Raw genomic sequence first — 57,671 nt, 5'->3', positions numbered from 1 at the left:
CGGCATTACCCAGTTGGTTTTTGATCAAGACCGTACTTCTTCTGAGTTGTTGGACAAAGCAAGAGAACTTGGACGGGAAACCGTAATACAGGTAAAAGGTGAAGTTATAGAAAGAGCATCCAAAAATCCCAATATGCCCACAGGCGATATTGAAGTGCTCGTTACCGAACTTCAGGTTTTAAACGAATCCAAGCTTCCCCCGTTTACTATCGAAGATGAGACCGACGGTGGTGAGGACATCAGAATGAAATATCGCTATTTGGATATTCGTAGAAATCCGGTCAAGGAAAGCCTCATCTTTAGGCACAAAGTGACCATGGAAGTTCGAAAATACCTTTCTGAAGCAGGTTTTATAGAAGTGGAGACGCCATATCTTATCAAATCAACCCCAGAAGGTGCTAGGGATTTTTTGGTCCCAAGTCGTATGAACGAAGGGCAGTTTTACGCACTACCACAATCACCACAGACCTTTAAGCAATTGCTTATGGTAGGTGGAATGGATAAGTATTTTCAAATTGTAAAATGTTTTCGGGACGAAGATCTTAGAGCAGATAGGCAACCAGAGTTCACACAAATAGACTGCGAGATGGCCTTTGTGGAACAAGAAGATATTCTGAATGCCTTTGAAGGTTTGACAAAATATCTTTTAAAAGAAATTAAAGGCATTGACGTTTCCGATTTTCCTCGAATCACCTATGATGAGGCTATGAGTCGCTTTGGTAACGACAAGCCGGATATCCGCTTTGGTATGGAATTCGGGGAATTGAATGCCGTTGCACAACACAAAGATTTTAATGTATTCAATTCAGCCGAGTTGGTTGTTGGAATTGCCGTTCCAGGAGGAGCTTCGTATACCCGAAAGGAAATTGATAAACTCATCGATTGGGTCAGACGACCCCAGGTTGGGGCCAAGGGCATGGTCTATGTAAAATGTAATGAAGATGGTTCGTTCAAATCCTCTGTAGATAAATTTTACGACCAGGAAGATTTGGGCAAATGGGCAGAAGTTACCCAAGCGAAAGCAGGGGATCTAATTTGTGTACTATCTGGTGATACCAATCAAACCCGAGCACAACTGAGTGCATTACGAATGGAGCTCGCGCAACGATTAGGACTTAGAAAACCGGATGAATTTGCTCCACTTTGGGTAATTGATTTTCCATTGCTCGAATTGGATGAAGAAACCGGCACCTATCATGCCATGCACCACCCATTCACCTCTCCAAAACCAGGACAACTGGAATTATTGGATTCCAATCCTGGAGATGTAAAGGCAAACGCCTATGATTTGGTATTGAATGGAAATGAAATAGGAGGAGGTTCCATCCGTATTCACGATAAAGAGATACAGGCTACCATGTTCAAACATTTAGGTTTTACCCCTGAAGAAGCAAAAGAACAGTTTGGATTTTTAATGGATGCTTTTCAATACGGCGCGCCCCCGCACGGAGGTATTGCTTTTGGATTGGACAGACTTGTGGCCATTCTGGGGGGACAAGAAACCATTCGCGATTTTATAGCCTTCCCCAAAAACAACAGTGGCAGGGATGTAATGATTGACGCTCCTGCCCATATTGATGATGAACAATTAAAGGAACTGCACTTAAGATTAGACCTTTAAGTCCCCATGAAATTGCCATCCAAAAACAGTATCCTTAATGTCAAACTGAGCCTGTCGAAGTTTAGAGCTTTTCCATTTGTACAGCTGTCTTCGACAAGCTCAGACTGACAATTTCAATTTTTAGGGTTTTAGACAATCGCTTTTAGTACTTTTAAGCGTATCATTGATTCCATGCCAAATAAAAAGAAAAACTGGCTCACCCGTTTCCTGAAATGGCGATATAAAAATATCTCCAACAGAACGTTTGTGCACATTATGAGCATAGTGGTGGGTTTTTTGGCTGGCTTGGTCTCCGTAACTTTAAAAAATGTCACTTATTTTATACAATCTGCTTTGGAGGGCGGGATTGTTTTTTCACAAAACCAGTTGTATTTCATTCTACCCATAATTGGGCTGACCCTGGTTTATCTTTATGTGAAATTTGTGCACAAAAAGCCTATTCAGCATGCCGTTTCCTCTATCATTTTTGCCTTGTCCAAAAAAGGAGGCATTCTAAAAGTCAAAAACATTTACACTCCGTTGATTGCTGCTCCCTTGACGGTTGGTTTTGGGGGTTCTGTTGGGTTGCTTGGGCCTGCGGTTAAATCTGGCTCTGCTCTAAGTTCCAATTTGAGTAGATTATTTCATCTTGATGCAAAAACAAGATCTCTTTTAGTTGCCTGTGCCTCAGCTGGAGCCATTTCATCCATTTTTCAATCCCCTATCGCAGCGATAATTTTTGCCGTTGAGGTGTTTACCTTAGATCTCACCATGCTGTCCATGCTTCCATTGTTGCTGGCATCCATTTCTGGAGTACTCACCTCCTATTTCTTTTTGGGCAACGAGGTCCTTTTTAGTTTTTCATTATCCGAAGGATTTCAACTTAAGGACACGCTCTTTTATGTGCTTTTAGGTGTGGGTACAGCCTTCGCCTCCATCTATTTTACCAAAATGTATTTTGGCATTCTTAATTTCTTTAAACGATTCAAAAGTCCCAAATACAAGCTTTTGGTCGGAGGTATTGCCATAGGAATTATGTTGTATGCAATTCCGCCGTTGTACGGAGAGGGTTTTGGGTTCATCAATAATCTTTTGGATGGAAATCATCTTAAAGCCTTGGGGAAAACCCCTTTTGACGCCTACATTCAAAACATTTGGGTAGTTATCGCACTATTGTTTGGCTTAACCATTTTTAAAGCAATTGCGATGACCGCAACTTTTGCCGCTGGAGGTGCTGGTGGAATCTTTATTCCCACCATGGTTATGGGAAGTGCCTTAGGTAACGTGGTGGCCAAAGTCATTAACAATATTGGACTCGGATTTTCAGTGTCTGAAAGCAATTTCACCCTGATCGGGATGGCCGGATTGATTGCTGGAGTAATACATGCCCCGTTGACCGCCATTTTCTTGATTGCTGAGATAACCGGAGGTTACCAACTATTTGTGCCCTTGATGATTACTGCATCAATCTCATTTCTTATCACCAAAAATGCTTTGGACTATACTATTTACACCAAAGAACTTGCTAAAATTGGAGCTTTGCTCACGCATAACAAGGACCAAATGGTCTTAGGTATGATGGAATTGGACGACGTTATTGAGAAAAACTTTAAGCCCGTACATCCTGAAATGTCCTTAGGACAAATGCTTCACGAATCCGTTTCCAAATCCAAACGAAACATTTTTCCAGTTTTAAATGAAGAAGAAAAATTGATGGGAATTCTTCTTTTGGATGATATTCGGGAATTTATGTTCGACAGGGCACTTTATGAATCAACTTATGTCAAAAACCTAATGCACGCCCCTCCAGAACACATCTTTTATAATTCGGATAACATGAAAGCCGTGATGAAAAAATTCCAAGATAGTGGTGCTTGGAATCTTCCGGTGATCAAAGATGGAAAATACGTTGGTTTTATTTCCAAATCCAAACTATTGACTGCCTACCGAAGAAAACTTATTAATTATACCCGATGAAATTCAAGCTTAAGTACATTACCATTTTCGCCCTATTCCTGTCCGTTGGTTTGATTATTTATGGTTTCACGATTAAAGAAGAACAAACCGCAAAGGCCAATAAATTTATCGGTGCGGGTACCACGGGGCTTTTTCTTGTGGTTATGCCTCTTTTTTTGTTCAAAGAAAGTAAAAGGAAAAATATGAAAGACTATATGCTAACCAAAGAAAACATAGAAAAAATGCAGGCTAAGGACAGAAAAAATGCTGATGATCAATGATTTTTTTAAAGATTTCATGCCCATTTTTCTTTTTGTTTTTTTAAATAAACTATTTTAGTGTATTAACAATTATATTTATTAATGACTGGAACAGTAAAATTTTTTAATGAATCCAAAGGTTTTGGATTCATTACTAACGACGAAACCGGAAAAGACATCTTTGTTCATGTTACCGCATTGAACGGAGTGCAATTAAACGAAGGCGACAAAGTAGAATACCAAGAAGAAGAAGGAAGAAAAGGAGTGGTTGCTGCACAAGTGCAGGTAATCTAACAACAATATTTTATTTTGATTTGTTACAGTCCCGGCCCGTAAGGCCGGGATTTTTTTTAAATCACTAACTTTAGAAGGATGTATCCCTTCAAAGTATCTTATATTGTTTATGTGGTTATTGCCTTTCTCTTATGGCAATCCCCGATGTATGCACAGACGGAAAGAAAAATTAAGGGGCAGATTTTGGTACAAGATCAGCCTTTACAAAATGTGAAAATTTCTGTAGAGGGCAAAAAGGCCGTAAGTTCAACAGACTCTGATGGTAAGTACTTTATTATTTCTGCGCCTGGAGACATCCTTGTGTATTCCCATATTGGAATGACAACCGTAAAAGTTCTTGTAGAAGATGTGACCCGTATTCTTAACGTTACCATGGAACCCCAACTGGAACAGTTGGACGAGGTAACCCTAACCGTTACAAAAAGAAGGAACCTGGAAAGTGAATATGCGGTCAACGAAAATATTGTCAAAACATCCTTTGGATACATTGATCGTGCTACTTCTTCAGGGAATATTAGAGTTTTGGGGAAAGAAAGAATTACCCCTAACAATATCTGCATCTTAGACCTATTGAAAAATAATTTTGGAAGCCTAAGGGTTTTTGGTGATTGTTTTTATGGAGGTAGGGTAATAGTAAGGTCATTCAATTCTATCAGCAACCCTTCCTCTGCCGTATTTGATATTGATGGATTAATTATTAGGGATGCTCCCATTTGGATAAACATAAACGATATAGAAAGAGTAGCGATTTTAAGTGGATTGGCCACAACAGGATTATATGGTTCATTTGGAGCTGGTGGAGTGATTGTGATTAATACTAAAGCGGGAAACACCTCAACAATGCACAAAACCAAAGAAGTCCAAAAACTATATAACCCAAATTTTTTCGATGGAAAAGCACTTCCTTTTGATGCCGTATCCATAAAAAATGCCCCGGAATACAATAAAGCTCTGCATGCTAGTAAAACTTTGTCCGAAGCAAAAACCACATATAGGTTATATTCCAAAAGTTACGCTGGATTTCCCTATTTCTTCATGGATTCTTTTTCCTATTTCATGGAAAAATGGAACGATAAGCCCTTTGCCAAACAAATTATAGAAAAACACTACGACCTATTCGACAAAAACCCAGTATTGCTAAAAGCACTTGCGTATTTATTCGAAGAAAAAGGTTTTTTTGAAAAAGCTACGGACATTTACACCGAAATTGCCAAGCTAAGACCAAATTACCTTCAGTCATATCTGGATTTGGCAGCAAGCAATATCAATTTGAACAATCCAAACAGAGCGCTCGACCTTTACTTACGGATTGATGATTTAATTCAAAAAGATTTTTTCAAGGTAGATTCATTACGTTTTGATGCTTATTATTATCATGAAACAAAAAGTGCCTTTCCGTTAAAACCAGAATACCATTTTGCTTTAGTTGACCAAGATCAGGAAGAAGATTTTTTCGAGGGAGATACCCGGTTTGTTTTTGAATGGAATGACGGTGAGGCCGAATTTCAAATTCAATTTGTAGGTCCCAGCGGACAATTCACCACTTGGAAACATACCCATTCAAAAAATTCGGAGCTCATTTTGAACGAAAAAAAACTAGGCTTTAATTCCAAGGAATTTTTTATAGACGACATTCTTGAAGGACAATGGAAAATTAATTTGGTCTATTTGGGAAACAAAAGTTTGACCCCTACCTATCTAAAAGTCAAGATTTATGAAAATTACGGCACTCCTTTGCAGCATAAAAAAACCAAAGTATTCAAATTAGCTTTGAAAGAAATCAATCAAGAATTGTTTTCAATATCCAAAATCAAAAATTTGACCAGTACTAATTAAGGTTCCTTTTCTGGATAAAAAACCTTTTCAGCATTTCCGAAGCTTCATTATCAAGAATACCGCCAATAATTTCTGTCTTTGGGTGAATATTTCCCCCCATCACATTAAATCCGCGTTCCAAATCTGAAGCACCGTAAACGATTTTGGAAATCTGGCTCCAATACAATGCCCCTGCACACATTTGGCAGGGCTCCAAGGTTACATAAAGTGTACAACCATGCAAATACTTGCCCCCTAAGAAATTTGAAGCTGCTGTAATAGCCTGCATTTCGGCATGGGCAGTAACATCGTTCAACCGTTCAGTCAAATTATGGGCCCTTCCAATAATTCTATTGTCCACAGTTACAATAGCACCTACGGGCACCTCCCCCTTATCAAAAGCAGTCTCTGCCTCCAGAAGGGCTTTTTTCATAAAATAGGTGTCATCAAACGGATTTTCCACTAATTTTTCAAATGAATATTAAGATCGCTAAACTACACATAAAACATATTACCGATTATAGGTATTTTTGTTTTTTGAATTCTTGGAAAAACTTTTATCACATATCAATTTCCCTTCCGACCTTAAAAAACTAACCTTGGATAAGCTACCTCAGCTTGCCCAAGAATTAAGGAACTACATTATTGACATTGTATCTACAAAAGAAGGACATTTAGGAGCAAGTTTGGGAGTTGTTGAACTAACCATTGCGCTACACTATGTTTTTGATACTCCCGATGACAAATTGATTTGGGATGTGGGCCATCAAGCCTATGGCCACAAAATATTGACAGGCAGAAAAGACATTTTTGATACCAACCGTCAGTTAGGTGGCATTAGCGGTTTTCCCAAACGAAGTGAAAGTGAATATGATGTTTTTGGCACAGGTCACAGCTCTACAGCTATCTCTGCGATTTTGGGAATGGCCATGGCATCCAAACTAAATGAGAATTCAACAAAACAACATATTGCTGTTGTCGGTGATGCTTCCATTGCCAGCGGAATGGCTTTTGAAGGTCTTAATCACCTTGGCGTAACCGATGTGAACGCACTCGTTATCCTTAACGATAACGCCATAGGAATAGACCCGAGTGTCGGTGCCCTAAAAAAATACTTGACCAATGTAAAGGCAGGGACCGCAAAAGATGAAAATATCTTCGAGTGTCTAAATTTAGATTATACCGGCCCCATAGATGGCCATGATATCACCAAATTAGTTCAAGAATTACAACGTTTAAAGTCGGTCAAAGGCCCAAAATTATTGCATATCATTACCACCAAAGGTAAGGGGTTTAAAAAAGCCGAGGAAAACCAGGTAGTCTATCATGCTCCAGGTAAATTTGATAAAACAACGGGAGAACAAGTCAAAAAATCACAGGAAAGCCTTCCGCCCAAATACCAAGATGTTTTTGGACATACCCTAGTTGAGCTTGCTGCAAAGAACAAAAATATTGTGGGTATTACCCCTGCAATGCCAACAGGAAGTTCCTTAAAATTTATGATGGATGAAATTCCTGACCGTGCTTTTGATGTGGGCATAGCAGAACAGCACGCCGTGACCTTGGCCGCCGGAATGGCCACTCAGGGTCTTATCCCTTTTTGTAATATCTATTCCACCTTTTTGCAACGTGCCTATGATCAACTTATCCACGATGTTGCCCTGCAGAACCTTCCGGTGATTTTTTGTTTGGACAGGGCTGGCCTCGTTGGTCAGGATGGAGCTACCCATCATGGTGTATTTGATTTAGCATACCTAAGATGCATACCCAATCTGACAGTTTTTGCCCCTATGGATGAAATGGAACTTCGTAATGTCATGTATACGGCCCAATCTGGTTTGGAAAGACCGATTGCCATCCGCTATCCAAGAGGAAGGGGCATGAATCTTGATTGGAAAAATAAATTTCAGAAAATTGAAATCGGTACCGGCCGTTGTCTAAAAGAAGGTGCCAACATTGCAATTTTATCCATTGGTCATATCGGAAATACGGTTTCCAAAATTATAGACCAAACCAATAAATCCAATTCCATTGGACATTATGATATGCGTTTTGTAAAACCTTTGGACAAGAAATTGCTGGACACCGTATTCAAAAAGTATGACCACATCATAACCTTGGAAGACGGATGTAGAATGGGTGGTTTTGGCTCAGCAGTTTTGGAATTTGCCAATGCAGAAGGTTATGCCAAGCCCGTTAAAATTTTTGGGGTTCCAGACAACTTTGTTGAACATGGAACAATTCAGGAAACCCATGCTATTGCTGGTATAGATTTTGATGCGGTAAGCTCTTATATACAATCAACCTTGACCAAATGCGACCAATAATTTGTTTTTGCTTTATTTTCCTATGTTTTGTTGTTGCTTCAAGTGCCCAAATAAACCCCTTAAGGGTTTTTGAACAAGGTTCGGATACTACCGAAACCGAATTTCAGGTAGTACGAATCAAAGATGTAAAACTGAAATATGTTACTCGGGGGGCTAAACTCACTGATCCAAGGACCGTCTTGAACCGGATAAAACCGTTGCAAAAAAAATATAAACGTTTTGTTCCCAAATCCTTCTGGACCAAAGTCAACAAATTTGGACTGAACATCAACGAGGTTGCCTTTGTAAATTGGAACGCGGGTGGCGACAACTCAGTTTCCGCCATGGCTAATATGAACTTTAGCAGAAACTACAAGTTTCGCTATCTCAACTGGAAAAATGAACTTCGCTTGCGATATGGGTTAAATGCTCAAGAGGGAAGACAATTGCGAAAGACCGATGATCAAATAAGGCTTTCATCAACCATTGGTTTTAGAAAAGATACCATAACCAATTGGTATTACTCGGTAAAGGCCAATTTTAACACCCAGTTCTCCAACGGTTATAAATACCCGAACCGCACCACTCCGATTTCCCGTTTCATGGCTCCAGGTTATTTATTCTTAGGTGCCGGTACATCGTATATTCCAGAAGGGAAGAAATTCAACCTATACATTTCACCGATTACCCAAAAAGCTACGTTTGTTTTGGATGAAGAACTATCAAACCAAGGTGTTTTTGGTGTGGATAGTGGCGAACATTTATTTATGGAAATCGGCTTTTTGGTCACCAATTCATGGGAGAAAGAAGTGCTTAAAAATGTGTTTATGAATCATCGCATCAGTTTATATACTGATTATCTTTTGAGTTTTGGAAATGTTGATGTGGATTGGGAATTGAGTTTTAACCTAAAGGTTAATAAATACATCAATGCAAACATTGGCACCCATGTTATTTTTGATGATGACATCAAGTTTGACGAAGTTGCCGATGCCGATGGAAACGTTATTGACCCAGGTATTCCAAGAATTCAATTCAAACAACTATTGGGCGTAGGACTCAACTACGCTTTTTAAAGCTGTTTCCCCATCAATTTATTATGTATGTGTACCGCAGCACTATCTGAAAGGCTGGCTACAAAGCAACACGTATCCAACAAAATCTTATAGATAGAGGATTCGGCATTTCTGTAATTTTCAGGGAGGCTTTTTACCAACAATCGATCATAGTTGGTATCTTTTCCTTCTTTTATGTTTACCAGTGCGGTGGTATACAAATCAAGAATGTCCGAGATAATTCTGTATCCCGCCAATTCTTTGTCCACTACTTCAGTGGATTGGTAAATCTTTTGGACACTGAGTTTTATGATATCATCAATCTGAGCTTGATACTTTCCACAATCCAACAAGGCCGAATCGAAATTTCCATGCAAAATGTCATTCTCATTGGCAATGAATACATCAACGGCATCCATAATCAAAGTGTTGATCGCTAAAGCCCTTAAATAGCTTAATCGATCACTTGAGGTATTCATGGCATTGTATTTTTTGGTGTTGATATTGTCTCTCACCAAATTGATCAGGTATTCCAAAGCGTATTCCTCAGGAATAAGCCCTAGGTTGATGCCATCCTCAAAATCAATAATAGTATAACAGATGTCATCAGCAGCCTCCACCAAATAGGTAAGCGGATGACGGTAAAATCCAACCCCAGGATTATTTGGGTTTGTTACAAGACCGAGTTCTTGCACCACATCCATAAAGAAATCCATTTCAGATTGGAAAAACCCAAATTTCTTATCCGCAATATGCTTGGAGGGCTTTTTGGGCAGTGACGCTTTAGGGTATTTCATGAAAGCGCCCAAAGTGGCATAACTTAAACGAAGTCCCCCTGGAACACCTTGCCTAGACTCGGTCAGCAACTTAAATCCATTGGCGTTGCCTTCAAAATCTACCAAATCCTGAAATTCCACATCAGAAAGAAGGGCTTTGTATTTCTTCCCATTTCCTTGCTCAAAATAATTGCCAATCGCTTTTTCCCCACTATGCCCAAACGGAGGATTACCAATGTCGTGCGCCAGGGCAGCTGCGGCTACGATTGCACCAAAATCATTGAATTGGTATCCATGCATATCCTTTAAATGGGGATATTTTGTCAAAATTTGTTTCCCAGTTATTCTTCCAAGACTTCTGCCTACAACGGAGACCTCCAAACTATGGGTAAGCCGAGTATGTACAAAATCTTTTTTGGATCCCACACTGATCGGCAAGGGAATAACTTGGGTCTTGTCTTGCAGACTTCTAAAAGCAGAAGAAAAGATTACTCGATCATAATCCACCTCAAAACCCAAACGGGTTTCCTCTTGTTCCTTGCGAAGTCTTTTATGGGTATCGCCTTGGCGTTTTAATGATAAAAGGGTTTCCCAGTTCATGTAGGATTTGAATTAAAGCGCAATATACATTTTATGTTCACATTGTAATGCATCTCGCTTCAGCAGACATCCATTTTTAAAACCATCGGGAAGTTTAAACATAAGTTAATCTTTAGATTACAATAAGTTGGTTTTTCTATTGGACTTTTGTTTTTGTCTTAAGACAACTTGATTTCATAATATATTAGTTTTTGTCAGCTATTTTTTGAAGTCTAAAATTATGGCCACCTTGGCCAAGGTGGCCATATTAAAAATAACATAAACCAAACATTAACTTAACATTGGTATTAGTTCTTTGCACCTGACAAAAACTAGTATTGATGAAATTTAAATTTTTGGCCATTGGCCTATTTGCACTTGTTTGTATTTCTTCCCACGCTCAAAAAGTTGAAGCCCCAAAATTTGGTAAAGGTCTCTTTAATATTGTTGGTAAAGACAGTACTTGGACTATGAAATTTGCAATGCGGATGCAGCTTTTGGGTATTGCTACTTGGGACGAAGGAGTTGATGATGGATTCGCCAATCCTGAGCAGAATTTTTTAGTGCGAAGGGCAAGATTAAAATTTGATGGTTTTGCCTATTCACCAAAACTTAAATATAAATTTGAGCTTGGGTTGTCCAATCGTGATATTGGAGGAACAAGTGAATTTACAAATAATGCCCCTCGTTACATTCTTGACGCGGTGGTTATGTGGAATTTCCACGAGAATTTTGAGCTTTGGGTAGGACAAACCAAACTTCCTGGTAATATTGAACGTGTAATTTCCTCAGGAAATCTTCAGCAGGTAGATCGTTCTTTGTTGAACAGTAGGTTCAATATTGATCGAGATATGGGAATTCAGCTGAGACATCATTTTAATCTTACCGATAAATTTTTAGTGCGGGAAAAATTGGCAATTTCGCAAGGTGAAGGTAGAAATGTTACCTCTGGCAACCTTGGAGGGCATCAATACACGGCCCGAATAGAATTACTTCCTTTTGGCAAGTTCATTAGCAAGGGCGATTACACTGGAGCAGACCTTAAACGCGAAGAAACCCCTAAATTAATGCTGGCAGCCACCTATGACACCAATCAAAATGCGGTAAAAACCAGAAGCAATTTAGGTTCATACATGACAAATGATGTGGGTTTTTACGAAACCACGATCAACACAACCTTTGTGGATGCCATGTTTAAATATCAAGGCTTCTCTCTTATGGGTGAATATGCCCATAGAGATGCCCATAATCCCATAGCGGTGAATTCAGATGGAACACCAACAGGAGATGTAGTGCTTGTTGGAAACGGGTTAAATCTGCAGTCAGGTTATCTTTTCAAAAACAATTGGGAAGTTTCCGGTAGGTTTACGGATATTAATTTTGATGACATTACTGGAAGTAGCGATCGTGCTCAATACACTGTTGGACTTTCAAAATACATTGTTGGCCACAAATTAAAGGTGCAAACAGATTTTAGCTACCTTTCTTTTGACAATGGTAGTGATGAATTAATGTACAGATTGCAGTTGGATGTTCATTTTTAAGGAAAAACATAACTTTTAAATAACATTGAAAATCAGTAAAGTATAGACATTTGACAATTATTTTTTAGACACGATTATGGACAATATTTACTTATTAATGATCATTGCCCTTGCCGTTTTGGCCATTGCCGATTTAGTGGTCGGGGTCAGTAACGATGCAGTGAACTTTTTGAACTCTGCAATCGGTTCAAAGGCCATTTCATTTAAAACCATAATGATTATTGCCAGTTTGGGAATAGCTTGCGGAGCTATTTTCTCTAGTGGACTTATGGAGGTTGCCCGAAAGGGTATTTTTAACCCCGGTGAGTTCTACTTTCAAGAGATCATGTTCATTTTCATGGCCGTAATGATTACGGACATATTACTCCTGGATTTCTTCAACACTTTGGGGATGCCCACTTCAACCACTGTATCCATTGTTTTTGAATTGTTAGGCGCCGCGGTTGCGATGTCACTTTTAAAAATTGGAGCTGCCAACGGTGATTTTTCCGACGTGGTTAACTACATAAATACTTCTAAGGCCATTCAGATCATTTCTGGTATTCTGTTATCGGTTTTTGTGGCATTTACCATAGGCGCCATTGTACAGTGGATTTCCAGATTGCTATTGTCGTATAATTTTGAGAAAAAGGCCAAATGGGTAGGCGCCTTGTTTGGTGGGGTTGCTTTGTCTTCAATGGTTTATTTTATTTTGATGAAAGGGATAAAGGGAACCCCATTCGCTGGCGAAAGCTTCTCGATTCTTGGGGGAATGAAAATCAAAGACTTTTTAGAAGCTGAAGTGTTCTCAATTGTTATTGTAAACTTTATAGTCTGGTCCCTTCTGTCTTATATATTTATACATATTGCCAAAATCAATATCTACAAAGTAATTATTGGTGTAGGCACCTTTGCCTTAGCTCTGGCCTTCGCGGGTAACGATTTGGTAAACTTTATTGGTGTACCTATTGCCGCGTGGCAAAGTTATGAAGCATGGGTTGCCTCTGGGGTTCCGGCCACAGAATTTAGTATGGATGTGTTGGCCAAGAAAGTACCAACTCCCACAGTGCTACTATTTGTTGCAGGAATTATAATGGTGGCCACTTTATGGCTTTCCAAAAAGGCAAGATATGTTGCTGATACCGAAATCAATCTTTCAAGAGAAGGCGAAGCCAAAGAAAGGTTCCAACCCAACTTTTTCTCCAGAGGCTTGGTAAGAATGTCCTCCAATATTTCAACATACTTCAACAGTTTGCTTCCAAAAGGCGTTAAGGCCAATATGGACAAACGTTTTGAAAAACCTGTAATTGCATTGTCACAAGACAAGGTGCACAAACTTCCTGCTTTTGATATGGTCCGCGCTGCCGTAAACCTAATGGTAGCAGGTATCCTAATTTCTATAGCAACTTCTTATAAATTGCCATTGTCCACCACCTATGTAACCTTTATGGTAGCTATGGGAACCTCATTGGCTGACAGAGCTTGGGGTGCCGAAAGTGCGGTGTACAGAGTAGCCGGTGTGCTCAATGTTATTGGAGGCTGGTTTGGCACTGCGATTATAGCATTTATTTCCGCAGGTACAATTTTGACCTTAATCAATTTTGGTCAAGGTGCCGCAATTGCCATTCTATTATTTGCAGCCATATTATTATTGGTACGCAACTATAGTGCCTATAATAAAAAAGCGAAGGAACAAAAAGCCGAAGACAGTCTTAACAGGGCCGAAAGCAGTTCGGTTCAAGGAGTTATCGAAGAGAGTGCCAACAATATTGCCAATGTTTTAAAAAGGACCAATAAAATATATACCAATTCTATAAACGGTTTGGCAAAACAAGATTTGGAGCTTTTGAAAAAGAACAAAAAACAAGGCACTAAACTATCCGATGAAATTGAAGATCTGCGAAACCATCTTTTCTTTTTCATCAAGAACCTTGATGAAGCCAATGTGGGTGCAAGCAATTTTTATATCAACACTTTAGGACACCTCACCGATATTGCCCAATCGTTGGAATACATCGGCAAAGTAAGCCACAAGCACGTTAACAACAATCACAAAAAATTAAAGTACAACCAAATCAAAGAGATAAAAGAACTTGATCTGGAATTGGAAAAGCTATTTGCCAATACCCAACAAATTTTTGAGAATAGATCCTTTGAAGAGATTGGAAGTACTTTGGAAATGAAAGAAGGCTTGTTCCAGTTGATGTCCGACAAAATTGAACGTCAAGTTGCAAGAACGCGCACAGAAGAATCCAGTCCAAAAAATACGACCTTATATTTCTCCATATTAACTGAGAGTAAAGATTTGGTAGAGGTTGTATTTGAACTTTTGGAACTTTATTATGTGGAACATGATAGTTCTGTGAAACCTGCAAAGGTTGAGCCCTCAGAACCAGCTTAGTCTAAAAAAGTCGCATAAAGGCTCCCCAACGGGTTTCCTTTAAACTGTAATTCTGAACATGTTTTGGAATAAAAATGACAAAATTCCGGTTTTGAACTTTAGTCAAAAACCGGAATTTTTATTTTCATACATTTACATATGCGCTGGATTATTATCGGTTTTATATTCATTGTTTCTAATACCAATCAGGCACAATCAATAACATCACAAGAATTACTGGACAGGGCCATAATGTTTCATGACCCAAATAATCAATGGTCCAAGTTGGATGATACCTTCCAGGTATTAATGAAAACACCAAAATCAACAGATAGATTAAGTATCATTAACCTAAATATTCCCAGAGAACAGTTTACTCTTCAGGTTGAAAAGGATAGTGTTTCTTATTCCTATACTTATGACAAGAAAGATTGTGTTATTCGTCTAAATGGTGCTACCAACATCTCGGAAGAAGACCATAAAACGTATCGCTTAACTTGTGAACGTGGTAGCATGATGCGAAATTATTATACCTATCTCTATGGTCTTCCCATGAAACTCAAAGATCCTGGTTCCATTCTCGGCAAAAAAGTGTTGACCAAAACCTTCAAAGGGAAAAAATATTTGGTTTTAAAGGTAAATTATGAAGAAGAGGTGGGCAAAGATGTCTGGTACTTCTACTTTGATCCCAACACCTATGCCATGGAGGTCTATCAATTCTACCACGATGAAACCAAAAATGATGGCGAGTATATTCTACTTAAGGGATTGGAAGAAATCCAAGGTATTCAAATGCCCAAAACCCGAGCTTGGTATTATAATAAAGATGATAAGTATTTAGGAACCGATATACTAATGAAAAATTGATGACGTGAATCCAAAACTTCGAATTTGTTTATTGATTGCAGTAACCCAGGCATCTTTCTGTTTCACCCAAGAAATGGAAAAATCATGGATGATGGGTCCTTTTCTCAGAGCTCAGAATGCCCAACCTATTATTCAAAAAAATAGTACCTCAGCCTTTGTAGATCCTATCAAAAATCAAAAAGTGTATTGGGAATCAATGGCAACGTTCAATCCGGCGGCTATTGTTATGGACGGTAAAATCCATGTCCTATATAGGGCCGAAGAAAAGTTGGGGGAAAAGGAAATAGGAGGTCATGCTTCAAGAATTGGATTGGCGATTTCCAAGGACGGGAAATCATATACTACAAATGAATCTCCCATATTTTATCCTGCCAATGACAGTCAAAAAGAAAATGAATGGCCAGGAGGTGTGGAAGATCCTAGGCTAGTGGAAACTGAAGAAGGCCTTTATGTGCTCACTTACACCCAATGGAACCGTCAAGTCCCTAGACTGGCGGTGGCCACTTCAACAGATCTTTTGCGTTGGAAAAAGCACGGTCCAGTTTTCAAAAACCATAAGGAAGGCAAATACGGTAATCGAGAAACAAAGTCCGGTGCCATTGTAACCAAACTTAAAAATGGGAAACTGGTTGCCACCAAAATCGATGGGAAATATTGGATGTATTATGGCGTACCTCACGTTTGGCTCGCTAGTTCCGACAACTTGATCGATTGGACACCGGTGGAGACTTACGAAGGCACCCTTGCCCCTGTTTTAAGTCCAAGACCAGGTTATTTTGATTCATGGTTGGTCGAGGCTGGTCCTCCACCTGTTCTAACTGAAGACGGAATTGTGGTTCTCTACAATGCGGGGAATTCGCAAAATATCGGTGTAAGCGACTTGGGAAATAGAGTTTACACAGGTGGCCAGGCACTTTTTGATTCCAAAGAACCCTGGAAATTGCTAGATCGCTGCACAACACCATTCATTAAGCCAGAATTACCTTTCGAAAAATCAGGTCAATATGCAGATGGCACCACTTTCTTGGAGGGTCTTGTGCTGTTCAATGGAATCTGGCATCTATATTATGGAACCGCGGATAGTATGGTTGGAGTAGTGACTTGTGAAAAATAGATTGCTTTACCTATAAAAATTCATCTCGTCCATATATTTCCACACAGACTCTGGTAGTAGTGGCCTAACGTTTTTACCCTCTTTATGCTTATTCCGGATAAAGGTGGATGAGATTTCCATAATCGGGGCATCAACATTATTGATTTTCGGATGATCTTGAAACCGATGTTCAATTTTCCCATCGGAAATTCTTGGATAAACATAAATAGCATAATTTTCCAAGATGGTCTCATAATTCTTCCATTTATGGAAGCTTTTTAGGTTATCCTCTCCCATTATCAACGCAAATTGATATTCACTTCCATATTCTTCATCCAAATGTGCCAAGGTGTTAATGGTGTAATTGGGTTGCGGTAAATTAAACTCGATTTTGCTGGGCCTCAACTTTGGATAGTCCTGTAAGGCTTCAAATACCATTTGATACCTATGATGGTCATCTAGCAGGGATTGTTTGGTTTTAAAAGGACTTTGTGGTGTAATAACAAACCAAACCTCGTCAAGGTCTGAATACTCCACCACATGGTTGGCAATGGCCAAATGGCCTATGTGGATAGGGTTAAACGTTCCAAAGTACAGCCCTACTTGTTTCATTTGTTATTCTTCTTCTGAACTTGGAACGGTCGCTCCCACAAAATTTGCCACCAATTGATGGGATTCTTTTAGCGCAACCTCCAAATTGTAGTTTTTGATAATCTTGTCAAATTGAGGTGCTGTGGCCAGCTCAACAGATGCTTTGGCAACCCTCATATTAATTTTATCGTCACTTTCTGTGCTTCGCTTTTTTAGCCGGATTTTCAATTCGTCAACACTTGGGGGTTTGACAAATACTGCCAGGGTTTCCTCTGGAAATTTCTTTTTTATGCGAAGACCTCCAACCACATCAATATCAAATATAACGTTCTTCCCTTCGGCCCAAAGGCGTTCCACTTCACTTTTTAAGGTTCCGTAAAAATTGTCTCGGTATACCTCTTCCCACTCCAGAAAATCCTCCTTTTTGATATGTTTTTTAAAATCTGAAATGGAAATAAAGTAATAGTTTACTCCTTCCTTTTCATCGCCCCGCTTAGGTCGTGAGGTGGCAGAAACGGAAAAAGCCAAATTCAATTCTGGTTGTTCCAAAAGATACTTTACCATGGTAGTTTTACCACTTCCCGAAGGAGCCGAAAAAACAATGAGCTTTCCCCCTTTTTTCATAGCACGTTAAGCATTTGCTCCTTGATCTTCTCCAACTCATCTTTCATTTGCACCACCAGTTGTTGCATGGGTGCATAATTGGCTTTGGAACCAATGGTATTGATTTCCCTTCCTATTTCTTGGGCAATGAATCCAAGTTTTTTTCCATTGGAGTCTTCGGATTTTAATGTGGTTTCAAAGTAATCCAAATGATTCGCCAAGCGCACTTTTTCCTCAGTGATGTCGTATTTTTCAAGATAGTAGATGAGTTCTTGCTCAAACCGGTTTTCATCCAACTCGACCTTTAGGTCGGTCACTGCTTTTTCCAAACGCTCACGAACTGTATCCAGTCTTTCTGGATCCATGGCTTTGACGTCTTCAAGCAATTGGTTTAAATTTTTAAGTCGGCCAACAAAGTCGTTTTCCAAGACTTGTCCTTCCTCTGTACGGAAATTCGAAATTTCAGATAGGGCCTTTTTCATTGCCGTCTTTATGGCCTCATATTCCGTTTGGTCAATGTCGCCCTTCTCGGTTTTCATGGTATCGGGCATGCGCAAAGCCAATTCAAGCAATTTTAGGTCATCACCTGCTGTAATATTGGCCAGTTGCTGCATGTATTTTTTTACCACACCTTGATTGACCTCAGTGGTTGTTTCTTCACCGGTAATTTCAACATACAGTCCAAAGTCGACCTTACCCCGAACCAGCACATCAGCAATCATTTTGCGTAATTCCAGTTCTTTTTCCCTATAAAATTGTGGGATCCTAGCATTGATATCCAGATTTTTACTGTTGAGGGATTTAAGTTCGATGGTGATTTTTTTGGAAGGAAGCTGCACAACATGCTTCCCAAAACCGGTCATGGATTGAATCATATGGGATGATTAAATTTTGGCAAAGGTAACTAAAAATGGGCTTTGGCTTAGTTTTACAAAAAAGAGGATATCCGAAGATTTTTATCCTTAATCAAGTTCTCTTATCCAAATATTTCTGAAACTCACCCTGCTATTATCGTTGTGGTCTTGCAGCATTAATGGAGCTTTGCCATGAGCTTCATATTTTGGCCATCCTATATATTCGATGGTGCCCTCAATTTCAAAATGATCTTGAATCAATATACCGTTATGCAGTAAGGTAACTGTGGCTTGTTTTACAATATTTCCTCCTCTGCTAAACTCAGGAGCATGAAAAATAATATCATACGTATTCCACTCACCAGAGGGTGATGATGCCATGGCCAACGGAACACCTTGCTTGTACATGGCTCCAACCTGTCCATTAACATATGTGGAATTGTCATTGTTATCCAGAATTTGAAGTTCATAGCGTTGTTGTAAAAACACCCCGCTGTTGGCCCTATTTTGCCCATTGCGTTGAACTTCTTTAGGAGATTTCCATTCCAAATGCAGTTGTATGCTTCCGAAGTTCTGTTTGGTTTGGATATTTCCTGTTCTATCCTTAACGGTCATGCTGCCATCCTTGTTTAAATGCCATTTGACAGCGGTACTGTCAACACTGCTAATCCAGTTGTCAAAATGTTTTCCGTCAAATAGTACGATGGCATCGCTTGGAGCAGTCCCATACTCGCCAGCAACTACTCGTGGCGGGACTGGCTTATAAATTTCTGTAGCTTCGGGATTGGTTGGTTCTTTTTCTTGACTATATACAATAGCTGATACGCTCAGCAATGCTAGAAATAATCTTTTGGACATTTAAAGTTCTTTGATTTTAATATTTCTATAGGCTACAATATCTCCATGATCTTGTAGACCAATCTTTCCGGTTTTATAGGCGCCAAAGCCCTCCCAACCTGCAAATTTGGATTTGGAGACCATGTCATCCCACTCTGGACCGTGAACTGGAAATTCAACAATTTTTGTTCCATTTAGTAGTACCTGCCCTTGATTGGTCTCGTGGTTTATTGTCAACTCAACTGTGTTCCATTCATCAGCTGGTTTTACCACTTTTTCGGATGGCGCAATCATATCATAGAGTGCTCCGGCCTGATGGGTGGTTCCATTTTTTGCATCGGGATGGTTTTCATCGTCCAAAACCTGTATTTCTGGTCCTGTCAGATAGGGTTGTCCGTATTTTTCTCCTTCATAAACACCCCAAAAAATGCCGCTGTTGCCTCCCTTTGATATTTTCCATTCTAAAGACAGTACAAAATTGGTGAATTCCTTATCGGTAACTATGTTATAACTTTCTCCTTTCTTTTTTTCCTTTGGAGGATAAAAGACCATAGTGCCTTCTTCCAGCGTCCAGGGCTCATCTATTTCTCCTTCATTGTACAAATGCCATCCATTGAATGAGGTGCCATCGAACAAAACGGTCCATCCAGTTTCTCCGGAATTCATCTGTGCTTCAGTTTCCTGGGTAACTTCTTCTTTTGGTTCCTCCTTTGGTTTGTCTTTGCAAGCAAAGGTTATCGCTAAAACCGTGAACAAAACAAGCTTTTTCATAATCCCAATATTTTTTTAAGTTTTTCAGTATCTGTTTCAGAACCAGCAAAATCATCAAAAGTTTTGGTGGTCGCTTCTATGATGTGATCCTGAATAAATTTAGCGCCTTCCATAGCACCCTGTTCAGGACTTTTTATGCAGCATTCCCATTCCATGACGGCCCAAACATCACAACCATATTGTGTTAATTTGGAAAAAATGGTCTTGAAATCAATCTGTCCATCTCCAAGAGAGCGGTATCTTCCTGCGCGATCACCCCAATCATTATATCCTCCAAAAGCTCCTTTCTTGCCAGTTGGATTAAATTCAGAATCTTTTACGTGGAACGATTTTATAAATTCATGATAATGGTCAATATAGGTGATGTAATCCAATTGTTGCAGCACAAAATGGCTAGGATCATATAAAATATTTACTCTTTTATGATTGCCCGTGGCTTCCAAAAAACGTTCAAAAGTATCTCCATCGTGCAAATCTTCACCAGGATGAATTTCATAGCAAACATCTACTCCTTCTTTATCAAAATGGTCGAGAATTGGCATCCATCTTTTGGCCAATTCTTCAAAACCCATCTCTACTAATCCCGGAGGTCTTTGCGGCCATGGATGGGCCGTGTGCCAAAGTAATGAACCTGAAAATGTGGCATGGGCCTTTATCCCCAATCTTCTACTTGCCGTAGCCGCTTTTTTTACGGTTTCTATAGCCCACTCGGTTCTAGCTTTGGGGTTATTCTTTACGGCATCTGGAGCAAAATTGTCGAACATAATATCGTAAGCTGGATGCACGGCCACCAACTGCCCCTGCAAATGGGTTGAAAGTTCCGTAATCTCCAATCCGTAGGAATTGATTTTTCCCTTCAACTCATCACAGTAATCCTGACTCTCGGCGGCTTTATCCAAATCTATCAAAAACGATTCCCAGGTCGGAATTTGGATTCCTTTATATCCCAATCCAGATGCCCATTTGCAAAGTCCATCCAACGAATTGAACGGGGGCTGGCTATCCACAAATTGAGCAAGAAATACTGCCGGTCCTTTAATTGTCTTCATTTAAATCAATTTTTTAGCATTGATAAATCCTTAAGGTTTTAGGATTTATCACCTATATTTAAGAAAAATATTATGATGTTTTCATTTTCCTTGTGGAAAGACATAAATATAGCGATTCGCCAACAATTAAAACAGCACAATAATGAATGAAAATGTTGTTTATGATGCCATTGTGGTAGGAACTGGCATAACAGGAGGTTGGGCCGCAAAAGAGTTGTGCGAAAACGGATTAAAAACCTTGGTGCTCGAACGTGGACCCATGGTGAAACATGTGGAAGATTACAAAACCATGAACGATGACCCCTGGGACTATCCATTAAAAGGTGAATTATCTCGTTCCGAGAAGGAAAAATATCAAAAGCAGCTTCGAGTTGGTTGGGCGCCGCGGGAGGATGTCAAGCATTTTTTTGTGAATGATTTGGAACATCCCTATCAAGAAACCAAACGTTTTGATTGGATTCGGGGCTATCAAGTCGGTGGTCGTTCCCTTACTTGGGGCCGCCAAAGTTATCGCTGGAGTGATATTGATTTTGAAGCCAACAAAAAAGAAGGGGTCGCGGTGGACTGGCCCGTTCGATATAATGATATAGCTCCTTGGTACGACAAAGTGGAATCCTATATTGGTGTAAGTGGCGAAAAATTGGGTTTGAAACAATTACCTGATGGACAATTTTTACCTCCTATGGAATTAAATTGTGTTGAAAAGGAATTACAACAATCAATGGGCACCAATTTTGAGGATGGAAGACTTTTAACCATAGGCAGGGCTGCCCACATTACAGAAAACACAACTAATTTTGAGGGTCGTGGACCCTGTCAATATAGAAATAGATGCTGGAGAGGCTGTCCTTTTGGCGGCTATTTTAGCAGCAATTCCTCAACTTTACCCGCTGCGGAACGAACCGGCAATATGACACTACGTCCCAATTCTATTGTTTACGAGGTGGTTTATGACGATGCTCAAAAAAAGGCAACTGGGGTAAGGATCATTGATGCGGAAACCCAAGAGAAAATAGAATTTAAATCAAAAATTGTATTCCTATGTGCCTCGGCAATGGCATCTGTTGGAATCTTGTTGCAATCCAAATCAAAGACATTTCCAAACGGTCTTGGCAACAATTATGACGAAGTTGGCCGGAACATTATGGATCATCATTATCAATTGGGCGCTTCGGCAAAAGTAGACGGTCATCTGGACAAATATTATAAAGGAAGGAGGCCCAATGGTTTTTACATTCCACGTTTTGTAAATCTGGATGAAAAGACCAAGCGAACCGGTTTTTTGCGTGGTTTTGGTTATCAAGGAGGTGCAGGAAGATCCAATTGGTCGGAAATGGTAGCTGAATTGGGTTACGGAAAAGCCCTTAAAGAAGCAGTTTTAAAACCCGGAGGTTGGGAAATAGGGATGACCGGTTTTGGTGAAATGTTGCCTTATCATGATAATCGTGTTACCTTGAGCAAGGATAAAAAAGACCAATGGGGTCTTCCTCAATTGGATTTTGATGTTGAGTTCAAAGAAAATGAAAAGAACATGCGAGAAGCCATAAAAGAGGAAGCGGTTGCCATGTTAAAGGCGGCCGGTTTTAGGAATGCAAAAGCTTATGATAGGGAAACAGGTCCTGGCTTGGGCATTCATGAAATGGGTGGTGCTCGAATGGGCCATAATCCCAAAAATTCAGTTTTGAACAAACATAATCAGGTGCACGGAGTGCCCAATGTTTATGTGACCGATGGGAGCTTTATGACCTCTGCGAACTGTGTTAACCCGTCTTTGACCTATATGGCCTTTACTGTACGGGCTGCCATTCATGCTGCTGAACAATTTAAACAACATAAATTTTCTTAAATACCTACTATGGAAAACGCTTCTGCCCGAAATTTATGGGGTGATTTTTTAGACGCCCACTTGGAATTCGCTTCCGAAGATGCACCAAAAGTTATACACTTTTGTGACAATGAAAAGGATGCAAACAATTGTGTCAATTTGGTATGTAAAGATATTAAAAGGGCCACCTCACATTCTTTGTTAGGTATTCAGAGCCGCAAAGACCCTATGCCCAGAATCGGTGATTTTACGGTAGTGACAGACTGGTCCGGTAAGGCCAAATGTGTTATTCGTACCACCTCGGTAAAACTAGTGCCCTATTTTGCCGTTAACTCGGATCATGCCCGTTTGGAAGGTGAAGGCGATAAAAGTTTGGAACATTGGCAAAAAACCCATTGGGATTATTATACCCGTGAACTTTCAGAATTCGATAAAATACCGAGAGAAAGTATGATTGTGGTTTTTGAAGAATTTGAAAAAATTTTTCAAAGATAATGGCCGCACTTAGGCGTCCATTTATTCTCTTTTTTTTAAAATAGATTAATCCAAATCTATCCAAACATTTCCTTGTTTATGGGAGGCGACTGTACTTTCGATAAAGTTCATTCCTCGCACACCATCTTGCATGGTTGGAAACTCCCCATCATTATATGTTTCTCCGCGAATGGCCCTTGCCGCTCCCAGATAAATGTTGGCCATAGAGTCAAAAATACCTTCAGGGTGCCCGGCTGGTATTTTGGAAGCGTTTAATGAAAGTTCGGAATTATATGCATGTCCAGGTTTGTATACTTGCAATGGTTCCGAATCACTCATTTTATACAAGAAATTTGGTTTTTCCTGTTCCCATCTAAATGCTCCTTTCTCTCCATAAATAGCAATGGCCAGTCCATTTTCTTCACCTGTTGCTACCTGACTAGCCCTGACAACACCTTTTACGTGTTTATCCATTCGAACAAGGACAGTTCCGTCCACATCCATTAGATTGTCATCATAGAGGTAGTTAAAGTCACATAAAACGGATTTTATTTTCAATCCTGTTGTATACTCAATCAAATTGGATGCGTGTACCCCAATATCTCCTATACAGGAACTTATACCAGCTTTTTTTGGGTCTAACCTCCAGACGGTTGAGCGCTTTTCCTTATCGTGGATAACCTCATTTATCCAACCCTGATAGTATCTTGCATCCACTTTGTGGATTTTGCCTAAAGCACCAGCCTTGATCATCTCTCTCATTTGGCGCACCATAGGATACCCTGTATACGTATGGGTAAGTGCAAATACTTTTCCTGAATTTGCATGTACTTCCTGAAGGTCTTTGGCCTCCTCATAGTTCATGGTCATAGGTTTTTCACAGATGACATGAAACCCATTTTCCAGTAGCTTTTTAGCCATAGGAAAGTGCAAAAAATTGGGGGTCAGCACGGAACAAACTTCAATACGCTCATCTTCCGGAAGTTTTAGCTCTTCCTCCACCAAGGTGTCAAAATCTTTATAAATACGATTGGTAGGGATATCTATTTCTCTGGCAAATTCCAAACTTTGTTCATGGTCTGGATTGAACACTGCCCCAACTATTTCATAATTATCATTAATAAAAGAGGCAACTCTATGCAATACCCCAATGAGTGAATCTCCTCCTCCTCCTAATATTCCAAGTCTAATTTTCTTTGGCATTCTTTTTCTTTTTTAAGCTTCTTGCGTATTTGATTTTCGTTTTTTCATATAAATGTACAATCCAATGAAAGCGGCTATTAAAATCGCTGGTAAAATCGACATCGTGCGTAGTGCCTCAATGGGACTAGCATCATCCATCAACTTTCCCATAAAGGGTAACACCACGGACACTGACAGCATCCCTGCTCCACCCATTATTGAAAGTCCCAAGGCTCCTGTTTCGGGCAAATATTCAGCAACAAAGCCAAGCATCGTTGGCCAGAAAAAAGTGACTCCTACGGCAAAGACTGCTGCTGCGGCAAATGTCATCGTTCCACTTGTTATGGTCAACAACCATAAACCAATGAATGTGAATATTGCGGAAAACAATAACATTCCCGCTGGCTGAAGTTTATGTATTACTTTACCGGCAAAGGCTCGCCCTGTCGCCATAATTCCATTTATAAACACCAACACCAACAAGGGAACTGTGCCTGATTCTTTTAACAATGATTCGATGCGCTGTGTGGTTCCCAGTTCTGATGCCGCAGTTAGGAGCATGCAAAACACCATAAAAATAAACAGGGGTTTGCCCAGACTGGCAATCATCTTTTTATTGCTCACCCCCAATTGAACACGTTCAGTAACGGGAAATTTTTGTCCAAAAAACAGAAATGCGTAGATAATTAATGGAATAAATAATATTCCAACCATTATTTGCCATCCCAATCCCATAACATCCATTATGAGCCACCCTAAAACTCCGCCTATAGCTATACCTCCAGGAAACCAAACATGGAACCTGTTCAGCATTTTTGTTTTGTTTTCTGTGTACATCGAAGCAATCATGGGGTTAAGTGCAGCCTCAACCATTCCATTCCCAATACCAACGAAAAGCGTTGCCGTGAATAATGATGTTTGGTCTTTGGCCAAAATTGTCCAAGTAATCCCTATTGCATGCGTAATAAAAGCAATCCAAGTAATCTTTTTAATTCCCAGTGAATCGACCAACGGTCCACCAATGATCATGGCAAGAGTAAAGCCCCAAAAAGCAGGGGTAAACGCCCAGCCAATTTGCTCTAATGTCAATCCGACCCCTTCTGGGCCAAAAACGGTCTCCAATCTTGCTCTAATTGCAAAGGTCATTGCCGTAACCAGCAATGCCACGCAGGAGGCTATAAATAATCGATTCTTGTTTACGTTTTCCATGTGATTTTTAGTTTGGTTGTTTTAGGATGTGTATTCCACCTTCTCTTTTTTAAAGAATAAGGCGAACAAGAGAAATACAGCAAGGGCAAAAATTGCAGGTATGATCCAAACGCTTCCCCAATCGTGTGTGTTTTCCGAGATTAGGTGCATATCGGTAATCTTACCGGCAATCCAGAAGCCCATCAACATCCCTATGCCGTATGTGGCGAGGGTTATCAATCCTTGTGCAGCACTTTTATATTTTTCACCAGCTTTGGAATCGGTATATATTTGGCCCGATACAAAGAAAAAGTCGTAACAGATTCCGTGTAAGGCGATTCCCAGCAATAACATAAAGGCCATTTCACCAGCATTGCCATAGGCAAACAACAAGTAGCGTAACGTCCATGCCAGCATTCCTGCCAAAATGGTCTTTTTAAATCCAAATTTTTTGAAAAAGAAGGGGAGCAACAGCATAAAAAGTACTTCTGAAGCTTGTCCTATTGTCATTTTACCGGCTGGATTTGAAACTCCAATTTCACCCAAGAACTGACCTGCGTGCTGGTAATAAAATGCCAATGGAATACAGATTAAAACGGAGGCCAAAAAGAAAATAAGGAAGTTGCGGTCTTTTAAAAGTTTGAGTGCTTCCAGCCCCAAAATATCGGAAAGGGTAATCTTTTCTCCTTTGGATACCTGTGGTGGGGTCTTGGGCAAGGTAAAACTGAACAGCCCCAAAATTGCGGAGGCCACAGCTACCATTAAAAATGTATTTTTTAATAGCCCCTCTTGTACTCCAGCCTCGCTATCCCATCCTATAAAACTAATAGTTAGTCCTGCTATGATCCATCCAATGGTTCCAAACACTCTTACAAAAGAAAATTCCTTGGTAGGATCCTTCATTTGGTTAAAGGAAACCGAGTTCACCAAAGCCAATGTGGGCATATAAATAATCATATAACCCAATACGTAAGGGTAGAAAACACTGAAATCGGTGGCATTTGCCATTTGGTACATTAAAACAGCTCCTGCCAAATGTAAAACGGCCAAAATACGTTCTGCATTAAAAAAGCGGTCGGCTATCAAACCAATAATAAAAGGGGCGATAATAGCTCCCCACGATTGTGTGGAATAAGCCAACGCAATTTCTCCTCCACTGGCTTTAAGGGTGTTGGGCAAATAAATACCCAAGGTCACAAACCAACCTCCCCAAATAAAGAATTCTAAAAACATCATCAACGACAGCTGGAACTTTACTTTTGAATTCATGTAGAGGGGTTTTATCTTTTATAAAAAATATAATCTAGAGGTTCTGGTTCAACTCCATTGATTCTGTAGTCCATCAGAATTTGTCCTCTATGGTGGGTTGAATGGTTAACAATATGAAAAAGAATGTCTTTAAGTTCGTTTGCAAATACCCTTCCCTCACTGTTTTCGTAATCTATTCTTCTGTTAAAGTCATCGGCATTCGTGATGATCTCAAAAGTAGTTCTCTGGTTCTCATAATGAATGTCTCCCCAGTCACTAATGGCATGTTCTTGCCAAGCACTGAATTCATATGGTTTGCCAACAATTCTATTGTTCCAAATATGGTGGGCATTTAATACATGACCAAAAAGCTTTATGCACTTTTCTGGAACTTTTTCCATACTTGTACATTGCTCAATAAGCTTCTTGTTACAATAAAAATTGTAATCAAATAGTTGGTTAAATAATGCCTGCATCTGATATGAACTTAAAGAGCTAGCTTAAACTTATTTGCCAGCTTTGATCAACAAATCCCTAGTGGCCAAAATTCCTTCTTCCTCCCCAAGGTTACTACCTTCGTATTCTACACCGATATATCCTGTGTAACCAGCTTCTTTAACAATCTTAAGCATTTTGGTGTAATCTATTCCGGTTTCATTCCCCTCTGCATCAAAATCGTAAGATTTTGCGCTTACCGCTTTGGCATAGGGCATCAATTCTTTAACACCCTGGTACTTATCGTACTCCTCAAGGCATTTTGACTCATAGTAGGACCCATCTTCTCTTTTAATACAGAAGTTTCCAAAGTCCGGGAGCGTTCCACAGTTGTCCATTCCTACTTCCTTCATAATACCGGCAAGCATCGCTCCATTGGAAGAAAGTCCCCCATGGTTCTCCACAATAATATTGATGTTTTTATCTTTTGCGTAGGTAGCCAGCTGAGTCAATCCATCTACGGAGGCTTTGGTCCAGGCATCCGCTTCTTGTACTCCATTTAAATTCACCCGAATGGAATGGCATCCCATTGCCGCAGCTGCTTCTACCCATTTGTGATGGTTTTCTACTGCTTCCTTTCGCTCTTTATCATCTTCGGCAGCTAAATCACCTTGGCCGTCAATCATAATGAGCACATTTTCCATTCCGTGCTTTTTTGCCTCAGCGTTGCTTTTATCAACAAATGCCTTCATGGCTTCTGCGGAAAAATTATCTTTTTCCAATTCTTTATAATATAATCCACTTACATATTCAAGACCTGTAAATCCCCAAGCCTTTGCTTTTTCTGCAAAGGTGTATGGATCAACTCCGTCGTCCCATATCATTTTATGCATGGACCATTGAGCCAATGATAGTTTAAAGAATGGGCTCATACTTGCTTCTTCTGATATCTCTGCGGTTTCTTGTTCCGGTTCCTTTTTTGCTTGTTTGCAAGCATACCCTCCCAATGCGGTAATGGCCAGACCAACTTTTGCAGTATTGGCCACAAACTTTCTTCTTTTCATGATTCTTATTTCGTAAAGCTGATTATTAAAAGATTAGGATTTACTATAACGTTATAGTGTTAATTTCCCAATAAACGTGGGGTTTAAATGTAGAAAATTAATTTAATATTTAATACATTTAGAAAATAAACAATCAATAATAAATGAGCAAATTCTATTACAACGAAGAACAGGATTCTTACGATGCAATTGTCGTTGGAACAGGTATCAGCGGTGGATGGGCGGCCAAGGAGCTCTGTGAAAATGGACTCAAAACCTTGGTGTTAGAGCGAGGACCTATGGTTAAGCACCGAGATGACTACCCTACGGCAAATATGGATCCCTGGGACTTCCCGAACAATGGACAACCAACCCAAGATGATCTAAAAAAGCAAGAAAAACAAAGTCGAACAGGTTACACGACCAAGGCGGCATCTAAACATTGGTTCGTTAACGATTTGGAACATCCCTACAATGAAACCAAACGTTTTGATTGGATGCGTGGATACCATGTAGGAGGTCGTTCCATTATGTGGGGACGCCATAGTTACCGTTGGAGCGACATTGATTTTGAAGCTAACAAGAGAGATGGTATTGCCACAGATTGGCCAGTACGATATAAGGACATTTCCCCTTGGTACGACAAAGTAGAATCATATATTGGTGTTACAGGTGAGCTTTTAGACCTGCCACAGCTTCCAGATGGAAAGTTTGAGCCCATGATGGACCTGAACTGTGTGGAACAACATGTGCGTGATAAGGTTTCGGAACATTTTGATGGCCGAGTGATCACCGCTGGCCGTGTGGCACATATCAATAGCGACAAAAAATTTGAGGGTGATGGCAGGGTACGTTGCCAATATAGAAACCGTTGTATTAGAGGTTGTCCTTTTGGAGCTTATTTCAGCAGTGTTTCTTCTACATTACCAGCAGCTGAACGTACTGGGAACATGACTTTACGCCCTGATTCAATAGTGCACGAGGTTATTTACGACCCTGAAACCAAGAAAGCTTCTGGGGTTAAAGTAATTGACCGCGAAACTAAAGAAGAATATGAGTTCAAGGCCAAGGTAATTTTTCTATGTGCATCTTCAATTGCTTCAACTGCGATTTTAATGCAATCAAAATCGGACCGTTTTCCTGATGGTCTTGGTAATGATTCTGATCAGTTGGGAAGAAATATCATGGATCACCATTTAGGTGTTGGAGCATCTGGTAAATTTGATGGTTTTGAAGATAAATATTATAAGGGACGTAAACCTAACGGAATCTATCTTCCCCGTTTTAGAAATTTAGGTGGAAATACCAATACTGATAAATTTATTCGTGGTTACGGCTACCAAGGTGGTGCCGGAAGAGGAAATTGGGAAGATACCATTGCAGAAGTATCCCATGGTAAAGGACTCAAAGATGCTATTCTTAAACCAGGAGGATGGACCTTTGGAATGGGAGGGTTCGGTGAAGTATTGCCATATGAAGATAACCGCATGACTTTGGATTACGACAATCTGGATCAATGGGGACTTCCTACGGTTACCTTTGATGCTGAATTGAAGGAAAATGAATGGAGCATGCGTGAAGACATGAAGAACCAAGCCGTAGAAATGCTTGAAAAATCTGGATTGAGGGATGTGAAGCCTTTTGATAATCCAGGAGCACTTGGATTGGGAATCCACGAAATGGGTACCGCCAGAATGGGAAGGAGTCCTAAAACTTCCGTTCTTAATGGTTATAACCAGGTACATGCATGCAACAATGTGTATGTTACCGATGGCGCCTTTATGACATCGGCTTCCTGTGTCAACCCATCTTTAACGTACATGGCGTTTACCGCAAGGGCGGCCAATCATGCGGCCCAAGAACTTAAAAACGGAAATATATAATGGAAAGAAGAGTCGCACTTAAAAATATGGGAATGGTATTCGGTTATGCCGTTGCCACTCCGACCTTATTGAGCATTGCACAGAGTTGTAAAAACAAAAAGGTCCTCGATTGGGCCCCAAGTTTTTTTAGCAAGGAACAAGGTGGTGTTATTCACTCGCTGGTCGACATCCTTTTGCCAAAAACAGATACTCCTTCGGCATCTGAGCTTAATGTTCATATGTTCATTGATCAGTTTGCCCATGAGGTTCTACCTGAAGAACAGCAGGCGGTTATGAAGTTAACCATGGAAAAATTCACCAACAAGGTATTGGCCAGTTCTGGTAAAGAGCATTTGGCAGACCTTGATGATGAAGACCTTGAGCCGGTGTTTGCCTCTTATTTAAAAAAGAGGGCTCCTGAACAAGAAGAAGAACACGGTGAAATCATGGAAGCCTATATTGAGGCCATTGAAAATGGTGAAACTGCCGAACTTGATGATGAAGTAGCGTCTTACGCTTTTGCCAATAATGTTAGAGATTCCACTATTTGGGCATACAAATCGTCAGAGTATATTGGTGAAGAGGTGCTTGCTTATTTACCAATTCCAGGTGAATATATTGCTTGTGGTGATGTTAATGAATTGACACAGGGAAGAGCCTGGTCTTTATAGATTTCTTAAACATACATAGATTAGAAAAACCCTATTGCGAACAATAGGGTTTTTGTTTGGGTTAAACTCCGTAGCCGTTTAATTTGCAGGTATGTCCACCTTATTGATAAAAAGAAAACACCTCGGTTCTGCTCGATGTGGGGTGAGCTTTGCCAAGGTGCTTTATCAAATAAACACTATCACATACTGAAACAAGTCCAGTACAGGTTTATGATCCACACATTAAGCAATCATCATCCGCTTGGCCTTCTTTGGCCCGTGCGATCATCTCTTTCATTTCTTCAGGGGACATTGGTTGTATATCTACATCCACTTCTTGTTGTGCAACTGGCGTGGTTTCAACGTTAATTGCTTCGGCTGTTTTAGGAGTCGCCGCCAACACCTCGGCTTCGGCTGCCACACTAGTTGGAATTTCTTTTTTCTTTGTGTTGTCCAAAGTAAACTTAATGGCGTCAACTGCAGCCTTGGTCCTTAGATAATACATTCCTGTTTTAAGTCCACTTTTCCATGCATAGAAGTGCATTGAGGTCAGCTTGGAATAATTCGCATTTTCCATGAACAAGTTTAAAGACTGGCTTTGATCAATAAAGTATCCACGCTGTCTACTCATATCAATAATGTCTTTCATACTCAATTCCCAAACCGTTTTGTACAGATCTCTAATATCTTGCGGAATGGTTTCTATATGTTGAATAGATCCATTGGCACGCATCAATTCTTGCTTCATGTTTTCGTTCCAAAGACCTAAGTTTACCAAATCTTCCAATAGGTGTTTGTTTACTACAATAAACTCCCCTGAAAGTACTCTTCGGGTATAAATGTTAGAGGTGTATGGCTCAAAACATTCATTATTGCCAAGTATTTGAGAAGTAGATGCTGTTGGCATTGGTGCTACCAACAAGGAATTACGAACTCCATTTTTCTTTACGTCTTTTCTCAATTTGGCCCAATCCCATCGTCCAGAAAGTTCTTCATCTTTGATGCCCCAAAGATTGTGCTGGAACTCTCCTCCTTCAATTGGAGAACCTTTATAAGATGAGTATGGTCCATCTTCTTTTGCTTCCTCCATCGAAGCAGTCACCGCCGCAAAATATAGCGTTTCAAATATCTCTTGGTTCAGTTTTTTGGCTTCATCACTTGTAAAAGGTAAACGTAACATGATAAATGCATCCGCCAAGCCTTGCACACCTAGACCAATAGGTCTATGGCGCATATTGGAATTTTCAGCTTCTTTAACTGGGTAATAATTTCTATCGATTACCTTATTCAGGTTCTTGGTCACCCTTTTTGTAACCTTGAACAATTCTTTATGGTCAAACTCACCATTCTTAATGAACATTGGCAATGCAATAGAGGCTAAATTACATACGGCCACTTCATCTGGAGAGGTGTATTCTAAAATCTCCGTGCATAAGTTTGAAGAACGGATAGTTCCTAAGTTTTTCTGGTTGCTCTTACGGTTGGCAGCGTCTTTGTACAACATATAAGGTGTGCCGGTTTCAATTTGAGATTCCAGTATTTTTTCCCAAAGTTCACGTGCTCTTACCGTTTTACGACCTTTTCCTTCTGCCTCGTATTTTAGATATAATTCTTCAAACTCCTCACTGTGATGTGTAAAAAGTCCTGGGCATTCGTTAGGACACATTAAGGTCCATTCCTCATTTGCTTCTACCCTTTTCATGAAAAGATCGGAAATCCACATGGCATAGAATAAATCCCGTGCACGCATTTCTTCTTTTCCATGATTCTTTTTCAAATCGAGGAACTCATAGATATCTGCATGCCATGGTTCCATATAGATGGCGAAACTTCCTTTACGCTTTCCACCGCCTTGATCCACATATCTGGCCGTATCATTAAATACTTGAAGCATAGGGACAATTCCGTTAGAAGTACCGTTTGTGCCCGCTATATAGGATCCTGTGGCTCTTACATTGTGGATAGAAAGACCTATCCCTCCAGCGGATTGTGAAATTTTCGCTGTCTGCTTTAACGTATCGTAAATACCATCAATACTATCATCTTTCATTGCCAATAGAAAGCAAGAGGACATTTGTGGTTTAGGTGTACCTGAATTGAACAAGGTAGGTGTCGCATGGGTGAAGTATTTTTTCGACATCAACTCATAGGTCTCTATGGCTGAATCCAAATCGTTCAAATGGATACCAATGGAAACTCGCATCAACATATGTTGTGGACGTTCTGCAATGTTTCCGTTCAATTTTAATAGGTATGAGCGTTCCAACGTTTTAAAACCGAAATAATCGTAGCCAAAATCTCGGTTATAAATAATGGTAGAATCTAATTTTTCGGCATTCTCCTCTATCACTTTGTGGACCTCATCGGATAGAAGCGGTGCTTCTTTACCTGTTCTAGGGTTTACATACTCATACAAATCCTTCATGGTTTCTGAGAAGGATTTTTTTGTGTTTTTATGTAGGTTGGAAACTGAAATACGAGCCGCTAATTTTGCATAATCTGGATGCGTAGTGGTCATAGTAGCCGCAATTTCTGCTGCTAAATTATCCAATTCGGATGTGGTTACACCGTCATAAAGTCCTTCTATGACACGCATAGCAACTTTTAGTGGATCTACCAGTCCGTTAAGACCATAACACAATTTTCTTACTCTGGCCGTGATCTTGTCGAACATGATCAGCTCTTTTCTTCCATCTCTTTTTACTACATACATGTGGCTACTATTGTTTTAAATGATACGTTTGTTGGTTATACCAGCATACATTTTATGTGACGATGGAAAAATTCCAACGCACTTAGGTTAAGATCATGAAAACACTTAGGGGCAGTGCTTCCTTAAAGGTTGGTCAATTTAAAAATCAGCGTCGAAACTAATTTTTTGTGCGTCTTCATCTTTTTCTTTGTTAAGAACACCTGCCTTTTGATATTCAGACACACGTTTTTCAAAGAAATTTGTTTTACCCTGAAGTGAAATCATATCCATGAAATCAAATGGGTTTGTGGCATTGTATACTTTATCACATTCTAATTCTACCAGCAACCTATCCGTTACAAACTCCAAGTACTGTGTCATTAGTTTTGAGTTCATTCCAATAAGACTTGCTGGAAGTGACTCAGTGATAAATTCTCTTTCAATATTAAGAGCATCAGTCAAAATTGCGGTGATGCGCTCTTTTGGCACTTTATTGATTAAGTGCTTATTGTGTAAATGAACTGCATAATCACAGTGCATTCCCTCATCTCTAGAAATTAGCTCATTGGAAAATGTAAGTCCAGGCATAAGACCCCTTTTCTTTAACCAAAAGATTGAGCAGAAAGCACCGGAAAAGAATATTCCCTCAACAGCGGCAAAGGCAATCAATCTTTCGGCAAAACTTGGAGATTCAATCCAATTTAATGCCCAATCTGCTTTCTTTTTGATTGCTGGAAAGTTTTCAATGGCTTTGAAAAGAATGTTTTTCTCCTTCTCATCTTTCACGTAAGTATCAATAAGCAAAGAATAAGTTTCTGAATGGATATTCTCCATCATAATCTGAAATCCATAGAAAAACTTTGCTTCTGCATATTGCACTTCGCTTACAAAATTCTCTGCCAAATTCTCGTTCACAATACCATCAGATGCAGCAAAAAATGCTAGTATGTGCTTAATGAAATAACGCTCGTCGTCGTTTAATTTATTGTTCCAGTCAGTCAAATCTTCATGAAGATCTATCTCTTCTGCAGTCCAAAAACAAGCCTCACATTTTTTGTACCATTCCCAAAGATCATGATGTTTGATCGGGAATATTACAAATCTATCTTCATTTTCTTCTAATATGGGCTCGATGGCTGCTGACATAATTATTTGTTACAAAATTTATAATTTGGAAAGGAAATTTCCTTGTGAATAGGGCTAACAAAGATTCAAAAATGTAACCAGACTTTAAAGTTAGTTTTACTAAAACGAGTGTAAAGTTTTTAACACAACATGTTGAAATCTAGGCTGGCAACCCATGGTACTTGGGCTGGTAAAATTTAAATGAAATGAAAACTTTTTTAGGAAATATGTAAGCAACAAAAAAGACCAAGGAGTATAAAAATTTACATTCCTTGGTCTTAATTTATTTATGGGAATTACACTAAAAGCTATTCCGGTCTTCATTACCAAACAGTACGGCCCTTCCAAATCTCACCGATGGAAAATGGTTCGGTTCCAGGTAGTTCCCCCGAAACCCAAAACCAAACTCAAAATCCTGGGTCAACCGGATATTTAATTTTGCAAGCAGTTTCTAAAACAAGAGGTTGGTTGCTCCGGCCGTACAATTTGTTGGTAATGTATATGAACGTATTGGGTTGAAACTATGGTATGGTGGCCATTTCGTTCCAGTCTGATTGCATCTCCAAATCTTTACTTTCCAACACCGCAGCGCAAATCAGAGCGAATATCAAAATCACAAATAACACAACACATTTTCTCATTTGAGTACTTTTTAGGTTGTCCTTTATTTTGACATGTCCAAAGTATAAAACAAAACAAGTGGTTCTGTTGGGGCATGTATGAATTGCTCCTTTTTGTGTATAAATGGCTTTGTCTTTTTTCAATTCAACTGAAAATAGGGGTAAAATAATGGCTTAATTGCAGAATTTATTTACAAAAACCACATTCCTCAATGTTTTTTACCAGTTATACGCATAAAATGTCCATCAACACATAATTTTAAATACCTTATATATAATAATCCTAAATTTGTTTTTGATTTAAAACAGAGGATGTTAGAAGCAGTTATTGTAGACGACGAGGTAAAAGCCCTGCAAAGTTTAAGTTGGGAGTTGACCAATTTGAGTGATGAAGTGGATATAGTCGCATCTTTTACCGATGCCCATGAAGCTTTGGATTATCTTGAACGCAATACCCCAGATTGCCTTTTTTTGGATATTGAAATGCCCGCTATGGACGGTTTTCAGTTCATTAAAAACCTAAAAAACAAAGATTTTCCAGTTGTGATCACAACAGCCTATAACCAGTATGCATTGAAGGCCCTAAAAAACGAGGCCATTGATTATCTGCTAAAACCTATTGATACAGACGATCTTCAGGTAACCATTGCCAAGATAAAAAAGTACAACACCAAAAACTTGACGGTTGAAAAGTTGGAAAAAATATTGTTGAACTTCAATGCAGATTCACACAGCAAAAAAATAACCATCAACACTGATGGCAAATTGGTTTTCTTAAACAGTGATGACATTCTTTATGCAGAATCTGACGGAAACTACAGCACCATTTATTTAAGCGATGGGCAAAAAATACTATTGACCAAAAAACTCAAGGAAGTAAATAATCTGTTGCCGGACAATAGCTTTTTTAGAATACATAACTCGTACATCATCAATCTAAATAAAATAAAAGAATTTCTCAAAACAGACGGATATGTGGTTTTGGAATCCAACCATAAAATACCCGTCTCCCGGCAAAAGAAATCCGATTTTTTGGATATGCTGTAACTTTCTAGGATACCTGTGTTCAAATATAGATTGATAAAAAACAAAAAAATCCCCCTGACGCCAAGAATAGCATGGCTATCCCTATATTTCCTTATAGGCTATGGCTCTATCCATGCTCAGGAAATTCCAGAATCCTTTAAACAAAAAGCAGGGCGAATCATTCGTATGCAGCCCAAAACGTATCTTTCATTGGATACCGAATTAAAAGATGAAAAAAGGGATACCACCCTGCTTCGTTATTTTGCCAACCAAAGTAAAAAGGAAAATTATTTGGAGGGCGCATCTTATGCCCTGGACCAAATTGGTGCCAAATACAGGAATATTTCAAAATTTAAACAAGCGGCTGACCTGCATCAAGAGGCATTGGTGCTTGCCGAAAAAGCCAACAATATTGGCCTAAGGGTACGAGCCCTTAATATGCTCGGGGTTGTATATCGAAGAACAGATGCCATTAAAACTGCTTTGAAATACAACCAAGAGGCCCTAGAACTGGCTGAACGGGTTGAAAACCCCTCGACGCACATAAAGCGCAGCATCAATGTTTCGCTAAACTGTATAGGCAATCTCTACCAATCCTTGGAACAGTATGACCTAGCAATCATACAATTCAAAAGAACTCTGAAACTAGAGGAAGAACTGGGAAACAAATTGGGTCTTGCGATCAACTATCAAAACATAGGTGATTGTTTGGAGTATAAAGGTGATCTGGAAGGAGCTTTGGAGAACTATCGTAAATCCCTGGCCTATAACGAAGAAATCAACTCTGATTATGGCAGGGTCATTTGCAAAAATAGTTTGGCTCAAATTTATCTTAAACAAAATATGCCATATGCCGCCTTGGTTTTACTTGAACCTTTGCATGAACAATCCAAAACCATAGGGGACTATTTTATTACGCCATTAATCTATATCAACACAGGATGGGCACATACTGAATTAAGTAATTATGATAAAGCATACAAATTTATCATGGATGGTTTGGAAATGTCACAGACCCATAACATTCCGAGTAACATTCTATATGCTTATCAAAAGCTTTCTTATTTAGAGAAGACCCGTGGCAATTATAAGGCCGCTTATGATTACTACAAAAAAGCCGATGATTATGACAAAGAGATATCCAGTGCTACCAACTTTCGGTATATGAACGATGTCATAGTTGGGTATGAGGCAGATAAGAAGAACAATCAGATATCTGTCCTTGCCAAAGAAAATGAAATTGTTAGGCTAAGGCTCCGAAAAAACCAAACTACATTATTGGTAAGCGCCCTAATTGTTGGGTTGATATCGTCTATTTTGTACATCCTTTACCGCCAATATCAGAGTAAAAATGAGAAAAGAGTGCTCACTTTAGAGCAAAACATGCTCCGTAGCCAGATGAATCCTCATTTTTTGTTCAATTCACTCAACTCAATCAAATTGTACATCATCAATAATGAGCAAAAAAATGCCGTTCATTACTTGAACAAGTTTTCAAAACTGATTCGTAAAATATTGGAAGCCTCATCCTTAAAAGAGATTTCATTGGCCGAAGAATTGGAAACGGTTGAACTCTATATGAACATTGAGAATATTCGTTTTTCCAACGAGATTGATTTCAAAATAATTGTTGATGACAACCTCAATATAGACAACATTAAAGTGCCATCGCTGGCGCTCCAGCCTTTTCTTGAAAATTCGTTATGGCATGGCCTTTCTCCCAAAAATGGTCAAAAAATGATTCATCTTCTGGTAAAAAAGAAAAACGAAAGCCATGTGACCATAGAAGTTATAGATAATGGGGTCGGAAGGGATGCCGCCCAGGCCAACAAAGCCAATAGGGTGCTAAAAAGAAAGTCTGTTGGAATCCGAATCACAAAGGAGCGTTTGGCCAATTTTTCGAAAGATTACCAAAATAGTTTTGATGTGGATATTGTTGATTTGTTTGATGACGAAGGGACATCGTCGGGCACCAAAGTGGTCCTGGACATTCCAATTATTTAGCATTTTTGCGAGCTACATCTTCAAGCTCTTTATACCAGGTTTCACCAAATTTTCTAATCAACGCTTCCTTTACAAATTTGTAGATGGGTACTTTTAGTTCTTTTCCCAAACTGCAGGCCGGGTCGCATATTTCCCATTGGTGGTAGTTAACCGCGGTGAACTCGGAATATTCCCTAGTTCTTACCGGATACATATGACACGATATTGGTTTTTTCCAATCGGTAGCTCCATCATTATATGCCGATTCCAAACCGCATTTTGTAATTCCATCTTCGGAAAAAATCACATAGGCACATTCACTTTTATTGACCAAAGGTGTTTCCCACTCACCATCTTCACCCTTAACAAATGTTCCTTGCTCCTCAATGGCTCGGACTCCCTCCGGTCTAAGATATGGTTTGACAGCATTGAAAATATCATCCAATCTTTGTGTTTCCGCCTCTTCAAGCGGGGCTCCGTATTCGCCATCAACACAGCAGGCTCCCTTGCATGCGCTTAGGTTGCATACAAAGTCATTTTCTAAAATCTCTTCTGACACTATAGTCTTACCAATTTGGAACATTGCAATCCCTATTTTTTGCACAAAAATAATCCAAAACAAAAAATTAGGGTTTTCTGGACGTATTGCGTAATCCAAACAGCCTTTTTACACGTAAATTTGCGGACAAATTACAAGGTGATGAATTTCAGTTTAAAGGAGATAGTTACGGCCAGTATGGTTCTTTTTGCAGTTATAGATATTTTGGGTAGCATTCCCATTATTATTTCTTTGCGAAGCAAAGTTGGGCACATTCAATCGGGTAAGGCATCCATTGTGGCCGCTTGTATCATGACGGCTTTTTTGTTTGTTGGTGAAAGTATTCTTGGTCTTATAGGTATCGACGTGAATTCATTTGCCGTGGCGGGAGCTTTTATTATTTTCTTCCTGGCTTTGGAAATGGTGCTCGGTGTAACCTTGTATAAGCATGATGAGCCCGAGAGTGCATCCGTGGTCCCGATTGCCTTTCCGATAATCGCTGGCGCCGGAACTTTGACATCGATTTTGGCGTTACGGGCAGAATATCATGTTGAGAACATAATAATCGCCATTATAGTAAACATTATCTTTGTATACCTTGTTTTAAAGTCAAGCACTAAAATTGAACGCTTGTTGGGGAAAAACGGACTTAATGTGATCAGAAAAGTATTTGGAGTTATTTTATTGGCAATTGCAGTGAAACTTTTTGCAACCAACGTCAATCAAATGTTTGAGCACTAATACATGTTGGCTATGAACAAAACGCTTATCATAATTCTTATAATTCTCGCTTTGGGGCTTATTGCCTACAATGTGACCTTAGTAGATTTTGAGGCTCCATTTCAAGGTGATAGTACCATTGCGCTTATTGGGATTCTTGCATCATTGTGCGCCATTGTACTGTTGCTGATTTTTATGACCTCGAAGAAAATTGACAAAAAAATTAAAGACAACTAACCTTCTGGCTTAAATGCCACTTCATTGGATTTATCAAAGGTTGAAGCCTCATCCAAATCCTTGATCTTTTTTAACATGGTATCATGTTTCCCTTTTATTTGGGCAGAAAGGTTTGGCGAGTACAGTTGCTCAGCAATATTTGCTTTTAGATAGTCCTTAATTTTATCTTCAAAGGCATAAAAATCCAATTTTATCTTACGGTTGAGCACAAACTGGATAAACTCGTCAAAAAGAATATCATCTACCCGGTACTCATCCAAAAATTGGTTTTTGTTATAGTCCATATAACGGGTTCGGTCCTTCTCTAAATGCTCAAAAATAAATCTGGAGAAGAATTCATACGTGTCGTCCATACTGTCTATGGCTTCTTCCTCATTACTTCCGATAGGAACAAAAACATCAGGTATTATACCTCCACCGCCATAAACAATTTTACCTTTCGGCGTACGAAATTTGAGCGAATCGGCAACTTTGATGCTATCCACAGAAATCAATTCTCCGGTGCGATAACGCTCAATAAATTTTTGATAGTAATCACGGTGTCCTTTCTTATATGATCGTTGGATTGAGCGTCCTGTTGGGGTATAATATCTTGAAACCGTAAGTCTAACCGCAGACCCATCACCTAGATCCATTTCTCGTTGTACCAAGCCTTTTCCAAAGGAACGTCGACCAACGATGGTACCAATATCATTGTCTTGCAATGCTCCAGCAATAATCTCACTTGCTGAGGCTGATCGCTCGTTGATCAATACATAGACCGGTTTGTCTTCAAAATCGCCTTTGGTTGTGGCAAAGGCCTTTTTTATCCTTCCCTTTTTATTTTTAGTGTAAAGAATCAGTTTGTCATCTTCCAAAAATTCATCGGCTAGTTTTTCCGCTATACCCAAATATCCTCCGGGATTATCCCTAAGGTCTAGAACCAGTTTTTCCGCACCTCTTATCTTTAATTTTTTAAGGGCATCCTTAAATTCGTTATAGGTAGATTCGGCAAAACGATTGATTTTTATGTACCCCATGTCACCACTGAGCATATAATAGGCATCCACGCTCTTAATCGGAATACGATCACGTCTAACGGTGATGTCCATCATTCTATTTTCCGATTTTCGGAAAACCTTTAAGTCCACTTTAGTACCAATTTTTCCCTTCAACTTGGAAACAATTTCATTATTGGGAATTCTTCGCCCATAAAGTGTGTCCATATCGGCGGCCAAAATACGATCACCGGGTTTGATGCCACTAATTTGGCTAGGGCCATTTTTTATGGTTCTAATTACCGAAATGGTATCTCTATACATATAAAAGCTCACTCCAATACCCACGAAATCGCCTTTCATGTTCTCGGAAACTTCATCCATCTCACTTTTTGGAATGTAGACTGAATGAGGGTCCAGCTTTCCTAGAATATTGTTAACCGTAACATCGACAATGCTATCGGTATCAATGTCATCCACATATTCGTAATCGATATAATCGATAAGTCTATTGAGTTTGTCCTTTTTGGAATTGGTGGAAAACAATTTCTCGGGAGTGTCATCAAAATGGAGTTTTCCTCCAATAAAAATTCCTATGGCCACAGCTAAAGCGAGCAACGTGGGCAATATATATTGATATTTCTTTTTCATAGCTTAATGGTGAGGTTATACCATTTCTTCCAATATCGGAAGGTGGTGGGTAATTACACCGGCGCGTTCCAAAAATTTTAGTCCTGAATCGTCCTTATAAGCCTTTTGGTACACAACGCGTATTATTCCAGATTGATGAATCAGTTTGCTGCACTCCCTACATGGAGACAGTGTAATATATAAAGTTGCTCCTTCACAGGATTGGGTAGAAGAGGCCACTTTGGATATTGCGTTCGCTTCCGCGTGCAATACATACCATTTGGTATCTCCTTCATCATCCTCGCAAATGTTCTCGAAGCCTGTTGGAGTGCCGTTATATCCATCGGATATGATCATCCGGTCTTTTACGATGATAGCGCCGACCTGTTTTCGTTGGCAATAGGAAAGTTTTCCCCATTCCTTAGCCATTCGAAGATAGGCCTTGTCATACTTTTCTTGTTTGCGCTCCTTCATACATCAAAAAAATAAGCCGATAATGAATAAATATACCTGCTTTACAAGACCCCTACAACCTTATTCGGCTAATTTTAACAAAGGCCCTATTGGGGAAACGTGGCAATGAGCAAAGGTATTGTAATACAGATGACCAAAATCGATGCAAAGGCAATAAAAATCGTTCTTTTGACCCTGAATACATCTTGAATCAAGAAAGCAATGGTCAAAATGACCAGGATAATTGCAACTTGAGAAAGTTCAATGCCTGTTGCAAAGCCAAGCAAGGGAACTATCTTGTCATCTTCCTCTGCCATCATTAATTTAAAATAGTTGGAAAATCCAAATCCGTGGATCAACCCAAAAAATGTAGTGGCCAAAATGTGAAGAGTCATTCCAACGCTTTTCATTTCTTTTTTGACATAAACGAAATTGAACGCGGCCGTTAAAAGAATGGTGATGGGTATAAGAAACTCTATGAGTCCAACATCCACAGTTAGAACTTCATAAGCCGAGAGTGCCAATGAGGTACAATGGGCCACAGTAAAAATAGTTGCCAGCACAACTACCCTTTTCCAATTGACAAAGGTGAACGGGATAGCCAAGGCTGACAAAAACAAGATGTGGTCATAAGCCCCCAAATCCAGTACGTGATTTAACCCCAGTTTTATGTAAAACCAAAATTCCTGCATAATCTAGTCTATTAAGAAATTCCTCTTTCTTTTTGAATGGTCTCGTATGCTTTTTGCACTTCCTTGAATTTTTCTTCAGCACCTTTTTTAATGGCCTCATTCTCGGTTACCACACGATCTGGATGATATTTTTTGGCCATGGTTCTGTAGGCCTTTTTTACTTCATCATCCGAGACTGCCCTTTCTATCTCCAAAATTTTATACGCATTGTCCGCCGATTTGATGAACATGGCCATAATACTTTCAAAATCGTGTCGTCCAATTCTCAAATACCCCGCGATTTCGTGCAATTTATTTACTTCTGCCTTGCTTACATGTCCATCGGCTTGGGCAATTCCAAATAAGAAATGGAGAAGTTGTAACCGAATTTCATAACGGGTCCGTTGTACCAAATAGGTGCAGATTCTTTGAGCCGAAATCTCTCTCTTTTTAATAACCTCATTAAAAGTTCGGAAAATGGCATTCGCCTTTTCCTTTCCGTAGGTGCTCAAAAAGTATTGTCTTACATAATCCAATTCGCGCTGACTTACCTGTCCATCAGCTTTAATAATAATTGAGCACAGAGAAAGTAAATTCAGTTCAAAGTCGGCCGGGGAAACTGTTTGCCGGGTAAAATCTTGAAAGACAGATCTGCCACCTCTGTTGGAACCTCCCATGTTCTCGAACAGGCTTCCCAAAATAAAACCGAGCACTGCTCCTGGAAAACGAAATATAAAATAGCCCAAAAAAGCAGCTACCCACTTAATCATCCTTAAAAATATTAGAGCCCAAATATAGGGCTTTGCCTAATAAATAAGAGTTTATATGGTGTTAAGGCTGACGAAAAAATTCGACAAAAACCGTATCTTTGAAAGTTGAATAAAAAATAAGACTATGTATCCTGAAGAATTGGTTAAACCTATGAGAGCAGACCTAGCCTCTGCCGGGTTTGAAGAACTATATACAAGTGACGCTGTTGAAAATGCCCTAAAACAAGAAGGCACCACTTTAGTGGTGGTAAATTCTGTTTGCGGGTGTGCTGCTGCCAACGCTAGACCTGCCGCAAAATTAAGTTTGCAAAACAGTAAAAAACCAAATCATTTGGTTACTGTTTTTGCCGGAGTTGACACAGAAGCTGTAGATACGGCAAGAAATCATATGGTACCTTTCCCTCCCTCTTCACCAAGTATGGCCTTGTTTAAGGATGGTGAATTGGTACACATGATTGAAAGACATCATATTGAAGGAAGACCAGCAGAAATTATTGCGGAAAATTTAACTGAAGCTTACAACGAGTTCTGTTAAACTTCACTTGTTAGAAAATTTGAAGACCACCCTTAAGGGTGGTTTTTTATTTTTGCGCTTTTGTACAAAAAGATGGCAAATTATTATCTTAATTCCGAAGATTTTACCAACTTGGCTCTATAAAAGAATGTAGCATGTTCAAGTTACTTTCATATCCTTTGACGATTGTTTTCTTTGTTTGTTTTGGGTTGACTTTGGTGGTTTTTCATCCCATTCAATGGATATGCCTTAACGCTTTTGGTTATGATGCACATAAGCAAAGTGTGAGTTTTCTGAATTGGTTTTTGATGCGTTGTACAAATTTGCTCGGTGTCCGATACCGGTTTGAAAACGAAAATGATATCCCAACCAATAAACCTCTGATTATTGTCACCAACCATCAGAGCATGTACGATATTCCGCCCATAATTTGGTATATGCGCGAGCACCACCCAAAATTTGTCAGTAAAAAAGAGCTTGGTAAAGGCATCCCAAGTGTCTCCTTCAATTTGAGGCATGGAGGATCGGCATTGATCAACCGTAAAGACCCCGTCCAAGCGCTGGTGGAGATTGGAAAATTGGGAGAGTATATTGAAACCCATAATCGAAGTGCGGTCATCTTTCCTGAAGGAACCCGAAGTCGTGATGGTAATCCGAAGGCTTTTAAACCTTCTGGATTAAAAACACTTATGAAACATGCCCCGTCCGCACTTATTGTACCCATTACCATAAATAATTCATGGAAAATGCTCCGTTACGGAAAATTTCCAATGGGATTGGGAGCCTTTATCAAATTCAAAGTGCATCGACCAATTAATAACGAGGGGAGTCCAGAGGAACTCATCAAACTGGTAGAGCAGCAAATAACCAAAGACATTTTCTAATCATATGGGAGAAGAAGGCGTAGTTGCAAAGACCATCGACTTTGTAAAAAAAACATTGAAAGGTGCCGAAGGGGGCCATGATTGGTTCCATACCCAAAGAGTGTTTAACAATTCGCGACGCATTTCACAAAGTGAAGAGGTAGATGGTTTGGTAGTGGAATTGGCTTCTTTGTTGCACGATATCGCTGATCCAAAATTTCATAATGGCGATGAATCTGTAGGCCCAAGTATGGCAAAGAATTTTCTGTTGGGACAAAATGTCCATGGGAATGTTACTGAACATGTGGTCAACATCATTAAACATATGTCTTTTAAAAATAGTTTGGAAAAAGGTGAAAAATTCAATTCCAAAGAGCTTCAGGTTGTTCAGGATGCCGACCGTTTGGATGCCATCGGAGCTATTGGAATTGCCCGTGCATTTAATTACGGGGGATTTAAGAACCGAGAACTTTATAATCCGAATGTTGCTCCCAACCTGAACATGTCCAAAGAGGAGTACAAAAAATCCAGTTCCCCGACCATTAATCATTTCTACGAAAAGTTACTATTGCTCAAGGACAAAATGAATACTGAAACCGGTAAAAAATTGGCAGAGGAAAGACACCAATTCATGTTAGATTATTTGGAGCAGTTTTATAAAGAGTTGAATACATAACAACGCCCTTTGTCTATTGTTGTTTTTTGTATCTTCAATCCCATCAAAAAAAACAAGCCAAATGCAACGAAGAAAGTTTTTGAAAAATGCTGCAACCACATCTGCAGCCTTTACTATTGTCCCCAGTTTTGTCCTTGGAAAAAATCATGTCCCTCCCAGTGATACCCTGTATATGGCTGCGTTTGGAGCTGGTGGTAGAGGCGGAGGTGTTATCCGTGGACTGGCAGAAACTGGAAAAGTAAAGTTTGTGGCCTTTTGTGATGTTGATGAGCGCAGGGCGCAGCAAACCTACGAGGCATTCCCAGATGCAAAACAATACAAAGACTTTCGCAAGGTTTATAAAAAGCATTTAAAAGATATTGACGCGATTGCAGTGGCAACACCAGACCATACACACGCGACCATTGCGCTTCCATTTATGCGCGAAAAAAAACATGCCTACGTGGAAAAACCGCTGACGCACAATATACATGAGGCCCGATTAATGACCAAAGTAGCTGCCGAAAATGGCATTGTTACCCAAATGGGAAATCAAGGCGCCTCAAGTGATGATAGTCGAATCGCTCGAGAATGGGTTGAATCTGGAGTTATCGGAAATGTACATACCATCGAATGTTGGACCAATCGCCCGGTATGGCCACAAGGAGTTCCCGTTCCAACGGTAAAACAAAACGTTCCAAAAGGTTTGGATTGGGATTTATGGTTAGGACCTGCGGCAATGCGAAATTATAATGATGCCTACCTTCCCTTCAAATGGCGAGGTTGGTGGGATTTTGGAACCGGTGCTTTGGGCGATATGGGTTGCCACATTATGGAAACTCCATTCAGTGTATTGGATTTGGGCTACCCAACCGAAGCAGAAGCTAGTTGTACCACCGTTTGGGTTGGCGACTTTGTTGAAGCAGATTACAGTCCTTCATGCCCTCCTTCATCTAAAATCCATTTAAAATTTGAACATCCTACCCATGGTGATATTCAATTGAATTGGTACGATGGTGGAATTATGCCGGATCTTCCTGACGAACTAAAAGACGGAGAAATAGTTGGTAATAGGGACGGCGGAACCATTATGTATGGTGATAAAGGAATTTTGGTTTGTGATACCTATTCGCAAAACGCGCGCTTGCTTCCATCTGATATGATGGATCTATACAAATCGCCAGAACCTAAATACCCGAGAGTTCCTGGAAGTATGGGCGGACATATTGCCAATTTTGTGGAAGGCTGTTTAACCGGAGTAGAAACCTCTTCTAATTTTGCTAAAGCTGGCCCACTTACAGAAACAGTGCTCATGGGTAATTTGGCCGTGAAAGCCTATCAATACAAAGTATTAAAGGAAGGTAAAAAAGTAGGCGATTGGGATCCTTTTGAGTATCCAGGAAGAAGAAAATTGCTTTGGGATGGAGAAAACATGAAAATTACCAACTATGACAAAGCGAATGAATGGGTAAGTCGTGCGTATCGTAAGGGCTGGGAATTGACCTAAGCCATTTTACCGTTTTATTGGCTAGATCTTCTGTTTAGATTTAAATGACCTATTATTTGCAATCAACCTCGAATGCATATAAAACGTAAACAATAATCTAAATAAAATCTTTATTATGAGTGCCAATAAAAAAATGATAATTTCGGTATTATCCTATGTGGTTTTGTTCTGTATTTCGGGATTGGTTTTTGCCTTTTCCGAGTTTACAGGAAGTGATTCCGCTGGAAATGGAATGGCTCAGGGACTTACCTTGCTTTACGGTGCTGTGGGGTTTTCTCTTTTGGCCATAGTACTTACCATTATAAATGCATTTGTTTTTAAGAATGTTACCAAACTTTGGATTAAGTTTTTGTTTTTCGTACCACTGCTTATCATTCCTATATTGGCTTTTGCTTTGATTGGTGGGTTTTCGTGAAAAATGACCATCTAATAATCAAAACCTTCAATTGAAAAACCGACCAAACCTAGAGAACATGAGTGAGAATTTATTCCAAAGCCAAAGAATACTTTCTATTGATGCCTTGAGAGGTTTCGATATGCTTCTGATTATTTTTGCCGACCACTTTTTTTTCAATCTCAATGAAGGAGCCGACACATCGTTAACAGCATCATTGGCAAAACAATTTAGTCATCCAGATTGGTTTGGTTCTACTTTTTATGATATTATAATGCCTCTGTTTCTATTTGTGGTAGGAGCGGTCATTCCCTTTTCCCTATCCAAAAGAATGCAGGAAAATGCCAGCAAAGGTGCTATTTATAGAAAGCTTTTAAGACGGTTTATTATCCTTTTCATATTGGGATGGATAGTTCAGGGCAATTTGTTGGCCTGGGACATTGACCAGTTACATATTTTCAGCAATACCTTGCAGGCTATTGCAGTAGGATACTTATTTTCCTGTTTGGCTTATATACATCTGAAAAGAAAATGGCTTTATGTTGTCTTTGCGTTCTGTCTGATAATTTATGCCCTAATTTTAACCGTTCCCAATGTTCCGGAAGTAGGAAGAAGCATGCTCCTGCCTGACCAAAATTTTGCATTATATTTTGATCGTTTGGTGCTTGGGAAATTTGATGATGGTCTACAATACACTTGGTTATTAACCGGCTTCGGATTTACGGCCACAACCCTATCTGGAGTTTTTGCCGGAGAACTCATCAAGTCAAAACTTTCGCGAAAAAAGATTGCTACGTATCTGCTTTTGATAGGAATAGCCGCGTTGGCCCTAGGTTTCACTTGGGGAATTTGGCATCCCATTGTAAAAAAGTTATGGACTAGCACATTTGTGTTGGCTTCCTCTGGGGTCTGTTTTATTTTAATGGCCTTGTTTTATTGGGTTGTTGATGTGAAAGGAAAAAGCAAATGGGCGTTCCCATTAAAAGTTATCGGCATGAATGCCATTACAGCTTACGTGCTTTCACACGTAATTAATTTCCGTGAAGTGGCAGCTTTTCTTTTATATGGATTGGAGCAGTATTCTGGGGGGTATTATCAAATGATACTTTCCATCGGTGGGTTTGGCGTTCTTTATTTGCTTCTTTGGTATATGTACAAAAAAGGCACTTTTATCAAGGTCTAGATCAACTTTTTTTGAAGATGTTTTTTAACAAGCTCATTGTCTGTTAGTTCAATAGCCTGTATTAAGGTTGCGTTGGAATTGGGTGCCTTGAGTTCCAGTAGCAACTCGGCCTTTATCGCATAGAATAATCCTGATTTGCTAAAATCTCTTTTGTCATTAAGGTCATTTAATTCTCTAAGACCTTTTTCCGCTCCGTGAATCTTGGCAAATGGCACTATTCTGTTCAATGCCAACATGGATGAATATTGTTGTTTTAATTGCACGTCGTATAAATACAAAATGCTTTTCCAATCGGTTTTTTGAAAGGATTTTGCCTTACAATGATAAAATGATCGGGCCGCTTCCAAATGATAAATGGAAGGTAGTTTATCCTCCGTACCCGAGCTTTCCAGATGATGGATTCCAATCTTTATTAGTTCTGTGTTGTATTTGGTTCGATCCTGGTATTCCAGTGTAACCAATTCACCATTCGCATCCAATCGCGCATCAAATCGGGATGAGTGAAAACACATTAATGCAATCAAAGCTTCTAAATTAGCATGTTTACAATATTTGTTCTCTCTTAACAATAATGCCAACCGCAGAGCTTCATAACAAATATCCCTTTTAAGCATTTGAGAACCGGTGGTGGCCGAATATCCTTCGGAAAAGAGCAAGTAGATTACCCTCAACACTATGAACAACCGAGATTGAAGCCCCATTTGTACGGGTATCTGCAAAAACTGCACTTCTGTTCTAAACTTTTTCTTTGCCCTAGTGAACGATTTGGCTACGGTCTCTTCTTTTTTCAACAAAGCTTCGGCCAACTCCTTATTGCTGAATCCGCCTATAAGTTTTAAGCTTAAAATAATTTGATACTCCTCAGATAGTGAGGGATGGCAGCACGCAAATATCATCTTTAATTGGCTGTCGGAAATGCTATCGTCCAAGGATGGCTCTATTGCCGAAAAATTATCGCCATCTTCCTTTAATTGCCGGTCTTCCAAGACATCCTTTTTTTTCTCACGACGAAGTACGTCAATCAAGCCATTGCTAGCCACTCTGTACAGCCAAGCAGTTGGATTATCAGGAACTGATTTATAGGCCCATACTTGCATCGCTTTGATAAACGTGTCCTGGGCGGCATCCTCAATTTGTTCCAAATACGAGGTTCCAAACTTGTTGGTCAACACAGCCACAATCTTCCCATATTCATTCCGGAAAAGATGATCAATGGTGTTGGCTAAGTTGGTCTGTGGCATAACGTAAAAGAAAAAGCCCGATTTTCATCAGGCTTTATGGTTTCATTTTGAATTTTTAGTGTCCGTCCATTGAAAGAATTTCCCTGACCTCAACAAAACTTCCATCATAATCAAAAATTGGGCAACCTTTTGAAAGTTCAGCAGCTTCATCCATATCTTTGGCGGAAACGATTAAATACCCTCCAACTACTTCCACACCCTCGGCATAGGGGCCATTGGTAATCAGTTCTCCCCGATTACGAACCACTTTTCCATCCTCGCCCAATGGGAGACCATCCAAAAGCAGGCCCTTTTCTTTGAGGCCTCCCATCCACTCCCCCCACACTTGCATATGGGCTTGTTTTTCTTCCTGAGATAACTTTGCGTACGCTTCATCTCCTCCTCTAAATAAATACAAAAAATTGCTCATTGTCTTTCATTTTATGTCCAACTCCTGTGGACTGGTTTTTAGTTTGTTCTTGTCTAAATGACGAAGACCATGTTGCGGATTGGACAATCTCTATAAATTTATTCAAAATAATTTCATTTGGCCGTCTTTATATTGTTCATGAAGGTCATGGTTAAGGTTTGGAAAAGTTTTATCCCGAAAATATTTTAGCTTGGCCAATTTAGCCATATCATGTATTTGCTTCGCAACCTGTCCTTCTCCCATAATTCTTAATCCAAAACGATTATCATTGATAGAACCTCCATGACAATCCTGAATCAAATGAAGGACCTTTTCCGCTTTATCTGGCATTGCCTTTTTAATCCAATCGGTGAAAACTTGGCCCACTGCCCCGTTTAATCGTACCACGGTTATGACAAACGAACTAGCTCCGTTATCAGCCACCGCCTTGGCCAATTTTATAAGTTCATGACTGTTGATTCCTGGAATAATGGGAGCCAGCATCGCATTTACCGGAATATTGTTTTCCGAAAGTATTTTGATTGTCCTCAATCTCTTTTGGATGGACGCGGTTCGGGGTTCCAATCGTCTTCTTGTGTTTTCGGACAAAGAGGTAATGGATACGTTCACCCCAATCAATTTATGGCTTGCAAGTTCTTTCAAAAGGTCCAAATCTCGTAAGATCAGTGCGTTTTTGGTTATGATTCCCACTGGATGCCGGTACTTTAAAAATACTTCCAAGCATTTTCTGGTGATTTGAAATTTCCGCTCCGCTGGCTGGTAGCAATCAGTATTCCCGGACATTACTATAGTCTGAGTTATCCAATTTTTGTGTTTTATTTTTTTCTCCAATAGCTCCGGTGCAGATTTTTTTACCAGAATCTTCTTTTCAAAATCCAATCCGGCACTGTAACCCCAATATTCATGGGTATTACGTGCATAGCAATAAATACAACCATGTTCACAACCTTGATAGGGGTTCATGGAATAGTCCATCCCCACATCTGGACTGTCTACTTTGTTAACAATGGTTTTGGGAAAGATGGGGATGTATTCCGTCTTGGAGTTTTGTGCTTCCTCCCCTTCCAAACGGCAGAATTCAAGAAAATCCTTGCGCACTTCATATATGTGCTGAAGGAATCTGTTTGGAGGATTTTTTTGGGCACCACGACCTTTTACCAGGTTTTTGGGTTTCATTTAATGGATTTATTCCAAAATTATGGAATTAATCCATTTATTTATTAAAATTACTGCTTTTGAAGTGTTAAAAATTTGAAGCCTTGGTATTCCAGATTTAGTATATTGTTTTCTGTGAAAACCGATTTAAATTCTGAAAACGCTGTATCAGAATTTCTGCTTTCATCGAAGGATTCGTAAAATGCTCGACCAAAATTGGTATCAGCAACTTCGGTTATTTCCAATTCTTCAATCAAGAGTGAATTTGAGGTTGTGGAAAATTGGCCTCCAAAGGTATTTACTGAGGTAGTACCGCCAAAGCTGCCGTCATTTTTAAATGTGATTGAAATTATTTCACCAGTGTTGGGTCCTAAAGTTGGGCCAGAAGGACTTGAGTTGTGGATAGCCAAAACTAGCCAGGTTCCAAGAACTTTTTGATTAGTTGCAGAGGTTGCATCCGTGCTGCATGCAAAATTCAGGGCAAAAACTATGAAGGATATACTTAAAGTTAAAAAACGAAAGTTCATGAGAATAGCATTTATCTTTTAGAGACAGAATACACCTATTCGTTGCTTTCCTTTCTACAGAAATGAAACTTTTACCAATTGCTTTTTGCCTCCTCTTTTTGCATAAAAAAGCATATTGTCGTCATTGGAAATTTTAAGTGGTTTAGAAACCATCAATGGCAGTCTGGCTTCTTGGTTGTCTATGATTTTTTCGTAATCCATGACACCATTTTCATCCAATGAGATCATGAATACATTTCGGTTTCTGCTAAGACCTTGTTTAAAAATCAAACGTTCATTATTGATCAACTGTGGATTCTCTGCAGCGGTACATATAAAGAAATAGGTTTTTCCGTTCTTGCAATATGAACTGTATGAGGCATACGCACCATCGCCTTGTGTAACCTCCGCTTTGTTAATGTTTCTGGCCCATACCAACTCTCCCTGGGGACTCAGTTTTGCGCTTACAATGTCATTGTGATGATAACGGTCTATTTTCACACGTTGACCTGCTCCGGTAACTTGAATGCTGTTGGTTACAAAATATTCTTCGGCATTAAAAAAGATTTCTTCGGAAGGAGTTACCTCAACTCCTTTAAATACCAAGTTTTTGATCACTTTTTCTTCATCCCTTCCAAATTTGTCTTCCATAAATTGTTGGGAAAACGGATTGTACTTTTTAGAATTGATATCCAATGAAATGGGATTCACATCAAAATAGGCAATACCGTTATAGCGATTATCCTTTCTATCGGCATAAAATCCTGCACAGACCAGTCTGTTTTTTAAAATAATTGGATATAGCGCCTCTGGATACTTTCCTGCATCGACAAAAGACTGCGTTTTGCTTCCGCTTTGGGAAACCTTGATCAATTCATATTGAAATTTGCGTTCGTCAACCCTAAAACGTTTCTTTTTGAAATAAGCTTTTCCCACAATGTACGCGGTTTGCATATCTGGGGTTATGGCCAAGTTCTCAAATGCAAAGTTCTTTTCTTCAATTTCATGGGAAAAATCATGTTCAAAATGTTTGTTCAATCCAGTATCATACAAATGGATAATATGCTTGTTCTGCTTTCCTTTTTTATGATGTGTGCTAATCACAAAACCGGTTTTTTCTTCATTGAAAAGAATTGTGGTAGAAAAGCCTTTTGAGAAATTTCGGTTATAATAGTTTTTCCCCACCGGATTCCTCACTTCTTCGGATGCGATGGTCAAAAGTTTCTGTCGCTTAAAATTGAAAGCAATTATTGGGCTACTATGCACCCAATATTCATATTGACCGCGTTCATAGTTGTAGTCTAAAAATAACAGGTTGAGCTGTCCATTCTTGAAAAACCCGTCAACAAAATTCAATCCTTTGAGCTTGTAATTAAATTCAGACACGAGCTCCAAATTGCTATTGTATTGCTCAATTAAATATCCTTTTGGTTTCAGAATCAATCCTTGAAAGTAAGCTCTCACCAAAATATACCCTCCAGAACCATCATCGGAGATGGTCAAAAGGTTGGAATATCGGTATCTATCGCTAAATTTTTCGCCAAAGTCATATGAGACTGGCATTTTTTCTTGGGCGCTCATTAAGGCTCCTACCAACAGCAGGGAAAGTAGAATAACTCGCTTTTTCATCATAGTCTGGTTTGGTTAGACCAACGGCTATGATCCCGGAAAGTCGGCTTTTCGCTTTTCCAAAAAGGCTGAAGTTCCTTCTTTGAAGTCTTCTGTGCCAAAGCAGCTGCCAAAAGCATCGATTTCTGAAGCATAACCATTTACATCATACTTAAAACCAGCATTTACGGCATTTATTGCATATTTTATGGCAACTGGCGAGTTATTCGATATCCTGCTCGCTATTTTAAGACAAAGCGGCAATAATTCGTCTTGCGGCACCACATAATTGACCAACCCGTACTCCAATGCTTTGTTGGCATCTATCATTCCGGCCGACATGATCATTTCCATGGCCCGGCCCTTACCAATAAGTTGTGGTAGACGTTGGGTACCTCCATAACCCGGAATTACTCCCAGCGACACTTCTGGAAGTCCCATTTTGGCATTATCACTTGAGATTCTAAAATGGCTGGACATGGCCAATTCCAACCCCCCTCCTAAGGCAAAACCATTGACTGCTGCAATCACAGGAGTGGTCAAATTTTCAACAAAATCGAAGAGTGTTTTTTGACCTTCCGCTGCCAGTTGTCTTCCCTCCTTTACAGAGAAATGGGCAAACTCAGAAATGTCCGCTCCGGCCACGAAGGCCTTCTCTCCACTTCCTGTAATGATAATAACCTTGGTCGCTTGGTCTGCATCCAATTCATTAAAAGCAGCATGTAGTTCTGCAATGGTTCTTTTATTGAGTGCATTGAGCTTTTTTGGACGATTTATTGTAATCGTAGCAATGCTATTTTCTTCTTCGATGTAGATGTTTTCGTAATTCATGTATGCTCTTTTATTTAGATCTTGACTGCGCTCGACCTGACATATCTTTTAATTTATTCTTTTGGAAACTTAACGGTGAACACCGTTCCTTTTCCTTCTTGGGAGGCAAAATCTATAGTACCATCGTAATTTTCAACAATATTTTTTACCATGCCCAAACCGAGGCCCATTCCACTGGATTTTGTGGTGAATTTAGGTTCGAATATCTTATCCATAAAATCATCCGCTATTCCAATTCCATTATCAGCGACAGAGATTTTCACGGTATCTTGTTCCGAAGCCACGGTTACAAGAATTCGCGGAGATTCTACATCTGGAACGGCCTGGATTGCATTTTTTACCAAATTGGTAACCACTCTAATCAATTGGGTGCGGTCTAATTTTGCTATAATCTCATCTTTGTCCGAAATGAAATGAATGTAATCTTCTGTAAAAATTTCCAAGGCCAGCTTTACAATTTTCACCACGTTCAAAGTCTCTTTTTGCTGAGCTGGCATATCGGCAAAATTGGAAAATGCCGACGCTATATTGCTCATGGTATCTATTTGCTGAATCAATGTTTTTGAAAACTCCTTCACCTTGGTTTCCGCTTTGGGGTCCTCTGGGCTAAACTTACGTTCAAAGCTTTGAACTGTCAATCGCAAAGGTGTAAGAGGATTTTTTATTTCATGGGCCACCTGTTTTGCCATTTCTCTCCAAGCCTGCTCTCTTTCACTTCTTGCCAATTTTACCGCGCTGGCCTCCAATTCGTCAATCATCCCGTTGTATGAATCGACCAATTTGCCTATTTCCTGACTTGGATTTTCTATATAGATCTTCTCGTTGCGTTTAGTCAAGTCAGTCTGGGTAATCTTGTCTGAAATGGTTTGTAGGGAACGAGTGATATATTTAGAAATAAAGTAGGCCAACACAATTGCTGAAAGCAGCATAATCAGATACACCCCACCCAATCGGAGCAGGAATTCACGCAGTTCCATATTGTTAAAGGTATTGTCTTCAAAATATGGAAGGTTAACAATACCAATTGGTTTAAACTTCGTGTTATTGATGTAGGTGTACGATGCCTTATAGTTATCTCCTGCCGCAGTTTTTTCCTCTACATAGCGTCTATCAGGGCTTGCAACCAGGTTGTTCAGTACTTCGGCATCCAAACAATTGGAAATGGAATCAATTTCGAAACTGGGGCGAGAACTTTTAATCAAAGTCCCTTCTAAATCGTAAATATTGAAGGGAACATTTTGTACATCGGCAATCTTGTAAATTTCATCTTGGAATATAAATTCGAGATTTTCCGTTGTTTCCGGATACGTGGTCTCTTTTAAAACATAAGAGATGCTCTGTAAAATTTGCTCCTCCTTGCGTTCCAATCTGTTTTCATGGTAATCCTTGCTTTGTTCTCTACTTTGATAAATGGTAACTGCAGCTATCAAAAGTGATGCTATGACCACCAAAAGAATCATGGCGATAAAGATGCGTGAACGAAGTGATAGTTTTTTAAACAATCTCCAGCGGATTTGGGATTAAAGTTAGCAATAATCAAGCCATTTTAAATTCAAATATCAAACTCAAATCTAAAGTTCAAAAAATAGGAATTGAACCCAAGACCTAAACTTGTATTTGTGCTTTTAGGCATTAGGGTTTTTATCCCGGATTCTTTTGTACAATCGAATACCCAACATCAGCAGAATTGCCAGAACCAAGATTCCAACTACTCCATAAATCCAATTGAAGGCATTTTTCAAAACCACCAAGAAAACTACCGCAAAGAGAATCAATGTTGCAACTTCGTTCCAAATACGCATAAATCGGGAAGTGTACTTCACCTCATCGCGTTGTAATTGTTTGAAAATTTGATGGCATTTTGAGTGATAAATGAAAAGAAGCACCACAAAGCCTAGTTTTACATGCATCCATGGTTGTTGCAGCCACCCGGGCATCAAAACCAATAACCAAATCGCAAACAGCGTACACAAAATAGCCGAAGGCCACGTGATGATATACCACAATCGTTTGGTCATTAGTTTTAATTGTACAGAAAGGATTTCCTTATCTGGCGAAGGTTTTTGCCAAGCTTCGATATGATAAATGAACAACCGTGGAATGTAGAACAACCCTGCAAACCAGGTTACCACAAAAATCAGGTGCAGAGATTTGATGTAATTGTATATTTCCATACCTCAGGTTAAAGGAGCAAAGGTAAAGGGGTCTGGTTTAGAATAAAAATAACTTCCTCCCTTTACCTTTAACCTTTCTATTCCTCAATAAATAAATATTCGAGATTTAGTGCATTAAATTCTGTATTGAACTCTTTCATCTCTTTATCAACCAAGTCATCAAAAGCACTCAACTGTGATTTAATTTGCCCTGCTAGTTCATTTTTTACTGCAATATCTTGCTCTGTTGGTGGAAAATCATCGATGGAGACCAAGCTGTTCAAATGTCCTAACTTATTCGTTAAACGAATCGGGAAATTCAATGGATCTTGGTTACTTCGGTTCTTGGTTTGATATAGCGCCTTTTCAACACTTTCAAAACCTTCCTTCATCTTTTTAGCTTTTTCCACCAAATCCTCGGTCTGCGCATTGTCTTTGTACTGTTTTGTAAAAGCATCCAATTGCGCATTGATTTTTCTGATTTTTTTAATGGATTGATGCGCCCTATCAATCGTTTCATTGATATCAGAAATAAAATCATACTGTCTTTGCATATCGGCAATAGACACTTCTGCCCTTGGGTCTGGAAGAATCTTAAACTCTTGAGATTTGTTGGAGCCGTTTACATTCAAATGAACCTTATAATTTCCAGGCACGGCCTTGGCTCCACTTAAATTGGCCCACCAAAGAATCATTCCTTTCAACTTTTCAGCACCTTTTCCACGGGTATCCCAAACGTGGGTGTTCCCTCCTTTTTTTACCTTGATTTTTTTATCTTTTTTAGAAGCAAAGTTGCTATACGTGGCCAAAGTATCTCCATTCATCTTAGTGTAGGTAAGACTGATGCTGTCCTTCTCAGAGATATCTTTCATGTAGAAATGTGTGATTACCCCATTCGGATGGTTCTGCCCTTCAGTTTTTGAAGGCTCTTTGGCTGCACTTCCCTTGGTTCGGTAGCTATCTTTGGGTTGATAAAGAATTGAACTAGTAGTTTTTTGGGAAGTATCTTGCTGGTGCAATACTGTAAGATCATCAATAACCCAAACACTACGCCCCTGGGTTGCCACTACCAAATTGTTGTCCTTGATTACCAA

Annotated in this window: 54 protein-coding genes (2 of these 54 cut by a window edge); 25 read left to right on the top strand and 29 right to left on the bottom strand. The window is 39.5% G+C overall.

The window, feature by feature from the left end:
* The 5 genes from aspS to IAG46_RS12125 form a co-directional block, all read left to right on the top strand.
* Nucleotides 1–1,621, top strand: partial view of an aspartate--tRNA ligase gene (gene aspS, locus IAG46_RS12145; protein WP_190810615.1) — the 3' portion only. Its footprint begins 128 nt before the window's first position; 1,621 of the gene's 1,749 nt are visible here — the last part of the coding sequence; the start codon falls outside the window, past its left edge; the stop codon is at nt 1,619–1,621.
* A 171-nt stretch (nt 1,622–1,792) separates the two neighbouring features.
* Complete coding sequence (locus IAG46_RS12140; protein WP_190810614.1) at nt 1,793–3,577, top strand: chloride channel protein; 1,785 nt, start codon at nt 1,793–1,795, stop codon at nt 3,575–3,577.
* Nucleotides 3,574–3,837, top strand: coding sequence for a hypothetical protein (locus IAG46_RS12135; protein ID WP_190810613.1), 264 nt, complete (start codon nt 3,574–3,576; stop codon nt 3,835–3,837). The genes IAG46_RS12140 and IAG46_RS12135 overlap by 4 nt, the downstream gene beginning before the upstream one ends.
* An 81-nt stretch (nt 3,838–3,918) precedes the next feature.
* Entirely contained in the window at nt 3,919–4,110 is a 192-nt protein-coding gene (locus IAG46_RS12130) for a cold-shock protein (protein WP_190810612.1), read from the top strand.
* 78 nt (nt 4,111–4,188) lie between these two features.
* Nucleotides 4,189–5,946: a carboxypeptidase-like regulatory domain-containing protein gene (locus tag IAG46_RS12125; RefSeq protein WP_190810611.1), complete on the top strand. Its 1,758-nt coding sequence runs from the start codon at nt 4,189–4,191 to the stop codon at nt 5,944–5,946.
* On the opposite strand, the gene IAG46_RS12120 is transcribed toward IAG46_RS12125, so the two are convergent.
* Nucleotides 5,939–6,388, bottom strand: a complete 450-nt coding sequence (locus IAG46_RS12120) for a nucleoside deaminase (RefSeq protein ID WP_190810610.1) — start codon at nt 6,386–6,388, stop codon at nt 5,939–5,941. The genes IAG46_RS12125 and IAG46_RS12120 overlap by 8 nt on opposite strands.
* 82 nt (nt 6,389–6,470) lie before the next feature.
* Between IAG46_RS12120 and dxs the strand changes: the two genes are divergently transcribed.
* Together dxs and IAG46_RS12110 are read left to right on the top strand one after the other, a co-directional pair.
* Nucleotides 6,471–8,252 (top strand): 1-deoxy-D-xylulose-5-phosphate synthase, encoded by a 1,782-nt coding sequence (gene dxs / locus IAG46_RS12115; RefSeq protein WP_190810609.1) that lies wholly within the window; start codon nt 6,471–6,473, stop codon nt 8,250–8,252.
* Nucleotides 8,240–9,307, top strand: coding sequence for a DUF3078 domain-containing protein (locus IAG46_RS12110; RefSeq protein ID WP_190810608.1), 1,068 nt, complete (start codon nt 8,240–8,242; stop codon nt 9,305–9,307). Before dxs ends, IAG46_RS12110 begins: the two co-directional genes overlap by 13 nt.
* Here IAG46_RS12110 and dgt read toward each other — a convergent pair.
* Nucleotides 9,304–10,662, bottom strand: a complete 1,359-nt coding sequence (gene dgt / locus IAG46_RS12105; protein ID WP_190810607.1) for a dGTP triphosphohydrolase — start codon at nt 10,660–10,662, stop codon at nt 9,304–9,306. The genes IAG46_RS12110 and dgt overlap by 4 nt on opposite strands.
* Before the next feature lie 320 nt (nt 10,663–10,982).
* Between dgt and IAG46_RS12100 the strand changes: the two genes are divergently transcribed.
* From IAG46_RS12100 to IAG46_RS12085, 4 genes are all read left to right on the top strand, one after another.
* Nucleotides 10,983–12,185 (top strand): porin, encoded by a 1,203-nt coding sequence (locus IAG46_RS12100; RefSeq protein WP_190810606.1) that lies wholly within the window; start codon nt 10,983–10,985, stop codon nt 12,183–12,185.
* A 76-nt stretch (nt 12,186–12,261) separates the two neighbouring features.
* Nucleotides 12,262–14,565 carry an inorganic phosphate transporter gene (locus tag IAG46_RS12095; protein WP_190810605.1) on the top strand — a complete coding sequence of 768 codons (2,304 nt, stop codon included), beginning with the start codon at nt 12,262–12,264 and terminating at the stop codon, nt 14,563–14,565.
* A gap of 138 nt (nt 14,566–14,703) precedes the next feature.
* Nucleotides 14,704–15,411: a DUF6503 family protein gene (locus IAG46_RS12090; RefSeq protein ID WP_190810604.1), complete on the top strand. Its 708-nt coding sequence runs from the start codon at nt 14,704–14,706 to the stop codon at nt 15,409–15,411.
* A 4-nt stretch (nt 15,412–15,415) separates the two neighbouring features.
* Entirely contained in the window at nt 15,416–16,525 is a 1,110-nt protein-coding gene (locus IAG46_RS12085; protein WP_368668181.1) for a glycoside hydrolase family 130 protein, read from the top strand.
* Between the two features lie 6 nt (nt 16,526–16,531).
* On the opposite strand, the gene nadD is transcribed toward IAG46_RS12085, so the two are convergent.
* The 6 genes from nadD to IAG46_RS12055 all read right to left on the bottom strand — a co-directional run bounded on the left by nadD (nt 16,532) and on the right by IAG46_RS12055 (nt 21,209).
* Entirely contained in the window at nt 16,532–17,116 is a 585-nt protein-coding gene (gene nadD / locus IAG46_RS12080; RefSeq protein ID WP_190810603.1) for a nicotinate (nicotinamide) nucleotide adenylyltransferase, read from the bottom strand.
* Nucleotides 17,117–17,119: 3 nt separating this feature from the next.
* A complete protein-coding gene (gmk, locus tag IAG46_RS12075; protein WP_190810602.1) occupies nt 17,120–17,719 on the bottom strand; it encodes a guanylate kinase in 600 nt (199 codons plus the stop codon).
* Nucleotides 17,716–18,573, bottom strand: a complete 858-nt coding sequence (locus IAG46_RS12070; RefSeq protein WP_190810601.1) for a YicC/YloC family endoribonuclease — start codon at nt 18,571–18,573, stop codon at nt 17,716–17,718. Before IAG46_RS12070 ends, gmk begins: the two co-directional genes overlap by 4 nt.
* A gap of 87 nt (nt 18,574–18,660) precedes the next feature.
* Nucleotides 18,661–19,410 carry a DUF1080 domain-containing protein gene (locus IAG46_RS12065; protein ID WP_190810600.1) on the bottom strand — a complete coding sequence of 250 codons (750 nt, stop codon included), beginning with the start codon at nt 19,408–19,410 and terminating at the stop codon, nt 18,661–18,663.
* Nucleotides 19,411–20,160 carry a DUF1080 domain-containing protein gene (locus tag IAG46_RS12060; RefSeq protein WP_190810599.1) on the bottom strand — a complete coding sequence of 250 codons (750 nt, stop codon included), beginning with the start codon at nt 20,158–20,160 and terminating at the stop codon, nt 19,411–19,413. It abuts the gene before it with no gap.
* Nucleotides 20,157–21,209 (bottom strand): sugar phosphate isomerase/epimerase, encoded by a 1,053-nt coding sequence (locus IAG46_RS12055; RefSeq protein ID WP_190810598.1) that lies wholly within the window; start codon nt 21,207–21,209, stop codon nt 20,157–20,159. The genes IAG46_RS12060 and IAG46_RS12055 overlap by 4 nt, the downstream gene beginning before the upstream one ends.
* Nucleotides 21,210–21,351: 142 nt before the next feature.
* Between IAG46_RS12055 and IAG46_RS12050 the strand changes: the two genes are divergently transcribed.
* Nucleotides 21,352–23,055 carry a GMC oxidoreductase gene (locus tag IAG46_RS12050; RefSeq protein ID WP_190810597.1) on the top strand — a complete coding sequence of 568 codons (1,704 nt, stop codon included), beginning with the start codon at nt 21,352–21,354 and terminating at the stop codon, nt 23,053–23,055.
* 9 nt (nt 23,056–23,064) lie between these two features.
* Nucleotides 23,065–23,529, top strand: a complete 465-nt coding sequence (locus tag IAG46_RS12045; RefSeq protein WP_190810596.1) for an ASCH domain-containing protein — start codon at nt 23,065–23,067, stop codon at nt 23,527–23,529.
* Nucleotides 23,530–23,574: 45 nt separating this feature from the next.
* Here the strand turns inward: IAG46_RS12045 and IAG46_RS12040 are convergent, their stop codons facing one another.
* From IAG46_RS12040 to IAG46_RS12020, 5 genes are all read right to left on the bottom strand, one after another.
* On the bottom strand, nt 23,575–24,711 hold the full coding sequence (locus IAG46_RS12040; protein WP_190810595.1) for a Gfo/Idh/MocA family protein: 1,137 nt from the start codon (nt 24,709–24,711) through the stop codon (nt 23,575–23,577).
* 12 nt (nt 24,712–24,723) lie between these two features.
* The gene (locus IAG46_RS12035; protein ID WP_190810594.1) at nt 24,724–25,899 is read right to left on the bottom strand and encodes a sugar MFS transporter; all 1,176 of its coding nucleotides are present in this window, start codon (nt 25,897–25,899) and stop codon (nt 24,724–24,726) included.
* A 21-nt stretch (nt 25,900–25,920) separates the two neighbouring features.
* The gene (locus IAG46_RS12030; RefSeq protein ID WP_190810593.1) at nt 25,921–27,147 is read right to left on the bottom strand and encodes a nucleoside permease; all 1,227 of its coding nucleotides are present in this window, start codon (nt 27,145–27,147) and stop codon (nt 25,921–25,923) included.
* Nucleotides 27,148–27,158: 11 nt separating this feature from the next.
* Nucleotides 27,159–27,527, bottom strand: a complete 369-nt coding sequence (locus tag IAG46_RS12025; RefSeq protein WP_223826668.1) for a DinB family protein — start codon at nt 27,525–27,527, stop codon at nt 27,159–27,161.
* Between the two features lie 105 nt (nt 27,528–27,632).
* Nucleotides 27,633–28,625 carry a sugar phosphate isomerase/epimerase gene (locus IAG46_RS12020; RefSeq protein ID WP_190810591.1) on the bottom strand — a complete coding sequence of 331 codons (993 nt, stop codon included), beginning with the start codon at nt 28,623–28,625 and terminating at the stop codon, nt 27,633–27,635.
* A 143-nt stretch (nt 28,626–28,768) separates the two neighbouring features.
* On the opposite strand from IAG46_RS12020, the gene IAG46_RS12015 reads away from it, so the two are divergent.
* Both IAG46_RS12015 and IAG46_RS12010 read left to right on the top strand, forming a co-directional pair.
* Entirely contained in the window at nt 28,769–30,487 is a 1,719-nt protein-coding gene (locus IAG46_RS12015; RefSeq protein WP_190810590.1) for a GMC oxidoreductase, read from the top strand.
* Nucleotides 30,487–31,137, top strand: coding sequence for a gluconate 2-dehydrogenase subunit 3 family protein (locus tag IAG46_RS12010; protein WP_190810589.1), 651 nt, complete (start codon nt 30,487–30,489; stop codon nt 31,135–31,137). The genes IAG46_RS12015 and IAG46_RS12010 overlap by 1 nt, the downstream gene beginning before the upstream one ends.
* A gap of 208 nt (nt 31,138–31,345) precedes the next feature.
* Here IAG46_RS12010 and IAG46_RS12005 read toward each other — a convergent pair whose 3' ends face one another.
* Both IAG46_RS12005 and IAG46_RS12000 read right to left on the bottom strand, forming a co-directional pair.
* On the bottom strand, nt 31,346–33,829 hold the full coding sequence (locus IAG46_RS12005; RefSeq protein WP_190810588.1) for a ribonucleoside-diphosphate reductase subunit alpha: 2,484 nt from the start codon (nt 33,827–33,829) through the stop codon (nt 31,346–31,348).
* 138 nt (nt 33,830–33,967) lie between these two features.
* Nucleotides 33,968–34,954, bottom strand: coding sequence for a ribonucleotide-diphosphate reductase subunit beta (locus IAG46_RS12000; protein WP_190810587.1), 987 nt, complete (start codon nt 34,952–34,954; stop codon nt 33,968–33,970).
* A 911-nt stretch (nt 34,955–35,865) separates the two neighbouring features.
* On the opposite strand from IAG46_RS12000, the gene IAG46_RS11995 reads away from it, so the two are divergent.
* Nucleotides 35,866–36,600: a LytTR family DNA-binding domain-containing protein gene (locus tag IAG46_RS11995; RefSeq protein WP_190810586.1), complete on the top strand. Its 735-nt coding sequence runs from the start codon at nt 35,866–35,868 to the stop codon at nt 36,598–36,600.
* Nucleotides 36,601–36,630: 30 nt separating this feature from the next.
* The gene (locus IAG46_RS11990; RefSeq protein WP_223826667.1) at nt 36,631–38,583 is read left to right on the top strand and encodes a tetratricopeptide repeat protein; all 1,953 of its coding nucleotides are present in this window, start codon (nt 36,631–36,633) and stop codon (nt 38,581–38,583) included.
* On the opposite strand, the gene IAG46_RS11985 is transcribed toward IAG46_RS11990, so the two are convergent.
* Entirely contained in the window at nt 38,576–39,145 is a 570-nt protein-coding gene (locus IAG46_RS11985) for a DUF3109 family protein (protein ID WP_190810873.1), read from the bottom strand. The two genes, IAG46_RS11990 and IAG46_RS11985, sit on opposite strands and share 8 nt — an antisense overlap.
* A 117-nt stretch (nt 39,146–39,262) precedes the next feature.
* Here IAG46_RS11985 and IAG46_RS11980 point away from each other — a divergent pair, with 117 nt between their 5' ends.
* Together IAG46_RS11980 and IAG46_RS11975 are read left to right on the top strand one after the other, a co-directional pair.
* Nucleotides 39,263–39,841: a MarC family protein gene (locus IAG46_RS11980; protein WP_190810585.1), complete on the top strand. Its 579-nt coding sequence runs from the start codon at nt 39,263–39,265 to the stop codon at nt 39,839–39,841.
* 12 nt (nt 39,842–39,853) lie between these two features.
* Complete coding sequence (locus IAG46_RS11975; protein WP_190810584.1) at nt 39,854–40,057, top strand: hypothetical protein; 204 nt, start codon at nt 39,854–39,856, stop codon at nt 40,055–40,057.
* Here IAG46_RS11975 and IAG46_RS11970 read toward each other — a convergent pair.
* From IAG46_RS11970 to IAG46_RS11955, 4 genes are all read right to left on the bottom strand, one after another.
* The gene (locus IAG46_RS11970) at nt 40,054–41,685 is read right to left on the bottom strand and encodes a S41 family peptidase (RefSeq protein ID WP_190810583.1); all 1,632 of its coding nucleotides are present in this window, start codon (nt 41,683–41,685) and stop codon (nt 40,054–40,056) included. The two genes, IAG46_RS11975 and IAG46_RS11970, sit on opposite strands and share 4 nt — an antisense overlap.
* Before the next feature lie 15 nt (nt 41,686–41,700).
* On the bottom strand, nt 41,701–42,138 hold the full coding sequence (locus tag IAG46_RS11965; protein WP_190810582.1) for a dCMP deaminase family protein: 438 nt from the start codon (nt 42,136–42,138) through the stop codon (nt 41,701–41,703).
* Between the two features lie 86 nt (nt 42,139–42,224).
* Complete coding sequence (locus IAG46_RS11960) at nt 42,225–42,809, bottom strand: HupE/UreJ family protein (RefSeq protein WP_190810581.1); 585 nt, start codon at nt 42,807–42,809, stop codon at nt 42,225–42,227.
* 11 nt (nt 42,810–42,820) lie between these two features.
* Nucleotides 42,821–43,558 (bottom strand): TerB family tellurite resistance protein, encoded by a 738-nt coding sequence (locus tag IAG46_RS11955; protein ID WP_190810580.1) that lies wholly within the window; start codon nt 43,556–43,558, stop codon nt 42,821–42,823.
* Between the two features lie 124 nt (nt 43,559–43,682).
* Between IAG46_RS11955 and IAG46_RS11950 the strand changes: the two genes are divergently transcribed.
* The 6 genes from IAG46_RS11950 (at nt 43,683) to IAG46_RS11925 (ending at nt 48,674) form a co-directional block, all read left to right on the top strand.
* Nucleotides 43,683–44,093, top strand: a complete 411-nt coding sequence (locus IAG46_RS11950) for a BrxA/BrxB family bacilliredoxin (RefSeq protein WP_190810579.1) — start codon at nt 43,683–43,685, stop codon at nt 44,091–44,093.
* Nucleotides 44,094–44,227: 134 nt separating this feature from the next.
* Nucleotides 44,228–44,956, top strand: a complete 729-nt coding sequence (locus IAG46_RS11945; protein WP_190810578.1) for a 1-acyl-sn-glycerol-3-phosphate acyltransferase — start codon at nt 44,228–44,230, stop codon at nt 44,954–44,956.
* Nucleotides 44,957–44,960: 4 nt separating this feature from the next.
* Nucleotides 44,961–45,611 carry an HD domain-containing protein gene (locus IAG46_RS11940; RefSeq protein WP_190810577.1) on the top strand — a complete coding sequence of 217 codons (651 nt, stop codon included), beginning with the start codon at nt 44,961–44,963 and terminating at the stop codon, nt 45,609–45,611.
* 61 nt (nt 45,612–45,672) lie between these two features.
* Nucleotides 45,673–47,097 (top strand): Gfo/Idh/MocA family protein, encoded by a 1,425-nt coding sequence (locus tag IAG46_RS11935; RefSeq protein ID WP_190810576.1) that lies wholly within the window; start codon nt 45,673–45,675, stop codon nt 47,095–47,097.
* Between the two features lie 115 nt (nt 47,098–47,212).
* Nucleotides 47,213–47,512: a hypothetical protein gene (locus IAG46_RS11930; RefSeq protein WP_190810575.1), complete on the top strand. Its 300-nt coding sequence runs from the start codon at nt 47,213–47,215 to the stop codon at nt 47,510–47,512.
* A gap of 58 nt (nt 47,513–47,570) precedes the next feature.
* The gene (locus IAG46_RS11925; protein WP_190810574.1) at nt 47,571–48,674 is read left to right on the top strand and encodes an acyltransferase family protein; all 1,104 of its coding nucleotides are present in this window, start codon (nt 47,571–47,573) and stop codon (nt 48,672–48,674) included.
* Here the strand turns inward: IAG46_RS11925 and IAG46_RS11920 are convergent.
* The 9 genes from IAG46_RS11920 to IAG46_RS11880 all read right to left on the bottom strand — a co-directional run.
* Nucleotides 48,671–49,915 (bottom strand): RNA polymerase sigma factor, encoded by a 1,245-nt coding sequence (locus IAG46_RS11920; protein WP_190810573.1) that lies wholly within the window; start codon nt 49,913–49,915, stop codon nt 48,671–48,673. The genes IAG46_RS11925 and IAG46_RS11920 overlap by 4 nt on opposite strands.
* A gap of 55 nt (nt 49,916–49,970) precedes the next feature.
* On the bottom strand, nt 49,971–50,324 hold the full coding sequence (locus tag IAG46_RS11915) for a YciI family protein (protein ID WP_190810572.1): 354 nt from the start codon (nt 50,322–50,324) through the stop codon (nt 49,971–49,973).
* A 102-nt stretch (nt 50,325–50,426) separates the two neighbouring features.
* The gene (locus IAG46_RS11910) at nt 50,427–51,500 is read right to left on the bottom strand and encodes a PA0069 family radical SAM protein (RefSeq protein WP_190810571.1); all 1,074 of its coding nucleotides are present in this window, start codon (nt 51,498–51,500) and stop codon (nt 50,427–50,429) included.
* A gap of 50 nt (nt 51,501–51,550) precedes the next feature.
* The gene (locus tag IAG46_RS11905; protein WP_190810570.1) at nt 51,551–52,006 is read right to left on the bottom strand and encodes an META domain-containing protein; all 456 of its coding nucleotides are present in this window, start codon (nt 52,004–52,006) and stop codon (nt 51,551–51,553) included.
* A 54-nt stretch (nt 52,007–52,060) separates the two neighbouring features.
* Complete coding sequence (locus IAG46_RS11900) at nt 52,061–53,617, bottom strand: hypothetical protein (protein ID WP_368668180.1); 1,557 nt, start codon at nt 53,615–53,617, stop codon at nt 52,061–52,063.
* Between the two features lie 24 nt (nt 53,618–53,641).
* Complete coding sequence (locus IAG46_RS11895) at nt 53,642–54,424, bottom strand: enoyl-CoA hydratase/isomerase family protein (RefSeq protein WP_190810569.1); 783 nt, start codon at nt 54,422–54,424, stop codon at nt 53,642–53,644.
* Between the two features lie 53 nt (nt 54,425–54,477).
* Nucleotides 54,478–55,884, bottom strand: coding sequence for a PAS domain-containing sensor histidine kinase (locus IAG46_RS11890; RefSeq protein WP_190810871.1), 1,407 nt, complete (start codon nt 55,882–55,884; stop codon nt 54,478–54,480).
* Between the two features lie 165 nt (nt 55,885–56,049).
* Nucleotides 56,050–56,598 (bottom strand): CopD family protein, encoded by a 549-nt coding sequence (locus IAG46_RS11885; RefSeq protein ID WP_190810568.1) that lies wholly within the window; start codon nt 56,596–56,598, stop codon nt 56,050–56,052.
* A 77-nt stretch (nt 56,599–56,675) separates the two neighbouring features.
* Nucleotides 56,676–57,671: the end of a glycosyl hydrolase gene (locus IAG46_RS11880; RefSeq protein ID WP_190810567.1), read on the bottom strand. 2,139 nt of this gene lie beyond the right edge of the window; the window shows 996 of its 3,135 coding nt (coding positions 2,140–3,135); its start codon lies beyond the right edge, outside the window; it ends in the stop codon at nt 56,676–56,678.

Source organism: Flagellimonas sp. S3867 (genome assembly GCF_014698935.1).
GTDB lineage: Bacteria > Bacteroidota > Bacteroidia > Flavobacteriales > Flavobacteriaceae > Flagellimonas.
The sequence above is the reverse complement of the archived record's forward strand: the minus strand, read 5'-3'. Positions and strand labels throughout refer to the sequence as shown.

Coding starts and splice junctions, on each gene's coding strand:
- IAG46_RS12140 (WP_190810614.1), top strand. CDS start 1,793: ATGCCAAATAAAAAGAAAAACTGGCTCACCCGTTTCCTGAAATGGCGA.
- IAG46_RS12135 (WP_190810613.1), top strand. CDS start 3,574: ATGAAATTCAAGCTTAAGTACATTACCATTTTCGCCCTATTCCTGTCC.
- IAG46_RS12130 (WP_190810612.1), top strand. CDS start 3,919: ATGACTGGAACAGTAAAATTTTTTAATGAATCCAAAGGTTTTGGATTC.
- IAG46_RS12125 (WP_190810611.1), top strand. CDS start 4,189: ATGTATCCCTTCAAAGTATCTTATATTGTTTATGTGGTTATTGCCTTT.
- IAG46_RS12110 (WP_190810608.1), top strand. CDS start 8,240: ATGCGACCAATAATTTGTTTTTGCTTTATTTTCCTATGTTTTGTTGTT.
- dgt (WP_190810607.1), bottom strand. CDS start 10,662: ATGAACTGGGAAACCCTTTTATCATTAAAACGCCAAGGCGATACCCAT.
- IAG46_RS12100 (WP_190810606.1), top strand. CDS start 10,983: ATGAAATTTAAATTTTTGGCCATTGGCCTATTTGCACTTGTTTGTATT.
- IAG46_RS12095 (WP_190810605.1), top strand. CDS start 12,262: ATGGACAATATTTACTTATTAATGATCATTGCCCTTGCCGTTTTGGCC.
- IAG46_RS12090 (WP_190810604.1), top strand. CDS start 14,704: ATGCGCTGGATTATTATCGGTTTTATATTCATTGTTTCTAATACCAAT.
- nadD (WP_190810603.1), bottom strand. CDS start 17,116: ATGAAACAAGTAGGGCTGTACTTTGGAACGTTTAACCCTATCCACATA.
- gmk (WP_190810602.1), bottom strand. CDS start 17,719: ATGAAAAAAGGGGGAAAGCTCATTGTTTTTTCGGCTCCTTCGGGAAGT.
- IAG46_RS12070 (WP_190810601.1), bottom strand. CDS start 18,573: ATGATTCAATCCATGACCGGTTTTGGGAAGCATGTTGTGCAGCTTCCT.
- IAG46_RS12065 (WP_190810600.1), bottom strand. CDS start 19,410: ATGTCCAAAAGATTATTTCTAGCATTGCTGAGCGTATCAGCTATTGTA.
- IAG46_RS12060 (WP_190810599.1), bottom strand. CDS start 20,160: ATGAAAAAGCTTGTTTTGTTCACGGTTTTAGCGATAACCTTTGCTTGC.
- IAG46_RS12055 (WP_190810598.1), bottom strand. CDS start 21,209: ATGAAGACAATTAAAGGACCGGCAGTATTTCTTGCTCAATTTGTGGAT.
- IAG46_RS12050 (WP_190810597.1), top strand. CDS start 21,352: ATGAATGAAAATGTTGTTTATGATGCCATTGTGGTAGGAACTGGCATA.
- IAG46_RS12045 (WP_190810596.1), top strand. CDS start 23,065: ATGGAAAACGCTTCTGCCCGAAATTTATGGGGTGATTTTTTAGACGCC.
- IAG46_RS12040 (WP_190810595.1), bottom strand. CDS start 24,711: ATGCCAAAGAAAATTAGACTTGGAATATTAGGAGGAGGAGGAGATTCA.
- IAG46_RS12035 (WP_190810594.1), bottom strand. CDS start 25,899: ATGGAAAACGTAAACAAGAATCGATTATTTATAGCCTCCTGCGTGGCA.
- IAG46_RS12030 (WP_190810593.1), bottom strand. CDS start 27,147: ATGAATTCAAAAGTAAAGTTCCAGCTGTCGTTGATGATGTTTTTAGAA.
- IAG46_RS12025 (WP_223826668.1), bottom strand. CDS start 27,527: ATGGAAAAAGTTCCAGAAAAGTGCATAAAGCTTTTTGGTCATGTATTA.
- IAG46_RS12020 (WP_190810591.1), bottom strand. CDS start 28,625: ATGAAAAGAAGAAAGTTTGTGGCCAATACTGCAAAAGTTGGTCTGGCC.
- IAG46_RS12015 (WP_190810590.1), top strand. CDS start 28,769: ATGAGCAAATTCTATTACAACGAAGAACAGGATTCTTACGATGCAATT.
- IAG46_RS12010 (WP_190810589.1), top strand. CDS start 30,487: ATGGAAAGAAGAGTCGCACTTAAAAATATGGGAATGGTATTCGGTTAT.
- IAG46_RS12005 (WP_190810588.1), bottom strand. CDS start 33,829: ATGTATGTAGTAAAAAGAGATGGAAGAAAAGAGCTGATCATGTTCGAC.
- IAG46_RS12000 (WP_190810587.1), bottom strand. CDS start 34,954: ATGTCAGCAGCCATCGAGCCCATATTAGAAGAAAATGAAGATAGATTT.
- IAG46_RS11995 (WP_190810586.1), top strand. CDS start 35,866: ATGTTAGAAGCAGTTATTGTAGACGACGAGGTAAAAGCCCTGCAAAGT.
- IAG46_RS11985 (WP_190810873.1), bottom strand. CDS start 39,145: ATGTTCCAAATTGGTAAGACTATAGTGTCAGAAGAGATTTTAGAAAAT.
- IAG46_RS11980 (WP_190810585.1), top strand. CDS start 39,263: ATGAATTTCAGTTTAAAGGAGATAGTTACGGCCAGTATGGTTCTTTTT.
- IAG46_RS11975 (WP_190810584.1), top strand. CDS start 39,854: ATGAACAAAACGCTTATCATAATTCTTATAATTCTCGCTTTGGGGCTT.
- IAG46_RS11970 (WP_190810583.1), bottom strand. CDS start 41,685: ATGAAAAAGAAATATCAATATATATTGCCCACGTTGCTCGCTTTAGCT.
- IAG46_RS11965 (WP_190810582.1), bottom strand. CDS start 42,138: ATGAAGGAGCGCAAACAAGAAAAGTATGACAAGGCCTATCTTCGAATG.
- IAG46_RS11960 (WP_190810581.1), bottom strand. CDS start 42,809: ATGCAGGAATTTTGGTTTTACATAAAACTGGGGTTAAATCACGTACTG.
- IAG46_RS11955 (WP_190810580.1), bottom strand. CDS start 43,558: ATGATTAAGTGGGTAGCTGCTTTTTTGGGCTATTTTATATTTCGTTTT.
- IAG46_RS11950 (WP_190810579.1), top strand. CDS start 43,683: ATGTATCCTGAAGAATTGGTTAAACCTATGAGAGCAGACCTAGCCTCT.
- IAG46_RS11945 (WP_190810578.1), top strand. CDS start 44,228: ATGTTCAAGTTACTTTCATATCCTTTGACGATTGTTTTCTTTGTTTGT.
- IAG46_RS11940 (WP_190810577.1), top strand. CDS start 44,961: ATGGGAGAAGAAGGCGTAGTTGCAAAGACCATCGACTTTGTAAAAAAA.
- IAG46_RS11935 (WP_190810576.1), top strand. CDS start 45,673: ATGCAACGAAGAAAGTTTTTGAAAAATGCTGCAACCACATCTGCAGCC.
- IAG46_RS11930 (WP_190810575.1), top strand. CDS start 47,213: ATGAGTGCCAATAAAAAAATGATAATTTCGGTATTATCCTATGTGGTT.
- IAG46_RS11925 (WP_190810574.1), top strand. CDS start 47,571: ATGAGTGAGAATTTATTCCAAAGCCAAAGAATACTTTCTATTGATGCC.
- IAG46_RS11920 (WP_190810573.1), bottom strand. CDS start 49,915: ATGCCACAGACCAACTTAGCCAACACCATTGATCATCTTTTCCGGAAT.
- IAG46_RS11915 (WP_190810572.1), bottom strand. CDS start 50,324: ATGAGCAATTTTTTGTATTTATTTAGAGGAGGAGATGAAGCGTACGCA.
- IAG46_RS11910 (WP_190810571.1), bottom strand. CDS start 51,500: ATGAAACCCAAAAACCTGGTAAAAGGTCGTGGTGCCCAAAAAAATCCT.
- IAG46_RS11905 (WP_190810570.1), bottom strand. CDS start 52,006: ATGAACTTTCGTTTTTTAACTTTAAGTATATCCTTCATAGTTTTTGCC.
- IAG46_RS11900 (WP_368668180.1), bottom strand. CDS start 53,617: ATGATGAAAAAGCGAGTTATTCTACTTTCCCTGCTGTTGGTAGGAGCC.
- IAG46_RS11895 (WP_190810569.1), bottom strand. CDS start 54,424: ATGAATTACGAAAACATCTACATCGAAGAAGAAAATAGCATTGCTACG.
- IAG46_RS11890 (WP_190810871.1), bottom strand. CDS start 55,884: ATGATTCTTTTGGTGGTCATAGCATCACTTTTGATAGCTGCAGTTACC.
- IAG46_RS11885 (WP_190810568.1), bottom strand. CDS start 56,598: ATGGAAATATACAATTACATCAAATCTCTGCACCTGATTTTTGTGGTA.